Source organism: Bradyrhizobium sp. 190, from assembly GCF_023073415.1.
In the GTDB taxonomy this organism is placed as follows: Bacteria; Pseudomonadota; Alphaproteobacteria; order Rhizobiales; family Xanthobacteraceae; genus Bradyrhizobium.
Map to the genome: position 1 here is coordinate 1 of NZ_JADPJL010000032.1, position 57,671 is coordinate 57,671.

A 57,671-nucleotide genomic window follows, 5' to 3' on the forward strand; every position below is an offset into this window, starting at 1 on the left:
GGGTATCGGGCGACATCGCCGCGCGCTTTGGCCGGTGGCCACCGGCCAAAGCGCTCAGTCGCTTCCATCGCACATTTTGCTCAATGGGCAGATACAAGGGGTCTGTCTCCGCATACGCGGTTCTGTGCTGTGGAGAGAACCCCTCACCCGTCGCCGAACTTCGTTCGGCGCCACCCTCTCCCACAAGGGGAGAGGGGAAAAATCATGGCTTCCCAGCCGACGGCTGCACCAGAAGCGTCGGGACGCCGTACGTTCCGCTGCGCACCGTCATGACCCGCGTTCCCGGCTTGCGGCCGGTTCGGACTTCCGAGACATCGACGCCGGACTGGACGAGCCGCGCATGGGTGGCGTCGATGTCGGAGACGCGCCAGCACAGGCCGCGCAGCCGGTCCTGCGACGTATCCGTCTTCTTGCCCGGCCGGTGGGTGACCTCGACAATCAAGTCACCACAGCGGAAGAACATCAGCCGGCCCCAATCGGGATGCGAGCGGTCGAGCGCCATGTCGAGGCCGAGCCGCGCGCCATAGAGGGCGGCAGCCCGCTCGGGGTCCGACGTCGAGACCACGACATGGTCCATCGCCGTGATCGATCCGGTCGTGGTTCGCACCGACAGGGGCCGCTCCTTGTCGCGCTCGAGGAAGAACAGACGGACGCCGCGCGTGGCCTCCGTTGCCGCTCGCGTGCGCTTCCATGACAGCGTCGCACCTGAGATCGCGTCGTGGCTTTCGACGTCGGCGATCGCGTCCGGCTTCAGCATGAGCCGCTCCAGCCTGCGATGCATCCTGGCGATGTCGCTGGTTCGAAAGCAGATGCTTGCGAGTCCCTCGCCTTGGGCCGCAAGCACCGCACGAATCCGGTCGGCGTTCGCGCCCTCGCCGCTTGGCGCCATCAATTCCAGCGTCGTGTTGTCGAGCGTGAACAGGACGCGGTCGGCGCCCTCGCCGCTGTTCTGCCAGGCCGGCGCGCGCGCGAACAAGGTCTGGTAAGCGGCGGAGGCCGCGTTGATATCGCCGGTGAGAACGACGACGTGGTCGAGGCCGGTGATCACGGGAACAGGCCTCGCGTGTTTTTGGCAGCGCGGACCTTCTCCACGCCGATCGCCATCGCCGCCGTCCGATGCGGGATATTGTCCGCCTTGGCACGTGTCACCATGGTATCGAAGGCGCGATCGAGGATGGCGTATTCGCGCCGCGTCACCTCCTCTTCCTCCCAGAACAATTGCTGCAGGTCCTGCACCCATTCGAAGTAGCTGACCACCACGCCGCCGGAATTGCAGAGAATGTCGGGGATCAAAAACACTTCGCCCTGGCGCTTCTCCAGCACCAGATCGGCTTCCGGCGTGGTCGGACCGTTCGCGCCCTCGGCCAGCACGCGGCATTTGAGGTTTTCCGCGACCTTGGCGTCGATCACCCGCTCCATCGCCGCCGGCACCAGGACGTCGCAGGGCAGCGTCAGGATTTGTTCGGGGTCGAAAGTCATCTGGTTGGAGAAGCCGGCGATGCTGCCATGCGAGCCCGCATGCCGCATCAGCGCAGGGATATCGAGCCCGGCCGGATCATGCAGCGCGCCGGTGTGATCGCTGACGGCGGTGATCTTCAACCCGTATTGATGCAACTCCAGCGCCGCATAGGAGCCGACATTGCCAAAGCCCTGGATCACGGCGGTCGCCGTGCCTGGATTGATCGACAGCTCCTTCAGCACGCGCCTGGCAAGATAGGCGACGCCGCGCCCCGTGGCTTCGCGCCGGCCGAGCGTGCCGCCCGACGATACCGGCTTGCCGGTCACGATCTCGGTCACGGTGCGGCCCTGGTACATCGAATAGGTGTCCATGAACCAGGCCATCACCTGCTCATTGGTGCCCATGTCGGGCGCCATGACGTCGGTATGCGGACCAACGAAGGGAATCATCTCCTGCATGTAGCGCCGCGACAGCGCTTCCAGTTCGCGCTTGGAAATGGTGGAGAGATCGACATTGACGCCGCCCTTGGCGCCGCCATAGGGCAGCCCGACGAGTGCGCATTTCCAGCTCATCCAGATCGCAAGGGCCGCGACCTCGCCGATGTCGACGGAGGGCGCGAATCGGGTGCCGCCCTTGGTCGGGCCGAGGGTGAGATGATGCTGCACCCGGTAGCCTTCGAATACCGCGACCGTGCCGTCATCGCGATGGATCGGACAGGAAACAGTGATGGCCCGCTTCGGCATCAGGATTCGGTCGCGCTCGTCCATCGGGATTTCGAGATGGTTGGCGATAACGCCAAATTGGTTAACCGCCATGTCGAACACCGGACCGGAATAAACGGTCATCTTCCCTCCACTTTTGTGGTGCCGCCGGGAAACCCAGGCTGCCGTCAGCCGTTATACGGCAGTATGTCCAAGACCTCTAAAGACAAGACTCCCAAGGACGGTCGTATTCTCCTCATACTCCCATCTCAAGCTGCAAAGACGGCACGGTTGCGAATAATTTCAGCGAATGCATCCGATAACCGGTGCTAATGTATCTGCGCCGGGCCGGGACCACCCCCTAAAGCTCATGACGGAAAACGAATGCAGGCTCTCTTCATCGGACAGACCTATATCGACGTTACCTTCATCACCGACCACATGCCGACCGGCGACGAAAAACATGTGGCGTCCGCCTATGCGGTGTCGTTTGGCGGCAACGCCGTCACCGCGGCATTCTGCTGCGCCAAGCTCGGCGTCGTGCCCGACCTGATCGCAACCGTCGCGAACGACTGGCTCGGCCGCATGTTCCAGGACATGAGCGCGAAATACGGAATCTCAATCCATCCGCGCAAGGTCAACTCCTCGTCGCTGTCCTTCATCATGCCGAAGGACGGCAAACGCGCCATCGTGCGTTGCCGCGACGACGAGCACATCCATCCCTTCCCGATGCTGAACCTGAAGGGCTGCCGCGCACTGCATATCGATGGCCACCAGCCGGATGCCGCCATCCATTATGCCAAGCTCTGCCGCGAGGACGGCATTCTGACCTCGCTCGACGGCGGCGGCCTGCGCACCAACACCCATGAACTCCTTGAATTCATCGATGTCGCCATCGTCGCTGAACGGCTGTGCGAACAGATGGACAAGACGCCGGAGGCCATGCTCGATTATCTCAAGGGCCGCGGTTGCCGGGTCGGCGGCGTCACCATGGGCGAACAGGGCCTGCTCTGGTATGACGAGACTGGCGCAGTCCGCAAGCTACCGGCGCTGCCGATCGCGCGCGAGCGCGTGCTCGATACCAACGGCGCCGGTGACGTATTTCATGGCGCTTACGTGTTTTCGTATCTCAACAATCCCGCGAAAGGCTGGCACGAGCATTTCGAGTTTGCACGCGCGGCCTCGACCTATAAGATCCAGCGCCTCGGCAACGAGGCTGGATTGCCGACGCTTGCCGATATCGAAGCCGTCAGGCAGGAATTCCAGATCGGGCGCAAGAAGGAATTTTGGGATTAGACAATTTTGGGATTAGACATGGGGCGCGTCTTCGTTGCCGGCAGCATTAATATGGATGTGGTGGCAACCGCGAGCCGGCATCCCCGGGTCGGCGAGACCATCGCAGGCCAAGCCGTGCATTATTTTCCAGGCGGCAAGGGCGCCAACCAGGCTGTTGCCGCCGCCAAGCTTGGCGCATCGTCGACGCTGATCGGCCGGCTCGGCACGGATGCGTTCGGCCAGCAATTGCGGCAGTTTCTTGAGCTGCAAGGCGTCGACCTCGCTCTGGTCAAGGACACCGCGAATATCCATACCGGGACGGCCGTGATCACCATCGCCGACGCCGACAACACCATTGTCGTCGTGCCCGGCGCCAATGCGCTGGTCAGTGCCGAGGATGTCGCCGTGCCTGTACTTGCCAAAGGCGACGTCGCCGTCAGCCAGTTCGAAATTCCGCAAGCTACGATCGCCGCCTTCTTCAAGCGGGCGCGCGAGGCCGGGGCGACCACCATCCTCAATCCGGCGCCAGCGATCGCCTGCGGCGCAGAATTGCTCGATCTCGTCGATATCCTCATTCTCAACGAGACCGAGCTTGGGCTTCTCGCGCAGACCGAGCTTCACGATACCGACGAACCTGCCCGGTTCATCGAAGCCGCGCGGCGCCTGCCAACCGCTTCAGACAAGATCATCTGCGTCACGCTGGGCAAGCGCGGCGTGCTCGCGCTTGTGGGCGGCGAGCCTTCGCTGATTGCGGGGCGTGCCGTGAAGGCGGTGGATACCACCGGCGCCGGCGATTGCTTCGTCGGCGCTCTTGCCGCGCAGCTTGCCAATGGAAAGGCGATCCGCGACGCGCTTGAATACGCCAATGCCGCCGCATCGATCTGCGTGCAACGGATGGGCGCCGCGCCGTCGATGCCGACGGCGGTGGAGGTGGCGGCGGTTTTGTGTTCGTAGCCCGGATGCAGACTTCGTAGGGTGGGCAAGGCGACAGCGTGCCCATCATCACGCGCTCCGCAACAACGGTGGGAACGCTTCGCTTTGCCTACCCTACGAAATATCAACCGAGGGCGCTCTTCAGATCGAAGCTGCTGTCAGCCGCCTGCTCTGGCGTGATCGACCCGTGGGCCGCAAGCAGGCGCCGTCCGAACATGTGGTCGCCGGCGCGATTGACGGACTCGATGCCGACGAGTTGCCCGTCCCTGTAGCAGAACGCGGAGAACGCCCCCTGCGCGCGATCGCCCCGCACCACCACGCGGTCGTAGCCGGTGGTCAGTCCCACCATCTGCAGCTTGTCGGGGCCCTGATCGCTCCAGAACCAGGGCAAGCCGTCGTAGGGCTTGGCGTCGCCGGTCAGCCGGGCCGCGACGCAACGCGCGTGGTCGGTGGCGTTCTGCACCGACTCCAGCCGCAACGAGCCGCCGAACCGTGGGCTGGCATACAGCGCGCAATCGCCCACCGCCGAGATGTTCGGATCGGAGGTGAGCAAATGCTCGTCGACCACGATGCCGGCCGCGACCTTCAGCCCTGCCTCCGCCGCCAGTTCGACATTGGGCAGGACGCCGACGCCCACCACAATCAGATCGGCTTTGATATGCCGCCCGTCGCTGAGGCTGACGCCGGTGACCTTGCTGCCGTCGCTCTCGATGCTCGTGACCTGTACGCCGAGATGAATCCGGATACCGGCCGCGCCGTGCCGCGATTGAAAGTGTTCCGAGATTTCCGCGGTCACCGCGCGTGCCATCACCCGCGGCGCGAGCTCGATGACGTCGACTTCGAGGCCCCTGGCCCGGGCGGTCGCAGCGAATTCCAGGCCGATGAATCCGGCACCGATCACGATGACGCGCTGACCCGGAGCGATGTAGTCGCGCAGGGACTGGCTTTCGTCGAGCGTCCGCAGGTAGCGGACGCTGTCAAGATTGGCGTTGGGAATGTCGAGCAAGCGATTGCGCGCGCCGGTCGCCAACACCAGATGCCCGTAATCGAGCGAAGTGCCGGAGGCGAGCAACACCTTGCGCGCGGCGCGATCGATCGACACCGCGCGATCGGTGATCAGATCGATGTTCTGGTCATGATAGAATTTTTCCGGCCGGAACATCAGGCTGTCGGGCCCGCCGGTTCCTTTCAGGTAGGCCTTGGATAGGGGCGGCCGCTGGTACGGCAGATGGCCTTCATCGTTCAACAGCGCGATGCGCTCGGAAAAGCCGTGCTGGCGCAGCGACATCGCAAGCTGAAAGCCTGCATGGCCTGCGCCAATGATGACAACCGGTCCTGTAGTCATAGGCACATCCTACGTTCGAGCGCACGGGAATGACCCATGTCGTTTCCTCTTCACTGATTTTGGCTTGCCTGTCTCGTCCCTTGGAAGCGGCGCTCGTGTCCGTTCCGAACGATGACAGGCCCTATCTGACCTCATGGCGCGAACAGACGCAAGAGCGCCGTGGCCCGGGATTGCGTGGTATTTTGCGGACCATGCCAGGGATTGTCACCTCCTGCCTTCTGTTATTTAAATGCTGACCCATTTCGAGCCGAGGCCCAGCCATGCCGACCTCCGATGATACCGCCGCCCCTGCCCTGCTCCGGATCGAGGGCTCGATTGCCACCATCACCCTGAACCGGCCCGCGGCCTTCAATTCCATCGATCTGTCGATCGCGCAAAAGCTCGAGCAACTCGGCGCGGAGGTCGAGGGCAACGACAATATCCGTGTGCTTGTCATCGAGGGTGAAGGCCGCGCCTTCTCGGCCGGCGGCGATCTGCAGACCATTGGAGCCGCCGCCGCCAATGACACCATTGCGCCCGTGGTGGGCGAACTGCTGAAGCACTACCACGCCTTTATCGAGACGCTGCGGCGGATGCCGAAGATCGTTCTCTCCAGCGTCCACGGCTCCGCCGCCGGCGCCGGCATGGGGCTGGCCTTCGTCGCCGACCTCTGCATTGCCGCCGATGACGCCCGCTTCACGCCGGCCTATGCCAAGATCGGCGTCTCGCCGGACGGCGGCAGCACGGTGGGCATGGTCGGCACCGTCGGCACCCGCCGCGCGCTGCAGATATTTTTGGCCGAGGACAGTTTTACCGCGCAGCAGGCCTATGAATGGGGCCTGGTCGCCCGCGTCGTTCCGGCGGCAGAACTGAAGGCCGAGACGCGCAAATTCGCCGAGCGGCTGGCGCAGAACCCGCCCGCGGCGATCTCAGGCACCAAGTCGCTGGTCTATCAGGCCGCGGTTACGCCGACCCGGCAGCAACTCGATGCCGAGGAAGCGAAGATCATCGACGCCATGCAGACCGACGACTTCCGCGTCGCGGTGAAGAGGTTCACCAGCAAGTCGAAGTGACTGTTGGCAGTGCCGTCACGTCGCCCTACTCTCGGTGTCGTCCCTGCGAAAGCAGGGACCCATACCGCGTTGTCCTATCGATAAAAGCGAGATGTCTGGCGTCCTCCAAAACAATTGGTGGCGCGGCGTATGGGTCCCTGCTTTCGCAGGGACGACAGCGGCTCTGATTCCCTACCGCTTCCCCTGCCCGCGCATGAAATCGAAGTCGCAACCTTCGTCGGCTTGCAGAATCGTCTCGTTGAACAAATGCGCATAGCCGCGCCTCGCCCATTCGGGCGTGACGACCGGTGCAAGCGCGGCGCGGCGCTTCTCCAGTTCCGCCTCGTCGACCAGGAGATCGATGCTGCGTTTCGCGACATCGAGGCGGATCATGTCGCCGTTCCTGACGAGCGCCAGCGGACCGCCCACGGCGGATTCCGGGGTGATGTGCAGCACGATGGTGCCGAACGCGGTTCCGCTCATGCGCGCGTCCGACATCCGCACCATGTCCTTGGTGCCGCCGCGTGCGAGTTTCTTCGGAATTGGCAGATAGCCCGCCTCCGGCATGCCCGGCGCACCCTTGGGGCCGGCATTGCGCAGCACCAGCACGTCGTCGGCATTAACATCCAGATCGGGATCGTCGACCCGCAGCGTCATGTCTTCGACGGATTCGAACACCACGGCACGCCCGGTATGCTGCAGCAGTTTCGGGCTCGCCGCCGATTGCTTGATGACGGCTCCGCGCGGCGCAAGGTTGCCATGCAACACCGCCATCGCGCCTTCGCTCTTGATCGGATTGTCGCGCGGACGGATGGCGTCCTGTCCGGGTACGTCTTCCGCATCGGCGACGATCTCGCGTAGAGTCTGCCCCGTAATGGTTTTCGCATCGAGATCGATGAGATCACCGAGTTGCTCCATCAATTTCGGCACGCCGCCGGCATGATGGAAGTGCTCCATGTAATGCTCGCCCGACGGTTTCAGGTCGATCAGCACGGGCACCTCGCGGCCAAGCTTGTCGAACGCTTCGAGATCGATGCGGTGTTTCGTGCGGTTGGCGATTGCCGTCAGATGAATAAGCCCGTTGGTCGAGCCGCCGATCGCCTGCAGCACCACCTGCGCGTTCTGGAATGAGGCCGGAGTCAGCAGTTCGCTCGGCTTTGGCCCTTTGGTCCTGGCCATCACGGCCGCCACCCTGCCGCTCGCCTCCGCAGAGCGAAAGCGCTCGGCATGCGGCGCCGGGATCGTCGCGCTCATCGGCAGCGACAGCCCGAGCGCCTCGGTGATGCACGCCATGGTGCTGGCGGTGCCCATCACCATGCAGGTGCCGACAGAGGGCGCCAGCCGACCGTTGACGGCTTCGATCTCGACATCGTCGATTTCGCCGGCGCGATATTTTCCCCACAGCCTCCGGCAATCCGTGCAGGCGCCCAGCACCTCGCCCTTGTGATGCCCAACTACCATCGGCCCCACCGGAATGACGACGGTCGGCAGATCGGCACTGACCGCGGCCATGATCTGCGCCGGCAAGGTCTTGTCGCACCCGCCGATCACGATCACGGCGTCCATTGGCTGCGCGCGGATCATCTCCTCGGTGTCCATCGCCATCAGATTGCGCAGGTACATCGAGGTCGGAAACGCAAAGCTCTCGGCGATCGAGATGGTTGGGAACACCATCGGCATCGCGCCCGACAGCATCACGCCGCGCTTCACCGCTTCGATGATCTGCGGAACGTTGCCGTGACAGGGATTGTAGTCGCTGTAGGTATTGGTGATGCCGACGATCGGCCTGTTCAGCGCATCATCCGAATAGCCCATCGCCTTGATGAAGACCTTGCGCAGGAACAGCGAGAAGCCAGCATCGCCATAACTCGTCAGTCCCTTGCGAAGTCCGTCGGCCATTTTTTCTTCCTGTCGTTATGGGTGGCACTTAAGGAGTCCGCCGAATTATTGTCAATGCTTGATTGCCTGGCACATAAAACGCGCATTTTGCCGCCACTCAGGCGATATTATTGACAATAACGCGAGTGCGTGCTGACTTCCGGGCATGATCGGAACCGTCTGTCGATGAACCAGCCTTTGCGCATCGGCCTGATCGGCGCCGGCATGGTGAGCCGTCACCACCTGATTGCCTGGGCGACTATACCAAATCAGGCCCGCGTCGTGGCGATCGCCGATCCGGCTGCGGAGAACGCCGCGAGACGCGCGACCGAGTTCGAGATTTCGCAGACCTACGCCAGTGCCGAGACGATGCTGGCGGCAACTGAACTCGACGCCATCGATATCGCAGCGCCCCGAGAGCTGCACGCGCCGCTGGTGCGGCTCGCTGCCGCAAAGCAATTGCCCGTGCTGTGCCAGAAGCCGCTCGCGCCCAACCTTCAGGAGGCCGTTGAACTCGCGGCCGAAGTCGAAGCACTGACGCGCCTGATGGTGCATGAGAACTGGCGCTTTCGCGGCTATTACCGCGACGCCGCAGCGTGGCTGCGCGAAGGCCGCATCGGCAATGTCAAGCAGGCGCAACTGACGCTTTTGACATCGGGCGTGCTGCCGGGACCGGACGGGCTCTGCCCGGCGCTGGAGCGGCAGCCCTTCATGCGCCGTGAGCGGCGCATGCTGGTCGCGGAAGTCTTAATCCATCATCTCGATACGCTGCGCATGCTGCTCGGGCCGCTGAGCGTGACGGCGGCGCAGCTCTCCCAATCGAGTGAGCAACTCGTCGGCGAGGACGGCGCGGCGATCCAGCTTCGCTCCGAATACGGCGCCGCGGTTTCGGTCTTTGCAAGCTTCGCCGCCCATGGCCATCCGGCCGTTCAAGTCGACCGGCTGGAGATTCTCGGCGACAAGGGAGCCATCAAACTCGATGGGCCATCGCTGACGTGCTCGGGCGCCTCGCCCGGCGAGTGCATCTACGATCTCGCCACCGAGTATCAGGGGTCCTATAACCGGACGATCGCGCATTTCGTGCAGTCGTTGCGCGACAACGCCCCCTTCGAGACGGCGCCGCAGGACAATCTCGAGACTTTGCGTCTGGTCGAGGATTGCTATCGGCTGTCGGGCTGGGAGGCTCTGCGATGAAGCCGCAGGAATCGTTGACCGAAACTTCCACGCTGACGCGTGAGGAGGAGCAGGCCGAGGTCATCCGCCGGCTGGAAGAGGACATTATCTTCGGCCGCTTCGCGCCAGGTCTGCGGCTGGTCGAGGACACGCTGATGCAGCGCTATGGCGCCAGCCGGCATTTCGTGCGGCAGGCGCTATTCCAGCTTGAACGCCAGGGCATCGTGCTGCGCGAGAAAAATATCGGCGCCACGGTGCGGTTCTATTCGGCCGAGGAAGTGCGCCAGATCTACGAGGTGCGGGAAATGCTGACGCGGCAGGCGGCGCTGATGATCGCCCTGCCCGCCCCCGCCAGCCTGATCGCGCAGTTGAACGAATTGCAGCGACAATACTGCGCGAAGGCCGATGCGCAGGATTTGCGCGGCATCCACGAGGCCAACGACGCCTTTCACGTCGCGCTGTTTTCGGCCTGCGGCAACCCGTATCTGGTCCGCTCGCTGCAGGACTACATGAACCTGACCCTGCCGATGCGCGCCAAGAATCTCGCCGACAAGGACGGACTGGCGCTATCCCGCCGCCAGCACGAATTGATGATCGAGCTGTTGAGAGGCCGCGACAGCTGGGCACTGGCGCAGCTCTGCGTCGATCATATGCAGTTCAGCAAGGCGGACTACCTCGGGCGCATTGCCGGAGATGGGGGCAAGCGCTAGCGCTTGCTCCAGTCCACGATCCTATCCTTGTCGCCGTCGAACTCCATGCTGCAGAAGGTGCCGCCCTGGTAGTAATCGCCGACCGGGTCCGGCTTGAGCTTGGCCTGCTCCGCCATGGCGTGTTCGCGGAAATCTTCTCCGCGACCGGTCGGCCGATAGCCGAGTTCGTAGGCGCGATGGTTGTCCCACCAGGCGCGCTCGTTGTAGGAAGCGCCGTAGAAGATCTCGAAGTGAATGTCGGGATGATCGAGCCCGATGCGGCAGAGCTGCACCAGATCTTCCGGTTTCAGCCAGATCGAAAGGCGGCGATGATCAAGCGGCATCTCGCCGAAATTGCCGATTCTGAGACAGGTGACGCCAAGCCCGTGCTTGTCGGCATAGAGCGCGCCGACCGCTTCGCCGAACACCTTGCTGACGCCGTAGCGGCTGTCCGGGCGCGCGGTGACGTCGGTGCCGATCCGGTGATGGCGCGGATAGAAGCCGACCGCATGGTTGGACGAGGCGAACACCACGCGCTTGACGCCCTTCTTCCGCGCCGCCTCGAACAGGTTATAGCCGCCGATGATGTTGGACTGCAGGATCGAATCCCAGGGGCCTTCGACCGAATAGCCGCCGAAATGCAGGATGCCGTCGACGCCTTCGCAGATCGCCTCGACCTGGGCGAGATCGGCGAGATCAGCCGCCTTGAACGTCTCGTCCTTGCCGAGATCGGCCGGCGCCTTCAGATCGCTCAGCAGCAGGTCCGGATAGATCGGCGGCAACAGCTTGCGCAGGCTCGTGCCGATCCCGCCGGCAGCGCCGGTCATCAATATGCGTGGCATTTCGTTCCTCTTATCTCTCGACCGATTTGCGGTCATTAGCCGGGAATGATAGCAGACTCAAACGCTCAGGGAACGCAACAACGAGAACAGCAAATGTCCGACGCAGCATCGCATTCAGCCGGCTGGCGTCCGGCGACGTATTATCCCGATCCGGCCATTCAAGCCCTCGATCCGCGCTTTGAGAAATATTGGCTCAAGCTGTCGGCGGTGGAGCGGCTGACCACCGGTCTGCGCTGGGCCGAAGGGCCGGTGTGGTTCGGCGACGGACGGTATCTGTTGTGCAGCGACATTCCGAACCAGCGCATCCTCAAATGGGAAGAGGAGACCGGCGCGGTCAGCATCTTCCGCAAGCCGTCCAACTTCGCCAACGGCAACACCCGCGACCGTCAGGGACGTCTCGTCACCTGCGAGCACGGCGGCCGCCGCGTCACCCGCACCGAATATGACGGATCGATCACGGTGCTGATGGACTCCTTCGACGGCAAACGGCTGAACTCCCCGAACGACGTCGTCGTGAAGTCCGACGGTTCGATCTGGTTCACCGATCCGGTGTTCGGCCTGCTCGGAAATTACGAGGGCTACAAGGCCGAGCCCGAGATCGACATGAACGTCTACCGGATCGATGGTGCGACCGGCAAGGCGACCATCGTCGCCGAGGGGATTCTCGGGCCCAACGGGCTGTGCTTCTCGCCGGACGAGAAGATTCTCTACATCATCGAATCCCGCGGCGTGCCGAACCGCAAGATCCTCGCCTGCGACGTCGCTGCCGGCGGCGACAAGCTCTCCAACAAGCGCGTCCTCGTCGACGCCGGCCCCGGCACGCCCGACGGCATGCGCTGCGACATCGACGGCAATCTGTGGTGCGGCTGGGGCATGGGCGATCCCGAACTCGACGGCGTCGTGGTGTTCGCGCCAGATGGCGTCATGATCGGCCGCATCGCGCTCCCCGAGCGCTGCGCCAACCTCTGCTTCGGCGGCTTGAAGCGCAACCGCCTGTTCATGGCGGCGAGCCAGTCGATCTACGCGCTCTACGTGAACACGCAGGGCGCACCGGGCGGATAGGTCGGCGTCGACCAGCGCCGGTTTATCCCTTCTTCTCCTGCGCGGCGGCGGTCTGCTTGGCGAGCGCGTCTTCAAACGCCTTCTCAAGCGTCGCAGCGTAAGCGTTGAACTCGCCGGGATTGACGAACGGATTGGGCGCGCCATCCGAGATCAAGGCACGCTTGTCCTGCATCCTGTACATCTCCGGATGCGGCGCGAGCAGCACATCCACCTTCATGTCCTTTGCCCGCGCGAACGTCTTCCTGTAATCGGTAACGATCCCGGAATAGGTCGGGTTGGTCACGAGCCGGTTCAGCGCCACGGTGCCGCTGCAGAAAATCAGGACGGAGCGCGTGGCATCGCCGTCCTTCACCGAAAATTCCCAGCTCGTGCAGCCCGGCGAATGGCCGGGGGTTTCGCGGGCGGTCAGCGTGACGTCACCGATCGTAACCTTATCGCCCTCGCGCACCGTGCGGTCCACCTTCACCGGCGGAAAATTGAGCGCAGTGTCTTCCTGCGCACCCGGATAGTAGCCGCCTTCAAGCAGCGGCTTGTCGGCTTCGCCGGCGACAAGTTGGCCACCGCTGGCCTGTTTCAATTCGGCAAGGCCGCCGGTGTGATCGATATGCGCGTGGGTGTTGAGGAGATATCTGATGTCGGTGACCTTGAAGCCGAGTTTCTCGATGCTCGCCTTGATCTGCGAGGTTGCTTCCGGCATCACCGTGTCCACCAGGATATGGCCCTGCGACGACGTGATCAGGTAGGACGCCAGGCCATCGGTTCCAACATAATAGACGTTGCCGATCATCTTGAACGGCTCGGTTGGCGCGTTCCACTTTACCTTGAGGGTCTCGAGCAGATCCTTGACGGTCTGGGCCTGCACTGTCCCTGCAAGCGACAGAAGCGCGACGAGCGCAACGACGATTTTCTTCACGGGCATCCTCCATCTTTTCTTGTTGCGTCGTCGCCGTGCCGGCTTCGGCATTGACGTGAATCTTAGTCTGACGATGATTCTGGTCAAAAAAATGCCGGCCGCCTTTCGGCAGCCGGCATCGTTCACAGCGATCGTAGGGTGGGCAAAGCGAAGCGTGCCCACCATTCCTTGCGATGCGCGATGGTGGGCACGGCGCAAGTGCGCCTTTGCCCACCCTACGAAGCAGTCCATTGTTGATCGACAGATGGATTGCTTCGCTCGCAATGACGGGTGAGGCTTACGCCGCGTTGTAGCCGGCGACCGCCTTCACCTCGAGATATTCCTCGAGGCCGTACTTGCCCCACTCGCGACCGTTGCCGGACTGCTTGTAGCCGCCGAACGGCGCGGTGCGGTCGTTCGGCACGCCCTGCAGGTTGATGTTGCCGGCGCGGATCTGGCGGGCCACGCGGCGCGCGCTTTCCACCGTATCGCCCGTGACGTAACCGGCGAGACCATAGGGCGTGTCGTTGGCGATCTTCACCGCTTCGGCTTCATCCTTGGCGCCGATGATGGTCAGCACCGGTCCGAAGATTTCCTCCCGCGCGATCGTCATCTCGTTGGTGACGTCGGCGAAGATGGTCGGGCGGACATAGAAGCCCTTGTTGACGCCTTCCGGCAGGCCCGGACCACCGGCGACCAGGGTTGCACCTTCGTCGATGCCCTTCTTGATCAGCGCCTGGATCTTGTCCCACTGGATGCGCGACACGACCGGGCCGATGGTGGTGCCTTCGGCGCGGGGATCGCCCGCCTTGGTCTTGTCGGCGACGCCCTTGGCGATGGCGGCCACTTCCTTCATCTTCGACAGCGGCACGATCATGCGCGACGGCGCGTTGCAGGACTGTCCGGAGTTGTTGAACATGTGCATCACGCCGCCGGTCACGGCCTTGGTGAGGTCGGCGCCTTCGAGAATGACGTTCGGCGACTTGCCACCCAGTTCCTGGCTGACGCGCTTGACGGTCGGGGCGGCGCGCTTGGCGACGTCGACGCCGGCGCGGGTCGAGCCGGTGAACGAGATCATGTCGATGTCAGGGTGCTCGCTCATGGCGGCGCCGACTTCAGGGCCGAGGCCGTTGAGGAGGTTGAACACGCCCTTCGGCACGCCGGCTTCATGGAGGATTTCGGCGAAGATCAACGCCGAGGTCGGCGTGAATTCCGAGGGCTTGAGGATCATGGTGCAACCGGCGGCGAGCGCGGGCGCGACCTTGCAGGCGATCTGGTTGAGCGGCCAGTTCCACGGCGTGATCATGCCGATGACGCCGACCGGCTCACGCACGACGACAGCAGTGCCGACGTTTTCCTCGAAATGGTAGTTCTTGAGCACTTCCAGCGTGGAAGCGATGTGGCCAAGGCCGGCACCGGCCTGCAGGCGTTCGGCCATCGGCAGCGGCGCACCCATTTCGTCGGAAACGGCGGCGCCGATTTCCTTCATGCGGCCCTTGTAGACCTCGATGATCTTTTCCAGAAGCGCGATGCGCTCTTCGCGGCTGGTCTTCGAATAGGTCACGAAGGCGCGCTTGGCGGCGGCAACGGCCTTGTCGAGGTCGGCCTTCGAGCCGAGCGCAACTTCGTACATCGCTTCTTCGGTCGCCGGATTGACGACGGGGGTGGATTTCTTGACGGCGGGATCGACCCAGGCGCCATCGATGTAGAATTGCATGCGGTTGACCATCGGAAACCTCTTTATCTCGGAGCAATGGAGGAGGAACGGTAGCGTTCGGCAGGCATCCTTGCACGAAAGCCAGGGCAGTTGAACCCGCCATATGCGGGGTGCCGCGATGCGGCAGGCGCTGGATATAAGGTCAGGGATGCGGAGGTGGCAAGGTGCGTACTCTTCTTACCCTCTCCTGGAGGGGGTCGAGACGAGCGAAGCTCGCTCTTGGGTCGGCGAGCATCGTGCGAAGCAGGATGCTCGCCGGGGTGGGGTGACGATCTCTCCTCGCGAACAGTGCCCGAGTTGAGAGATCACCCCACCCCGCCTCACATTCCGCTGCGCTCCATGTGAGTCGACCCTCCCCCTCCAGGGGAGGGTGAAATCACACCGCCATCTTCCGGTGCCGCACCGGCGCTCCTACCGTCAGGCTTTCCGCCGCATCGATGATGGCGTTGGCGTCGATGCCGTAGTGGCGGTAGAGGTCGCCGATTGTACCGGTCTGGCCGAACTGCTCGACGCCGAGCGCCTCGGCGCGGTGCCCGCGTACGCTGCCGAGCCAGCCGAGCGCCGCCGGGTGGCCGTCGATCACGGTCACAATGCCGCAGTCGCGGGTGAGCGGCGCCAGCAGTTTTTCGACATGGCTGAGATACTGGATGCCACGGCGGTCGCGCCGCAAACTCCGCGCAGCGGACCATCCGGCATGCAGCCGGTCGGCCGAGGTTACCGCCAATAAACCGACATCGCGGTGGCTTTCGCCGATGAAGCCTACCGCCTCGATCGCCTCCGGCGCCACCGCGCCGGTATAGGCGATCACGATGTCGCAGTTCCGCCCCGGTTCGCGCAGCCAGTAGGCGCCCTCGGTGATGTTTCCTTGCAGTTCCGGCGCCATGATCCGCTGCGGCTGGTCCAGCGTGCGGGTCGAGAGCCGCAAATAGACCGAACCGCCCTCGCCGCCTTCGCGCTGCATGTGGCGGAAACCCCAGCCCATGATCACGGCAAGTTCATCGACAAAGGCCGGCTCGAACGAGGCCAACCCGTCCTGCGCAATGCCGATCAAGGGCGTGGCGATCGACTGGTGCGCGCCGCCTTCTGGCGCCAGCGTGATACCCGACGGCGTCGCCACCACCATGAAGCGCGCATCCTGGTAGCAGGCATAATTCAGCGCATCGAGGCCGCGCTCGATGAAGGGATCGTACAGCGTGCCGACCGGCAGCAGCCGTTCGCCGTTGATCTGGTGCGAGAGCCCGAGCGCCGAGAGCATGATGAACAGGTTCATCTCGGCAATGCCGAGTTCCAAATGCTGACCCTTGGGTGAAAAATCCCAGTTGAAGGTCGACGGGATTTTCTCCTGCCGGAACAGATCGTGGTTCTCAGCTTTGGCGAACAGTCCGCGGCGGTTGACCCAGGCGCCGAGATTGGTTGAGACGGTGACATCGGGCGACGCGGTGACGATCCGCGCGGCCAGTTCGCTATCGCCGCGCGCGAGCTCGTTGAGCACCAAACCAAAGCCTTGTTGAGTGGACATCTGCGCCGCGGGCTTGAAGGTAAGCTGTTGCGGAACGTCGATGACGGGCGCGGTGAGACGGCGGCGCCCCTCTTGGTTGAACGGCGCTGCCGCCAAAAATGCTTCGAGCTCGGCCGGCGCCTGCGACAGGCCTTCGAACTTTTCCCATTCATGGCCGGGACGGATGTTCTGCGCGCTGCGCCACTTCTCCATCTGCGCAACCGTCATCAGCCCCGCATGATTGTCCTTGTGACCCTGCATCGGCAGCCCGACGCCCTTGATGGTGTAGGCGATGAAGCAGACCGGGCGATCGTGGTCGATTGCCTCGAAGGCCTCGATCATGCTGGCCATGTCGTGTCCGCCGAGGTTGGACATCAGCGCCAGCAGTTCGTCGTCGCTGCGCCGGTCGATCAGTTGCGACACCTGCCCCTGATCACCGATGTCGTCTTGCAAATGCTTGCGGAAGGCAGCGCCACCCTGGAAGCACAGTGCCGCATACATCTGGTTCGGACAATTATCGATCCAGCGCTTCAACGCCTCGCCGCCGGGTTCGGCGAAAGCCGCCTGCATCAGACGGCCGTATTTCACGATCACCACGTCCCAGCCGAAATTGCGGAACATGGTCTCGAACTTTTCCCACAGCCCTTCCCGAACGACGGCATCAAGGCTCTGGCGGTTGTAATCGACGATCCACCAGGTGTTGCGGAGCGCATGTTTCCACCCCTCCAGCAGCGCCTCGAAAATGTTGCCCTCGTCCATCTCGGCATCGCCGACGAGCGCGATCATCCGCCCCTCGGGGCGATCCTTCATCCAGCCATGCGACGTGACGTAGTCCTGCACCAGCGACGAGAACAGCGTTTGCGCGACGCCGAGACCGACCGAGCCGGTGGAGAAATCGACGTCATCGGCATCCTTGGTGCGCGACGGATAGGATTGCGCGCCCTTGTAGCCGCGGAAATTTTCCAGCTTCTCGCGGGTCTGGTGGTCGAACAGATACTGGATCGCGTGAAACACCGGGCTTGCGTGCGGCTTCACCGCGACGCGGTCCTGCGGACGGAGCACCGAGAAATACAGCGCCGACATGATGTTGGCGAGCGAGGCGGACGAGGCCTGATGGCCGCCGACCTTCAAGCCGTCGCTACTGGGTCTGACGTGGTTGGCGTGATGGATCGTCCACGACGACAGCCAGAGAACCTTTGCCGCCAGCGCGGACAGCAATTCAAGGCGTGCGGGCTCGATGGGCATGGCCATACTCCGGACAGGGTCAGTATGCGCCAATTTTAGCGGGCGTGCCGGTGCCAAAATTCTCAATTTCCTGCGACATACCGCCCAATATTGGGATAAAATACCACTGACTGCCTCAAAACCATGAGTTTATCCCAATGCACGCCCTGGACGCCATCGACCGCAAGATCCTCAGCCTGCTGCAATCGGACAGCCGCATGACCATGCAGGAACTCGCCGACAAGGTCGGCTTGTCCGTGTCGCCCTGCCATCGCCGGGTCAAGCTGCTGGAAGAGCGCGGCGTCATCACGCGCTACATCGCGACCGTCGATCAGAAATCGTTGGGGCTCCATGTCAGCGTCTTCATCTCGATCAAGCTGGCGCGGCAGAAGGAAGAGGATCTGAATCGCTTTGCGAAAGCGATTTCGAAATGGGACGAGGTGCTGGAGTGCTATTTGATGACGGGCAACCGCGATTATCTCCTGCGCGTCGTCGCCGCTGATCTCTCCTCCTACGAAGCGTTTCTGAAAAACAAGCTGACGCGGCTCGACGGCATCGCCTCGATCGAGTCGAGCTTTGCGCTGAGCCAGGTGAAGTATTCGATCGCGCTGCCGGTTTAAGAGACTTTTCGCAGCGCCAACAGCTGTCGTCCCCCGCGCAGGCGGGGGATCCAGTACGCCGCGCTCTATCGATTCAATCATTGACGTCGCTGGAATACTGGGTCGCCCGGTCAAGCCGGGCGATGACAACCGGGTACGACTTCGCGATCTCGCGGTACGATATACCCGAGGTTTGCATCTTCTTTTGTCCCCCTGAGAATCAGAGGGCGCAGGGAAGACCGGGTGCGCGCTGCACCCGCGGTCTCGTGTGCAACGTGCACAGAAGAACACGCACACGAGCATACAGGTTCAGCGGAAACACTCCGGCCTTCCCTGCGCAATGGCTTTACGGCTTACTTCGAGCTCTCCCCGGTGAACGGCTTTCTTGCCACCGTCGCTCCACGAGGTAACCCCGTGAAACTTATCGCCAGCACCGCGGCGTCAGGACCACACGACTTCGCCGTACGCGTCAGGCGCGTACGTCTAGCACGCCATCTGCGTCCATCGCATCTCACCGCACGTTCGTGACGATGGCCAACGCCCCTCATCTGCCGTGAGACGGGCGGAGTTATGCCGATGATTTGCCCCGCAAGTTAAGCGAAATATTTTTGCGGGAAGGACTGGACAGCTTTTGACTGATTTGCCCGTCGTGTTGATTTGTCGCAGGAGCACTTCGAGATTGCACTTGCGCGCAAGGCAAATCAGTTCGCAATCGTAGGGTGGGCAAAGCGAAGCGTGCCCACCATTTGGAAGCGCGATCGGTGATAGATGGTGGGCACGTCGCTGACGCTCCTTTGCCCACCCTACGAACGTCGCTTCGCTCGCAATGACGGTTGTGGCGTCGGCAAGCAGCACCTGCGGGTCTTGCAATTGCGACGTGCGCGATCCACCTTCCCAAGGGGCGGTATATCAACAGCGGTATATCGAATTGGAACGGTTGGACGATCTCGAAGCCTTTCTGGCTGTTATCGAGAAGGGCAGCCAGGCGGCGGCCTCACGTCATCTTCGGCGCCCGCTGCAATCCCTCAACCGGTCGCTGATGGCGCTGGAGCGCGCGCTTGGCGTCGAACTGGTGAAACGCACTACGCGGCGATCGGAACCGACCGAAGCCGGGCGCGTGTTCTACGAGCGCATCAAGCCGGCGGTTACGGAGATCATCGAAGCGCGGGCCGAGGCAGCCAATCTGCGCGGCGAAATCTCGGGTCCGTTGAAGGTCGGCGCGCCCATTCTGTTTGCGTCATCCTATGTGGCGCCGATCGTCAGCCGTTTTCTAAAACTCTACCCCAATGTGGATATCGAATTGCGAGCCTCCGACGAGCAGGCCGATCTCGTTGCGGAGGGCCTCGATATTGCCGTGCGGATCGGCGACTCCGCCGATGAGTCCCTGATTGCCCGCCGGCTGCACGCGCTACGCGTTGTCATCGTCGGCGCGCCATCCTACTTCGCCGAGCATGGCCGGCCGAAGCATCCCGGCGATCTCGAACAGCATGCCTGCATCCTGCGGGCCGGCACGGATGTGATCGACAAATGGCCGTTTCGCATGGACGGCCGCATCCAGTCGGTCAAGGTGCACGGCCGGTTTCGCTCGAACAGCGCTGCGTCGATCCGCGCGGCCGCAAGCGAAGGCGCGGGCCTTGCCCGGCTGCCGTTATGGCAAGTCGGCGATCTCGTCGCGCAGGGTGCGCTCGTGATCGTTCTGCCCGAATTTGAAACCGAGGGCATGCCGATCCAGCTTGTCTGGCCACCGACGCGAGCGCCACTGGAACGCGTCCGGCGGTTCGCGGATTTTTTGGCGAGCAGCCTGAAGACCGATCTGCTCTAGCGGCTCGCAAAACACTGGCGCGTCAGAATACGTTGTAGCCGGGCGCCAGCAGATGGCCGGGATCATGGCGCTGCTTGGCCTCCCGAAGCTGCGGCCAGCCTGCCCCAAAGTGAATCTCCCAGTCGAAGGGCGACATGGCAAAGGCGCCGACCGGATACTGAACGCCGCCGGCTTCTCGAATGCGATCGTACAGCGTGCGATTTTCCGCAGCCATCCGCTCCGCCGTTGCCGCATCGTTCGACGCGGGGATACGAATGAGATTGAAGACAAAGACTACGTCTTCCTCCGGCAGCCGAACCAGCGGGGTCCCAAACGCCTTCGTGAACACGGGATAAACGGTTATCCGCCCGAACGGACCGACAGCATCGCCGGTCAGCCCGGCCAAGATGTCGCCGGCGAGACGTTCGGCGTTGCTGCCGCGCAGGAACGTCAACAGCCAGGGTTGCGGGGTGGACCACTGGCCTTTCGACCGCAGCAGACTTTCGAACTTTCCGAACGCCAGCGCATCCTCGCGATAGGTCAGGTCGGCGATGACTGCGGCGCCGCGCTCATCCGACAATCCGGAAAGCACGGCCTTGTCGTCGGGGGTCGAACCGCTCGCGTGATACACGGCGCCGTCGAGCTGATACCGCCAGCCGCCGCGTCCATCGGGAAGGACGGCGCCTTGCAACTGGTCGAAGCGCCCTTCCGTCAGCACGCGCCGCTGGTCCGCCGTCAGCGACGGCAAGTCGCGATAGAAAAGCTGAAAGCGCCTGACGCGCTCGGGCGCGCGCATCAGGCGCAGCGTCGCCCGCGTGACGATGCCGCATTGGCCGAGGCCGGCGCGGACGGCGTTAAAGAGATCCGGATTCTCAGTCGCCGAACAGCTCACCTCATTCCCGTCGCCCGTCACTACATCAAGCGCGATGACGTTGTCGGTTTGCATGCCATGGCGGGATGACGCAGCTCCAATGCCGCCCACCGCAACTGTTCCGCCGACCGAGAGGCCGAGATAGTTCGTCAGCACCGGCGGCGTGAGCCCCTGCGCCAATGTCGCGTCCAGCAGATCCCGCCACGTCGCTCCGGCGTCGACCACGACGCGATCCTGCCTGATATCGCGGATCGAGTTCATCGCGGCCATATCGACCACGATGCCGTTCTCGACCAGGGCGCGGCCATAGATCGAATGGCCCTGCCCGCGTGCCGCCACCTTGACGCCCTGACTTCTCGCCCAGCGCATTAGGCTCGCAATATCGGCACTCGATGCGGGTCTCAGCACGCCGCGCGGTTGCATGTGAATGAGACGACCAAAATCATGGGCCGTTGCGGCACGGGCTTCCGCATCAAGGCTGACATTGCCAGGAAACGGCGGGCTCTCGAGTGAGACCGCTTTCGCCGATGTCGTGAGCCCACTCGCGCGCGAAGCCAGCGCGACGGTGACGCCGAGGCCTGCGCTCAAAAACATACGTCTGTCCGATGACATGAAGCCCTCCTTGTCCAGAGGCCGTGATGCTTGCCCGCAAAGCTGCGGCGTCGCGCGGCATCAGACAATGGCCGCCGCGCCGGATGGACATTCCCGCAAACCGGGAGGATCCCGGCTGCATCGATTGCTGTTGATGGTGTGTGATCGTGAACAAAGCTGGCGTGGCGGAACCAGCCGCCGTGGTTCCTCGACGCTTAGCCGTTTTCGATGGCCGTTTTCGCCGGATTTACGTCATTTCAGACGGATCATCGCGGCAGTAGAACGGAGTCGATTGAAATGAGCGAGACGCGAGCCAGCAAATCATGAATTCACGACGTGTATTGTGGAGCGCGATAGGCGCAATCGCACTTGCCGCCGTGATCGGCGGAGCCTGGATTTTTTCGCTGCCGACGGCGCCTTCCGTCGCAGCCCCGCCGGCGATCGCGCAAGACGAGCGTGATGCGACGATCGCGGCACTGAAGCCGCCGAAGCGACAGCGCCCGCTGATCGCCATCATCGGCATCAACGACGCCACCGAAACCACCGATTACCTGATGCCCTACGGCATCCTCAAGCGCGCCGACGTCGCCGACGTCGTGACGCTGGCAACGAAACCGGGTCCGGTGACGCTCTATCCGACGCTCAAGGTCGAGCCTCACGCGACCATCGCAGAGTTCGATGCCCAGCATCCCGACGGCGCCGACTATGTCATCGTGCCCGCGATGAGCCGCGACGACGATCCCGTGGCGCTGCAATGGATCAGGAGCCAGTCAGCCAAGAAGGCGATCATCATCGGCGTTTGCGCCGGCGCCAAGGTGGTCGGCGATGCCGGACTGCTGCATGGCAAGCGGGCGACCACGCACTGGTATTCCGTCAAGGAATTGCGCGGCAAGCATCCGACGATGCGCTACGTCGAAGACCGGCGGCTGGTGGTCGACGACGGCGTGGCGACGACGACCGGCGTCACGGCGTCGATGCCGATGTCGCTGACGCTGATCGAGGCCATCGCCGGCCGCGACAAGGCCAATGCGGTCGGCCGGGATATCGGCCTCGCCGACTGGGACACGCGGCATGAGAGCGACGCGTTCAAGTTCACGCGGCCGTTTGCGCTGACGGCGATCGGCAATACCGCCGCGTTCTGGGCGCACGAGCAGCTCGGCATCGAGCTCAAGGACGGCGTCGACGAAGTGTCGCTGGCGCTGGTGACGGACGCATGGTCGCGCACCTATCGGTCGCAGGCGGTGACGTTCGCGAGCACGGCAGGCGCACAACAGAGCAAGAACGGCATTCGCATCTACCCCGATCAGGTCACGGCGAGCTGGCCGGCGGAACGTCTGCTGCCATCTATCGGGGGTCGCAAGCCGGCGGAAGCGCTGGACAACGCGCTAAGTGAGATTACGGCCCGCTACGGCACGCGCACGACCGACTTCGTCGCCATGCAGCTAGAGTATCCCAGAAATCGGGCAACGCAGTGAGGATCGTAGGGTGGGCAAAGCGAAGCGTGCCCACCATTTTGGAGGCTTGATCGGTGATAGATGGTGGGCACGTCGCTGACGCTCCTTTGCCCACCCTACGCAGCCTACGCTGATCAACGCCACGGCTCGACGATGATCTTGGTGTGCGCTTCCGGGTTGGCGAGGTCGGCGAACGCCTTGGCGACACCGTCGATGCCGACGCTGGCCGTGACCATCGACGCCGCATCCACCTGCCCTTCCGCTATCAGGCGCAAGGAATACGCGAATTCCTCCGGCGTGTAACCCAGCACGTACTGAACGTTGAGCTCTTTCAGGATGCCGAGCATCGGCTCGGAGCGGTCGGTTTCCATGCAGACGCCGACCACGACGATGCGTGCATCGCGCGGGGCGCCCTCGAACACCTGCTGGATCAGGCCGGGAACGCCGACGCATTCGAAAATCAGCGCAGGCTTCAGCGCCGGCAACAGCGCCTGCAGCGGCGGGCGCGCGGCTTTCTCCTCCGGAGACATCTGGGCATGCTCGGCCCAGGTCGCATAAGGCTGCGAGCGCGCGGGGTCGACGACCACGTCGGCGCCAAGCTTTTCGGCGAGCGCGCGACGCGCCGGCGAATAGTCGGCGGCGACGATCGGGTGCAATCCCCTGATCTTCAGCGCCGCGATGACCGCAAGCCCGACCGGCCCGCAGCCGATCACCAGCGGCACCTCGCCGCCCCTGATGTTGGCTTTCGCTACCGCATGCACACCGACCGCGAGCGGCTCGGTCAGCGCGGCGTGCTCGACTGCGAGGCCGTTCGGGACTTCGAGTAGCAACGCTTCGCTGAGCAGCATGCGCTCGGCATAGGCGCCGATATTGTCGTTGGAGTAGCCGATGCCCTGCGGGCCTTCCACCGTCAGCAGCGCCGGGAGCGAACAGACTTTCGTGCCGGGCTTGAACTTGCCCGTCGTGCCTGGACCATGGTCGAGCACCTCGCAGCAGAATTCATGGCCGAACACGACGTCGCGTGAAAGATCCATCGGCTTGCGGCCGGGGAAGTGTTTTGCGAGTTCGACCATGCGATGCGCGTGCTTGCGCGCGTGCAGGTCGGAACCGCAGATGCCGCAGGCGAGCGATTTGACCAGCACCATGCCCGGCCCCGGTTTGGGCTCAGGCATCTCGTCGACGACAATTTCCCCGTTGCGGAAAATGGCTGCGCGCATGGCTCCTCCCGGTGATTTTCATCACCTTAGCATGGAGGATCACCACGCATAGCGCACAACACCCTTGCCGGCATAGGAATTGGTGACGTTGGAGAACTGGCTTTCGAAGATGGCCGCCGCCGACCAGCCGTTGAGCCATTTCATCTCGGCAGAGCCCGTGACCAGCGCCGAGTCATGAGCCTGCGCCGCGCCGTTGACGACGAAGGCGGCGCCCGGCAGCGTCTGGAACAATGCCGTGACGTTACGGTCGGTGTTGAAATCATGCGCCCAGGCGGCGCGGCCGCGCAGGGTCAGGATGCCGTTCGACATCGCAAACGACTTGTCGGTGCGAACGCCGAGCTCGGTGCGCGAGGCCGTGACGTCCTTGGCCGCATAGTTCAGCGCAAAGGTACCGGCGCCTGCCAGCACCTGCTCCGCATAGGCCGGCAGGCTGTAGGTGGTGAACTGGCCGGCGGCATAGGGTGTGATGCCCATCCATGGCGTCAGATAGCGGTAGCCGCCCTCGATGCGGCCGGAATAAGCGTTGGCGTTGAACTGGGCGCGCAGGCGCTCGAAACCGGCCACCGTGACCGTACGTTCGGTCGTCACGTCCTGCCAGCCATAAGCTGCCGCGGCGGTGATGTAGGCCGCGCCGATGTTGTGGCGAATGAAGGCGCCCGCCTGGAATAGGTCCGAGCGTCCGGAGCCGAAACCGGAAACGCTGAAATTGGTGCCGCCGCCGGCGAGCGCAAAACCGGCCAGCGTATCGCGCGAGAGACGATAGTCGGCGCCAACAGCAAAACCGAACGCGCGCGCGGTCGCGTCGTTCGATCCCAGCGCGGCATTGCCTGAAGTGTTGCTGCCGCCGCCGAAGGCTGCGCCCCAGACGCTCCAGCGCTGGTCGAACAGATCGTTGCGCGCGATATCCGCTTTGGTCGGGAATTTGGCAAAGGCGTCGCGCGCGGCGCGGGACTTCTTCGCGGCATAGCCAAGCGCGCTCTCTTCGGCGAACGGAATCGCGCCGGCATTGCCACCGAAGCCGCCATTGCGACCCGCCACGAACGGGTCTGACATGAGCGAGAGGAACAGGTTCATGGCGTCGAAGGTGCCCTGCTGCGATCCGGTCGCGAGCTCGCCGGAGACTTGCGTCAGGCCGGCCGGGGAAAGCGAGGCGAAGCCGGCCGGAATGCCGCCGGTGGTGTTGAAGAAATTGGTCAATGCGTTGGCGACGTTCTGCTGGTTGACATTGAGGCCGCCGCCGTAGTTCAGCGCGAAGTTCAGATAGACGTTGTTGGTGTCGTAGCTGAGGCTCGGGTTCAGGTTCGACGAAACGCCCGACACCACCGGATTGAACGTATCGGGTATGACGCCCGCGGTCAGGATCGTGTACCGCTTCATCACCGTGCCGCTCGGAACGACCACGACCGTGGCCCCGCCCAGCACCGCCACGCCACCAACATTGGTGAGATCGCTGTTGGCGCCCGATATCTCGACCATGTAGCTCGACGCTGCCGTGAACACGAGGCCGTTCGCTACGTTAAAGGTGCCGATCGAGTTGCCCGGCGCCAGCGCACCGCCATTGATGACGGCCGCATCGACGGTGCCGGTGCCGCCGAGCGTGCCGCCGGCATTGACCGTGACGAGGCCGTTGATGACGCCGTTGACCGAGAGCGTGCCGCCGAGCACGTTCCAGTCCTGCGCGCCGGTGCCGGTGACGGTCCAGTTCGAGCTGTCGACCTTGTTGAAGGTCGAGAAGCCGTCATATTGCTGGCCGGCGCCGATCAGGCTGAGGTTGAAGGTATCGTTGCCGGTACCGCCGAGCTGGAGCGTGTCGGTACCGGTGCCAAGCACGAGGCCGTTGATAACGCTGCCCGGGCCAAGGGTCAGCACGCCATTGCCGCAGCCGCAGAATTCGATCGCCGCGAATCCGGTCGCGGCGTTGATGGTACCCGAATTGAATACAGTGCCGGTGTCGCCGACGAAAATGCCCACCGCCCCCGCGCCGACACTGATCGTTCCGGTGTTGATGATGTGGTTGCTACCGCCGAGGCTTGTGACGTCGATGCCGGAACGGAAGTCCCCGACGGTGACCGTGCCGCTGTTGATGATGGTGTTGGAATCGCCGAGTACGATAATTCCCACGGCAGCGTCGGTGCCTGCAATGTGACCACTGTTGTTGATCGTGGCGGACGAGCCGATATAGGCAATGCCGGCGCCGAAAGCGCCGACGGTCAGCGTGGCGCTGCTGGTGACCACACCACGATTTCCCTGCACGGAAATGGCGGCCGCATTGTCGGCAACGGTGATCGCCCCGCTGCTGGTCACTCTCGCGTCGTCACCAAACACTTCGATCCCGGTGCCAGAAGCGCCCGCCGTAATGGCGCCGGCGTTGGTGACCACTGCGCTATGGCCCTGCGCGGAGATGCCGGCGGCATTGTCCCCGACGGCGATGGTGCCGCCGGCGGAGTTGATGACCGTGTTGAAGTCGTTGATCGCGAGGATGCCGGCCGCGAATCCGAACGCGGAGCCGATCGTAATGGAGCCGGCGTTCGTCACCGTGCTGTTGCCGGCGACGAAGATTCCGTTGCCGTTGTCGATGACGGTGATGGCACCCGTCGCAGTATTGGTGACGGTGTTGTTCACGCCCGCGAAAATGCCGGTGGTGAATGACGTGGCTGCAAGCGTGCCGTTGTTGGTAATCGTGTTGAAATCATTGACGCTGATCGCCGCGGTGCCGTTGTCGAAGACGGTCGCGCCGGGCAGCACGTTGACGGTGAGATTGTTGACGCCGCCGCCGGCCTGAAAGCCGTCCACGTCGTTGCTGCAGGTGACGGTCTGGCCGCTCGAGGCCGGATCGGGCGCGCACTGCGCGTTTGCGGGCACGGTCGAAAGGCACAGGCCGGCGAGAAACGCCGACATGGCGACCGCCCGCGCGGCCAAATCCCGGCTGCGTCGGCCCTGCACCGACGATGGCAACTGAAACTGCACGCCCGAACCCCATTCCCCGGCGCTCTTCGGCGCCATCGGAACTCACTAGCATGGGTTCCGCCGTGGAATTACGGATGCGGGGCTGAATCCGCCAGATTTGCGCCACAACCAAGCGTTTTGCGGCGCCGCTGTGGCACTCGCGCCACGTTTTGGGCGGGTGCGGCCATGACCCAGTGGCCGCGCAAGGTCAGGCGTTTGGCGACGGCTCGCCCGGGACCGCCAGCAGCTGCGACTGCCGCACCCGCTCGCGATGGGCGGTGTAGAGCCCTGAGGCGACGATGAAGGCGGCGCCGGTGATGGTGTAAGCGTCCGGGACTTCGCCGAAGATGAAGAAGCCGAGCACGCTCACCCACAGCAACTGCGTGTAGGAGAACGGCGCCAGCACGGAAGCGTCGGCATAACGGAACGCCAGCACCACAATCCACTGCCCCGCGGTTGAAGCTATGCCGATGAAGATTCCGAGGGCGATGTCGTGCCAGGTCGGCGTCACCCAGACGAACGGCACCAGCGCCGAGAGAATGCAGACGCCCACGATCGACGAATAGGCCATCACGGTGATGGCGCGCTCGGTGCCGCTCATCATCCGCGTGATGATCAGCGTGCAGGCCCAGGCCAGCGCCGAGACCAGCGGAAAGAACGCTGCGGGGTGAAACGCGCCGGTGCCAGGGCGCAAGATGATCAGCACGCCGATCAGCCCGACGCCGGTTGCGATCCAGCGGCGGAGGCCAACTTTCTCACTTAGGAAGATGATCGACAGCGCCGTGACGAACAGCGGCGCGACGAAGCCGGTGGCGGAAGCTTCCGCAATCGGCAGGAACCGCAAGCCGGAAATGAAGAACAGCGACGAGCCCAGGATCGTCAAGCCGCGCAGCATATGCAGGCCGAGCCGGTTGGTCTGCATCGCAAAGAGCGGGGAACCCGGCATCATCGCCGGCGTCATGATCAGCGCGAACACCAGGAAGCGGATCCAAGTAATCTCGATCGAGGGCAAGGTCGCCGAGAGATATTTCGCCGTCACGTCGGAGGCGCCGAGAAAAATCGTCGAGGCCAGCACCAGCGCGATGCCCTTGAACGGCCGGTCGGCGCGCGCGGGCACCTTGCGGGCGACGGACTTCTTTTCAGGAAAAGGTATTGGAGCGCTGTCCAGCCTCGCGGCTGCGGCGGGGGGCGGTGTCACGGCAATCTCGAAAGGCAGTAATGATCGACTCGGGCGAGGTTGTAAAAAACACCAATTCGCCCGATGCGACTAGGTCCGAAAACAGGATGCGGATATGCGCTGAGGGAGCAATTGCAACACTTTGTTAAGGACGGTGTCCGTTACAGCATCGGGAGACCGCGTGGCTTGGGTCCGCGCGGAAAGGCCTTGTCGAGCGCGGCGATCTCCGCATCGCTCAGCTTCAGATCGCCGGCGGCGGCGTTCTCCGCCGCATGCTCTGCGCTCGAAGCCTTGGGAATCGCAAGCACCGAAGCTGCCCGCGTGAGAAACGCCAGCGCGACCTGGCGCGCGGTCGCGTTGTGCGCGTCGGCGATGGCCTGCAGCACCTCGCCGCCCTTGCTGCGTGCGGACGGAAACTCATTATGTCCGAACGGCGAATAGGCGACGACGGCGACACCGTGTTGCTCGCACCAGGGGATGACCGCGTGCTCGATGGCGCGCTCCTGCAGATGGTAGAGCACCTGATTGCAGGCGATCTTGCCCTCGCCCGCGACATCGAGCAGTTCGTCGAGATCATCCGAGTCGAAATTGCTGACACCCCACGACCGGATCTTTCCGCTTCTCACCAGTTCGTCGAACGCCGCGACCGTCTCCTCGAATGGATACGAGCCGCGCCAGTGCAGCAGATAGCAATCGAGATGATCGGTCTTCAGCCGCTTCAGCGAGCGCTCGCAGGCGGTGATGGTGCCGCGCCGCGAGGCGTTGCTCGGCAACACCTTGGAGACCAGAAAGAGTTTTTCACGCGGCAGCCCCGCGATCGCATCCGCGATCACGAGTTCGGCGTCGCCATACATCTCGGCGGTGTCGATGTGGGTCATGCCGGTTTCGATGCCCCGGCGCAGCGCCGCCACCGCCGCCTTGCGGTCGCCGCGGTCGAGATACCAGGTGCCCTGCCCGATCACGGAAACCTCCGGGCCGTTGGTGCCGAATTTTTTCTGTTTCAAGATCACCTCAACTTCTGACGAAGCCGACCAAACGACGACGATGCAGCGGGAGCGAATTCTCCGCCGGCAGACCGCGCAGCCAATCGCGGAAGCTTGATATCTCGGGGCAATCGGCCGTGCCGGCAGGCGCAATCAGCCAATCGCCGAGCCCGGATCCCTCCGTCACGCGGTCGCAGCGGTACCCCGGATGATGGCCGAGCCCGCGGGCGATCAGCACATCGACCTTGCCCTCGATCAGCTCGTGCAAGCCGGCCGGCTGCAGCACCCGCAAGCCGATTTCCGCGTGTGTTGCGCGAAACTGCTCCAGCTCCAGACGGCGCAGATCGCAGCTGCCGTGCACGCCGAGCTGCAGCAGCACCGCGCCCACCGGCTTCAATTGCGCGGTCGCATCGGCGATGCGGCGAAAGCCGTCGGAAATTTGGGGCAGATAGGCCTGACCGGCCTCGGTCAGGATGAGCTGCTTATGCAGCCGCTCGAACAGGCGTACGCCCAGGCGCGCTTCCAGCGCTTTCACCTGCTGCCCCACGGCGGCAGGTGTCACATGCAGCTCGTGCGCGGCCAGCTTGAAGCTGAGATGCCGCGCGGCGGCTTCGAACGCGCGGAGCGCATTGAGCGGTGGAAGGATGTAGGTCATCGCCGTCCAGTTTGTCACTGATAGGCGCTGGCCTTGCAATAGATTTTCTTGCGCACACCTGCAGCAACTATGCTTTGCCCCGCCGTGATGCCGCCGGTTACGGTCGGTCCACAGCATCCGGAGATCCCATGCCCCGCCGAACCCATCATCTCGTCATTTGTGTCCGCGATCTGGCGCAGGCTGCGCTGGACTGGCGAACGCTCGGTTTCAACCTCACGCCGACCGGCGTGCTTCCGTTCGGAGTGAGCAACCACCTGGCGCTGTTCGGGAACAATTTTCTGGAATTGCTGGCCGTCACCGACGCTGCGGCGGTGCCTCCGGCCGCGCCCGGCCGGTTCAGCTTCGGCGCCCACAACCGGGATTTCCTTGCCGCCGCCGAAGGAATGTCGATGCTGGCTTTGCATAGCGCCGACGCCCATGCCGATGCAGCGCGCTTCAAGGCCAATGACATCGGCGCCTATGCCCCGCTTGATTTTGGCCGCGATGCGGTACTTCCCGGCGGAGGCACGGCGCGCGTCGAGTTTTCGCTGGCCTTCGCCACCAATCCCGCCATGCCCGGGATCGCTTTCTTCACGTGCCAGGAGCGTCACCCACCGGAGCGGTTCTGGAAGCCCGACTATCAGCGCCATCCCAACGGTGCGTTGCGCGTCATCGAGATCGTGCTGTCGGCGCCGGAGCCGGCCGAGCATCGCGGTTTCCTTGAACGTCTCACGGAAAGCGCAGCCGAGCTTGCGCCCGGACAACTGACGGTCGGCGCGAACGGCGACCGGATCACCGTGCTCGGCCCGACCGAGATGGCACGCCGCCTGCCGGGCCTCCCCGACAATACTTCGCCGCGCTTCTGCGCCGCGCGTTTGGCCGTCACCGACCTGGATGCGACGAAGCGGGCATTGGAAAGCAACGGCGTCGACTTCGAGATCATTGGCGCCGTGCTGCTAATCCCACCCACGGCGACGCATGGTCTGGCACTGGAATTCATCCAACAGGAGACAATCTGACATGGCTCAAATCATCCGCCATAACCCCGCAGCGGTCCACGCGCCCTCCAGTGGCTACAGCATGGGGCTGGAACTTGGCCAGCATCGCCGGCTGCTGTTCGTCAGCGGCCAGGTACCGGAAAAACCCGACGGCAGCGTGCCCGAAGGCTTCGAGGCGCAATGCGAGCAAGCCTGGCGCAACGTCATCGACGTGCTCGCTGCCGCCGGCCTCGGCGTCGAGCATCTGGTCAAAATCAATACATTCCTGACCGACCGAAGCCAGGTCATGGCCAACCGCGCCGTTCGCCGCAAGATGCTGCAGGGAAATGAACCTGCATCCACGGTGATGATCGCTGAAACCGTCGACGGCAAATGGTTGCTGGAGATCGAGGCGATCGCTGCGGAATGAAACGCGTACGGCTGATCCTGCGGGAGAACATCTCATGGGCGAAATTCATCCATTTTATCAGGCGCATCGCGGCGCAATGGAAGCCGCCATGCGCCAGCGCCTCGATCTTGCCGAGACGATGTTGCGCGAACGCGCGCATCTCGCGGATTTGGACAAAGTCAGACAAGATGTGATGGATGAGTTCGAAATCGTACTGAGCCAGATGCCTTACGTCGGTGGTGCAGCTAGCCGCATGAGCGACTTCTTCATGCGCTTGATGGGCTTTATGACCATCGGCCGGGTGCTCCGGCGACACGGCGTGCCGCTGCCCGTGATCGGCGATATCGAGCGAGAAACCTACAAGGCGCAATTGCTCACCGTACCCGAGGCCGAACGGCTCGCCTCGGGGCGTCAGTTCATGTCGCCAGAGAATCAGACCTTGCTGCGCGAGCAGGCTGCAAAAAGCCATCAGGAAGAATATCCGGAAGATTTCGTCTACGATTTCGTCGAGCCGGCCCCGGGTGACAACTTTGAATTCGGCATCGACTACAAGGCTTGTGGCTTCTGCAAATTCGCGGCTGGCCACGGAGATAAAGAAATCCTGCCGCACATTTGCGGGCTTGATTTCGAAGCCTATGCAACGCGCGGGATCCGCCTGGAAAGGACACAAACGTTGGCTGGTGGCGCGAGCCACTGCAATTTTCGGTTCTCGCGGCTCTCAACGGGAGTAGGACCACTTCTCAAATCAGAACGGACCGCTCACGAGTGGCGGTATTGCCTATCTCAACGCAAGGGAGCAGGTCACCAACCAGTCCGTGGCGGTGACGCTCAATCGACAGTTCTGATCCGAGATGTAAAAGCTCGACGAGCGCGCATAGGTGTAACTAAAATCCAGGAACCAGCGCGGCGCAATCGCGTAGGTGCTTCCAGTTCTCCGCCTAACCTCATCTAACTGCACAATCATGGCGTCGCAATGACGTGTTCCAGGCTCGGTGAACGCTCGCTCACGGAACATGCGGTTGCGATCACCACATCTGCAAAGTGGCATGATGGAACATTCAGCTTCATGCAAGGTTGCCAGTCCAATGTGATAAAGAGTCTAGGACTGTGGCTTTTCATATCAGTCTTGTTGGTCGAACTGACCTCAGTGGCGAAATCTACCGTCAGATCCGGCAGGCAATTCTTGACGGGCGCCTTCGGCCTGGGGAGCGGCTGTCTCCCACACGGGAACTAGCCGCCGCGCTGACGGTTGCGCGATCGACGGTGGCAATTGCGTACGAAAGCCTTGTCGCGGAAGGATTCGCGACATCCCGTACGGGCTCCGGGACGTTCGTCAGCCATTACCTTGAGACAAAAAAACGTCCGGCATCGAAAACAAGGCGATCGACGGTCCGCGCAATTCGGGTGCGTGGAGTTTGGGAGACGACACCGCTGCCGATGGGCTTTGACCGCGCGGCGCGTTTCGATTTCAGAACCGGCATTCCAGACGCTTCGTTATTTCCACACCGCGCCTGGACGGCCTTTCCCGGCGCGGCGCGCTTCGACTTCAGAGCCGGGCTTCCAGACGCGTCGTTATTTCCACACCGAGCCTGGCGGCGGGTCGTCGCTCGTGCGCTGCGCTCGCGCGAGATGGCGGCAGGCGTCTACGAGAATCCTGCGGGCAATTGGGACCTGCGCGCGGCGATCGCTCGCCACATCGGCATCTCACGAAGCGTTTCTGCATCGCCCGACGACATAGTCGTGACCAATGGCACCCAACAGGCACTCGACATCATCGCTCGCGTGCTTCTCGAGCCCGGCGATATCGTTGCGGTGGAGCAACCAGGCTATCTGCCTCCAAAGTACTTGTTCAAGGCGCTGGGCGCACGCGTGATCGGTGTGCCGGTCGACAGCGAAGGCCTCGTCGTGGAGGCGTTGCCGGCCGGGGCCAGGGCCCTGTACGTGACGCCGTCGCATCAGTTTCCCCTCGGCATGGCCGTGAGCCTGTCGCGCCGACGTGCGCTGCTTGCCTGGGCCGAGCGCAACAACGCGATTGTCGTCGAGGACGACTATGACAGCGAGTTTCGCTTCGGCGGACGTCCGCTCGAGCCGCTTCAGACCATCGATTCGACCGGTCGCGTTGTGTATGTCGGCACGTTCTCAAAGACGTTGCTGCCGGCTCTCCGGCTGGCCTTCATGGTTGTGCCGCCGTCACTGCGAGAGGCGGCGCACAAGGCGAAGTTCGTCACCGATTGGCATACAGCGACAATAGCGCAGAGCGCGCTGGCGCAGTTCATCGACGAGGGCGCGTTTGCGCGCCACATTCGCAGGGTGAGCCGCACCTATAGCGAACGGCATGAGATGCTGACCGCGGAGATCAAGAGGAACTTCGGCGATTACTTGGATCTTGTTCCATCGAGCACCGGGCTGCATATCGCCGCCTACGCGCGAAGAGCGTCGGTTGATGATATCGATGCGATTGCATTACGAGCCTTTGATCTCGGCGTTGCCATTCAATCCTTCCCGCTGGAGGGAGAGCCTCAGGCCGGCATCATGCTGGGATATGGGGCGATCGAGACGGCGCGGATTGCCGAAGGGCTGAGGCGGCTGCGCAGATGCTTCGATGAACGTAAGTCTCGACGCCCGAAAGCGGCATGAGCAATGTCGCTTGAGGCGACGGCACGCGGCGAAAGTGCGATTGCACGTTACATTCTGAGTGCATCCCTGATCGACAAAGCGCGCTGCCTTGATCGCGTTGCGCCGCGAAAGCGACCTGGCGTGGTGATTTGCGAGCGAATTAAGTGATCGGGCGAGAGCGACGCGCTCAGGTCAATCCGACAAACACACGAGGCGCCGCCTGGATTGGACTGATTGAACATCCGCATATTGGACCTTCCATCATACCGCTTCGCTTCCTAATGTTGGGCCGCTGAAAAGGTCGACAGCTCAAAGGTCGACGACTCGATGCGGGGCGGCGCGTTCCGCAGCCCGAAGCAGCAAAAGTGGAGATCGCGGTCGTCTCTTGCAGCCCGGCTCCCGCCGGCACGACCTCGAACGGCGAGCTACGCGAAGCGCGGCCCACCACGACGATGGCCGCTCGCGTTGAGACCGCAAGCCCACCCTGACCGCCGACCATGGCTCGTCATCAGGAGGACTTATCATGTCCGTTGTTGTCAATTCGCTCACGAGTTGGAAGGAAGCCGCGGCATCCAGCCATCGTCGATTTGGGTGGGGATTACGGTTCCTACGCTGGTGTGCCCGGTGTTCGGAGCGGTCGCGGCAGCGACAAGCCTTGGCGGAGCTCGATGACCACTTTCTCAAGGACATCGGCAAGACGCGGCCAGAGGCCATGGCCGAAGCAGCCAAGCCGTTCTGGAAATGACGTCGTTCACTTCGCACTTGCTGCCGGCGGTGGCGCTAGGCCTGTGCGTCGCCATCCCGTTCGGCCCGATTGGCTTAATGTGCGTGCAGCGGACACTGGCATTCGGAATCTGGTTTGGGGTCGCCAGTGGCTTGGGTGCGGCAACAGCACATGGGATGTTCAGTTGCCTGGCCGTGGTGAGCGGGACCGTGTTGACGCAGATGACGCTCGCCCTGCACACGCCGCTGCGCATCGCTGGAGGGATCGTCCTGATCTTGATGGGCATCAGAACCATTCTCGGGTCCACGGACGCCGCGCACGGCGGGACATGCGGAGACGCGACATGCCGAGATTTGCTTTCAGCCTATACATCGACCCTTTTGATCGCCGCCGCCAACCCGATGACGATACTGCCGTACCTGGGTGTCACGTCCGCGCTGGAGACCGGCAAACCGCTGATCATGGATCGCGCGCTGGCGATGTCCATCGGTGTGACGCTCGGTAGTGCATCCTGGTATCTCTTCCTTGCCTTCAGCACGAACACCGCGCTTCGGAGCTTGCAGAAAGCCGCGCTGGATCGGTTCAACAGGCTCACTGGAATCCTCCTGATGGCCCTGGGAGCTTCGCTATGCGCCCGCATCGTCTGACGGCGACGGCAAAGAACCGGCGCCATCGAGCTCCTTTTCAGAACTGTCGATTGAGCGTCACCGCCACGGACTGGTTGGTGACCTGCTCCCTAGCGTTGAGATAGGCAATACCGCCACTCGTGAGCGGTCCGTTCTGATTTGAGAAGCTCACCACATCCGAGATGTAAAAGCTCGACGAGCGCGCATAGGTGTAACTGAAATCCAGAAACCAGCGCGGCGCAATCGCGTAGGTCGCACCAATCTGCGCTGCGCCGCCCCACACCCAATTTTCATTCGAAACGGTAACCGGCGCGCCGGTTACATCGACCAGGTTTGAGCCGATCACGGCGAAGCCTACCCCATTGTTGAACTTTGACTTGATCCCAAACAGCGCGGGGCCAACGCCTGCATAGATCGTGGTCTTGTCAAACGCGCGGCCAATGGTGGGGATGAGCGCAAGCTGATGCTGTAGATTGAACTCCGCCGGTAGGATTGGCACGAAGCCGACGAAGTTTACGGTCAATCCTCCCACCGTGGTGAAGGACCCCGTCTGCGGAATGATCACGTTCTGCTTTGAGTTGTTGTTCGCGTATTTGTAGATGAATTTGATCCCTGCCAGCCAGGCGCCATCGCCAACAGGGGCGATGTAGCCGAGTTGGATATCCGGCGCGAAGCCAGATCTGCGCCGGTTGAAGTCGAAGAAGGGACCGCCGGCCTGCCCCTGGGCGACCAGGAATGGCCCGAGCGTGACGTTGGTGACTCCCGAGACGCCCTGAAGCGATTGGTTGAAATCGGCCCAGTTGAAACTGCCGCCCACACCGACGTAGAACCCGGACCAATTCCAGGCGACCTGTCGGAGCGGTTGCGGCACTTTTACGGGGATGTCGGCTGCATGAACTGAGGTCCCCATCAGCGTAGCGAGAACACTGATGGCAATCGCGAACGTGCGCATGTCAGCCTCTAAAAAATCATCAAAACCTCGCAGCCATTATGCATGAGCAACTTCCCTTGAGGTATACCCTGAATATGGTGCCCTCGATTCAATCGAGGCGGGTCTCCTCACGTTTTAAAGCAGAACCTGTTGGTCGTCGCGGGGGAACATTGGTTCGATCGTCACCTCGGAGCATTAAGCCCTTACGCCGCCTCGACGAAGCGATGCCGCTCGTAGAGGAATTCGAGCACGCGCTGCCGGCACTTCAGGTATCCGGGGTTGGTCGCGAGCTCGAGCCGCTTGCGCGGACGCGCCAGCGGCACTTCCAGCACCTCGCCGATCCGTGCGCTGGGACCGTTGGTCATCATCACGATGCGGTCCGACAGCAGCACGGCCTCGTCGACGTCGTGGGTGATCATCAGGATGGTGTTGCCGAGCTTCTGGTGCAGCGCCATGACCGAGTCCTGCAGATGTGCGCGGGTCAGCGCGTCGAGCGCGCCGAAGGGCTCATCGAGCAGCAGCACCTTCGGCTCCATCGCGAGCGCCCGGGCAATGCCGACGCGCTGCTTCATGCCGCCGGAGACTTCCGACGGCCGCTTGTCCTTGGCGTGGGCCATCTGCACCAGGTTGAGATTGTGCATCACCCAGGCGTCGCGCTCAGCCCGGGTCTTGGTCGATGCGAACACCTTGTCGACGCCGAGCCGGACGTTCTCATAGACCGTCAGCCATGGCAGCAGGCTGTGGTTCTGGAACACCACCGCGCGATCCGGCCCCGGCGAATTGACCTCGCGGTTCTCCAGCAGCACGCAGCCCTGGGTGGTATCGGTGAGGCCGGCGACGATGTTGAGCAGCGTGGACTTGCCGCAGCCGGAATGACCGATGATCGAGACGTATTCGCCCTTCCCGATCGTCAGGTTGATGTCCTTCAGCACCTCGGTCGTAGCATTGCCGCGGGTGAAGGTCTTGTCGATGTGGTCGAGCTTCAGATAGGCCTGCATGACATGTTTCCTTCAGTTCAGTGCGGTGCCGCGGGTCACGATCTTCGCCAGTCCCGCGATCAGGCGGTCGAGCACGAAGCCGATGATGCCGACATAAAACAGCGCCAGGATGATTTCGCTGATGTGCGAGGAGTTCCAGGCGTCCCAGATGAAGAAGCCGATGCCGACGCCGCCGATCAGCATCTCTGCTGCTACGATCGCAAGCCACGACAGGCCGATGCCGATTCGCAAGCCGGTGAAGATGTATGGCGCCGCCGCCGGGATCATGATCTTCCAGAAAAATTCCAGCGGGTTGAGCTGCACGACAGCGGCGACGTTGCGATAGTCCTGCGGGATGTTACGGATGCCGACCGCGGTGTTGATGATGATCGGCCACACCGAGGTGATGAAGATGACGAAGATCGCCGAGGGCTGGCCATCGCGGAACGCGGCGAGCGACAGCGGCAGCCATGCCAGCGGCGGGATGGTGCGAAGCACCTGGAACAGCGGATCGAGCCCGCGCATCGCCCATACCGACTGCCCGACCAGCGTGCCGAGCGCGATGCCGACGATGGCGGCAATCGAATAGCCGAAGGCGACGCGCTGAAGCGAGGCCGACAAATGCCAGAACAGACCCTTGTCGATACCGCCATTATCGAAGAACGGATCGAGGATCAGTTCCTTGGTGTCCTTGAAGACTTTCGATGGCGGCGGCAAGGTCGAGCCGGTGCGGCGGCAGACCAGCTCCCAGAACAGCATCAGGAGCGCGAGCACGACCAGCGGCGGCACGATACGAACCGCGGCTTCCCTTGCCATCTTGGCGTATTTCTCGGCACGCGGCGCCTGCTTCGGCGTCATCGTGACCACTGGCGCCGCCGCAGTCGGCGACGCGGACGGAATGGCCACCGCGGTGGCTTCGGCTTTGATCGCAGGCATCGACATTGAAATTGTATCTCCGCGTTTCAATGAGCGGGCCGCCCGCATCCAGCGCGCGGCCCGGTTTGGATCAGGCATCAACACGCTTGATCGAGAGCGACTTCAGATACGCAGACGGATTCTCAGGATCGAACACCTTGCCGTCGAAGAAGGTCTCCTTGCCGCGTGAGGTGGAAGCCGGGATTTCGGACGCGGCAACGCCCATTTCCTTGGCCGCCTCGCGCCACATGTCCTCGCGATTGACCTTGCCGATCAGCGCCTTGGTGTCGAAGCCGGCGTCATACTTGCCCCAGCGGATGTCCTCGGTGAGGAACCAGAGATCGTGGCTCTGGAACGGATAGGATGCGAAGTCGCGCCAGTACTTCATGATGTGCGGCGAATTCTCGACCACCTTGCCGGGGATGCCGTAGTCGAACTTGCCCGCCGAACGGTCGTAGACGTCCTCGACCGGGCAATTCATCCATTGCCGCTTGCCCATGATGGTGGCGAGTTCTTTCTTGTTCTCGGCCTTGTCGGCCCATTGCTGGGCTTCCATGACCGCCATCAGGATCGCCTTGGCCGCCTTCGGATATTTGTCGACGAAGGCTGCGCGCATGCCGAGCGACTTCTCCGGATGCTTGTTCCAGAGTTCGCCGGTGTTGATTGCCGTGTAGCCGATGCCCTGGTTGATGAGCTGCAGATTCCACGGCTCGCCGACGCAGAAGCAATCCATGGTGCCGACCTTCATGTTGGCCACCATCTGCGGCGGCGGCACCACGATGGTTTCGATGTCCTTGTCGGGATCGATGCCGCCGGCGGCGAGCCAGTAGCGGATCCAGAGGTCATGGGTGCCGCCGGGGAAAGTCATTGCGGCTTTCACCGCCTTGCCCGAGGCCTTCTTCTTCTCAAGGGCCGCCTTAAAGGGCGTGGCATCAACGCCGAGCTTCAGGTCGGCATATTCCTTGGCGACCGAGATGCACTGGCTGTCGAGGTTGAGCCGCGCCAGGATGTACATCGGCGTCGGAACGTTGTTCTGCGTCACCTTGCCGGCCGAAATCAAATACGGCATCGGCGTCAGGATATGCGCGCCATCGATGCCGTTGCCTTCCGAGCCCAGCACCAGGTTGTCGCGCGTCGTGCCCCATGAGGCCTGCTTGGCGACTTCGACGTCGGGCATGCCGTATTTGGCGAACAGCCCCTTGTCCTTGGCGACGAACAACGGCCCGGCGTCGCTCAACGCGATGAACCCAAGCGTCGCCTTGGTGACTTCCGGACCCGCCCCTTGCGCAAAGGCACCGGCGGGGAAATTCAGCTTGGCGGCGGCGAGCAATGCTGCCGTGCCCCCGGTCGCCTTCAGAAGCTGGCGGCGGCTGAAACCATTTAAGGTCGGAATGGTGGGCTTCGTCATGGGTCACTTTATCCTTCGTTGGAAATGGGGCCGTCCGACTGGTGTCACCGCGCGAGGCGCGAAAGGGCGCGTTTCAGGGAGGCCCCGGAATGGCGGCGTCACAGTTCGGATGAGTGGTCTCAAGGGACGGCATCGATGGCGTCAGCACTAGCTATTCAAGCTCCGTGCCAAGCCTCTCGCATCGCAAAAAATGTATTGATATCAGTACAATGCCGACTCAGTGCCGTAAAAATCGGCAGTGGTCAGGAACCAGTCATCGCATTTCAAATTTGCGATTCGCTCAATCCTTGTGCGCCGCACAAGAATTGAGCAGGCGGTGCAACGCTCCGCCTTATGCGTCCTCTTTAGCCTTCGCCATCATCGGCTTCGGCGCGCTTCCCGCGCCCGGCTTCATCCGGAATTCGTACGTCATCAGGTGCCACGGCTCAGCCGCCGGCTTGCCATCCGGCATCGCGGGATCGGTACGCTTTTCGATTTTGGCGACAAGCTCGTCCTTGACCCCGAACACCACGTCGGAATCGAGATATTTGTCGCCGTCCATGAAGACATGCGTGATCAGGGGCTGGTGGCCGGGCGCATCGACCAGAAAATGCACATGCGCCGGCCGCATCGCGTGGCGGCGGGTCTGCACGATCATCTCGCCGACCGGGCCATCGGTGGGAATGGGATAGCTGCACGGCAGGATGGTGCGGAAGAAGAACCTTCCATCGGCGTCCGTGATGAAGCGCGCCCGCGACGACGGCCCCTGCGTCGCATAGGCCGGCTTCTGGGAGTCATAAAAGCCGTCATCGTCGGCGTGCCAGACGTCCACCGGCACGCTTGCCAGCGGCTTGCCGGTGAGGTCGGTGACGCGGCTCTGCACGAACATCCGCTCGCCCGGCAGACTGGCCGAGATATCGGTGCCATGCGGCGTCACCTTGTGCTCGCCGACATAGAACGGGCCGAGCACCGTGGTCTCGGTGGCGCCCTCGCGCTCCCTGTGGTTCACGGCGTCCACCAGCATCGACACGCCGAGCACGTCGGACAGCAGGATGAACTCCTGCCGGATCGGGGTGCACTTCTGGCCAGTGCGGGTCAGGAAGTCGATCGCATATTCCCACTCCTCGAAGGTGAGATCGGTCCTGCGGACATAGTCGTGGAGCGATTTCACCAGTTCCTGCAGCAGGAATTTGGCGCGCGGATCCGGCGTATCGTCGAAACTGCGGATCACGGCGGTGGTCAGTTCGGTCTCGCTGAATTGGGGCATTTTTTCTGTCCTGGGGGATACGCGATGGCTGGAGCGTATACCACCGTTCCGGTTCGGATAAGCATGGCCGGTTGGAACGGGGTACACTTTTCGGCTATCAAAGCTGCATAAACCAGCCGGGAGATCAGTGCCGATGTTAGCCCCTACCCCCGCCTCGCCCGAGCAAGCCGGAATGTCCAAGGCGGCGCTCGATCGTCTCGAAAATCACCTGAAGCAGCGCTATGTCGACGCCGGGCGCTTCCCGGGGACGCAGCTCCTGATCTATCGCCGCGGCAAGGTCGTGCATTCGACCGTGCAGGGCTTTGCCGACGTGGAGCGCAAGGCGCCGGTGAAGGACGACACCATCTTCCGCATCTATTCGATGACCAAGCCGCTCACGAGCGTAGCTTTCATGATGCTGGTCGAGGAAGGCCGCGTCGCGCTGGATGAGCCCGTGCACAAATATATTCCGGAATGGAAGAACCTCGGCGTGTTCGTGGCCGGCACGCACCCGGCCTTCCTGACCCGTCCGCCGACCCGGCCGATGCTGATCGTGGACCTGCTGCGGCACACCTCGGGTCTTACGTATGGCTTCCAGCAGCGCGGCAATGTCGATGCCGCCTATCGCGAGAACAAGATCGGTGAAGTCGTCAAGGCCGGCACGCTGCAAGGCATGATCGACGATCTCGCGAAAATTCCGCTGGAGTTTTCGCCGGGCGAGGCCTGGAACTATTCCGTTGCCACCGACGTGGTTGGCTATCTCATTGGTGTCATCAGTGGCAAGCCGTTCGAGCAGTTCTTGAAGGAGCGCATCCTCGATCCGCTCGGCATGAACGACACCGATTTCTTCGTGCCAAAGGACAAGGCGCATCGCTTCGCGGCGTGTTATTCGGCCGACCCGCAAGGCGGCATGACGTTCCACGCCACCGAGCGCAAGGGTACGCTGACGCTGCAGGACGATCCGGCGACGAGCTCGTTCCTGGAGCCGCCCTCGTTCATCTCGGGCGGCGGCGGCCTGTGCTCGACTGTGGCCGATTATCTCACCTTCTGCCGGGCGCTGCTCAATGGCGGCGAGCTCGGCGGCGTCCGCTTGCTGGGGCCGAAGACGCTGAAATTGATGACGTCGAACCATCTGCCCGGCGGCGTCGATCTGCCGGCGATGTCGCGCTCGCTGTTCTCGGAAGCCGCCTATAACGGCATCGGCTTCGGGCTCGGCTTTGCCGTCACTATGAACCCGGCGCAGACGCTGATCGCCGGCAGCCCGGGCGAATTCAACTGGGGTGGCGCGGCGACGACCTCGTTCTTCATCGACCCGGCGGAAGAGCTGATCGCGATCTTCATGACGCAGGTGCTGCCGTCGAGCGCCTATCCGTTGCGGCGCGAGCTGCGCACCATGGTGTATGCCGCCATCACCGACAGTAATCTTTGAGGGAAGTAATCCGGGTTCCGCGGTGCACTCAGGTCGCCGCGGAGCCCGGCGCGTCCGCCGAAGTGCCGGGTCAATTCCTCTCGATATCCCTCTAATCTCCTTGGCGAAATTCGGCGGCTTCTCCTATGCTTCGTCGACTGGGCGCCGATCCGGGATTTTCGTTGCCAAAGCTTTCATTGCCAGTACGTCTCGCCCTTCTGGTCGCGGGAACCACGCTGCCGCTGATTATTTTCGCGGGCGCCCTCGTCTACAACAATTACAAGCAGGATCGGCAGAACGCGACCCAACGGGTGCTGGAAACCGTGCGCAGCATTCGCCTCGTGCTCGACGCGGAGATGCAGCGGATCACCGGCGCACTCCAGGTGCTGTCACTGACAAATGGGCTGCGCGACGGGGATTTCGAGGCATTCCGCCGCATCGCCCAGGGCTTCCTCGACCAGTATGGCGAAGGCGGCGTCGTGCTGGTGGCGGACCGCGAAGGCCGCCAGGTGTTCTCCTCGCTCACGTCGGACACGGCAGGTCTGCCATCACGCAACAACCTCGACATGGTCGCGAAGGTCTTCGCGGAAAAGAAGCCGGTCTATTCCAACCTGTTCTTCGGGTCGGTCAAGAAACGGCTGATCGTGACCGTCGAAGTACCTGTCATCCAAAATGACCAGGTGCTTTACGATATCTCCTTCAGCCCGCCGATCGAGATTTTCCAGGCCATGGTCGAGCAGCAGCGGCCGAGCAAGGACTGGACGATCTCGATCTTCGACGGCGAAGGCACCAATTTCGCGCGTGTGCCGAACCCGCAGGAGACCGTCGGAAAGCGAGCATCGCCCTCGCTCCATGCGCAGATGTTCCACATTCCCGAAGCGACCGTGCCGACGGTATCGCTCGAGGGCGTGCCGCTGATCACGAGCTTTGCCCGCTCCTCGCTCACCGGCTGGACGGTTGCCGCAGGCGTGGCCGAAAGTTCGCTGGTAGCCCCGCTCTGGCGCAACCTCGCGATAACAAGCGTGATGGGCGCCATTCTCCTGATGGTCGGCCTCGCCTTTGCGGTGCGGATGGCGACCCAGATCGCCCGCGGCGAGATGCTCCACAATCTCCTGATTGAGGAACTCAACCACCGCGTCAAGAATACGCTCGCGGTCCTGCAGTCGATCGCCACCCAGACGTTCCGCAGTGCGAGCCGGGCGGAGCGCGAGAAATTCGAGGGCAGGCTCGGCGCGCTGGCGGAGGCGCACAATTTGCTGAGCCAGGAAAAATGGCTGGGCGCAGAGTTGCGGGAAGTGATTGCGCGGGTGCTGCAGCCCTATCTGCTCAACAATCCGGAGCGGATGCGGATGTTCGGGCCGCAGGTTCCGCTGTCGCCGCGGCTCGCCGTGGTCCTGTCGATGATCGTGCACGAGATCGCAACCAATGCCGCCAAATATGGCGCGCTATCGAACGACACCGGGACCGTCGCGGTGGACTGGGAGATCCTCGAAGAAAGCGACGGGCGCAAGCTGCGGCTGATCTGGACCGAGGCAGGCGGCCCGCCCGTCACGGCGCCGGTGCAGCGCGGCTTCGGCTCGCGGCTGATCGAGCGCAGCACGCGCGACCAACTCGGCGGCGAAGCGACCGTCGACTTCCTGCCGCGCGGCGTCGTCTACACGGTGAGCTGCGCGCTCGACAGGGAGGAGTAGCTCGATACGAAGACCGCTATTTAAGCATCTCCGGCACGATCAATCGCGGCAGGAACAGCGAGACCTCGGGCCAGATGATCAGCGCGGCCAGCACCAGCAGCATTGGAATCAGCATGATGACGGTGTCCTTCAGCGCATAGCGCAGCCGCACGCCCGCGATCGAGCAGGCGATCATCAGACACAGCCCGTACGGCGGCGTCACCAGCCCGAACGCCAGCGAGACGATCGAGATGATCGCAAACTGCACCGGATGGAGATCGACCGACCTCGCCAGCGGCTCCAGCACCGTGCCGACGATCACGATCGCAGGAATAGCGTCGAGGAAGCAGCCCACCACCAGAAAGCAGAAGGCGATAAAGAAGCCCGCTGCGATCGACCCCATTCCCCAGGTCGACACATTGGCCAGCAGTTCCTGCGGAATCTTGTAGTAGGCCAGCAGCCAGCCGAACGCGCTTGCGGTGCCGACGCAAAACAGCGCGACCCCCGCCAGTCGCCCGGTATCAAGCAGCGCCTTGTAAAGTTCGCGCGCGCCGGTTTCGCGGTAAAAGAACGTCGACAGCGCAACGGAATAAAGCACCGCGACGCAGGCGGATTCGGTCGCGGTGAACCAGCCGAGCAAAATGCCGCCGACGATGATGAACGGCGTCATCAGCGCCGGGATCGACCGCCAGATCGCCCACCACATGCCCGTCCAGCTGTATTTCGGGTAGGTCGGATAGCCGCGGCGCACCGCGTAGACATGGACCGTGGCCATCTGCGCGCCCGCGATCAGAAGGCCCGGCACGATGCCGGCAAGGTACATCGCGGCGATCGAGGTCGAAATCAGCCCACCCCACACGATCATCAGGATCGAGGGTGGGATGATGACGGCGAGCACGGCCGAGACCGCGGTGATGGCGATGGAGAACGAGAGGTCGTAGCCCTCCTTGGTCTGGGCATCGATGAAGATCTTCGATTGGCTCGCCGCATCAGCGGTGGAGGAGCCGGAGATGCCGGCAAAGAACACCGACAGCACGACATTGATCTGCGCCAGCGATCCCGGCCAATGCCCGACCATCGAGCGCGACAACGCGACCAGGCGGTCGGTGATGCCGCCGATGCTCATCAGGTTGGCCGTCAGCAGGAAGAACGGCACCGCCAGCAGGATGAACGAATTGTAGGCGTTGAAGGTCTCCTGCGCGAGCGTCATGATCGACAGGCGCGGCTCGATCAAGAGGATCGGCACGCAGGCAAGGCCGAGCGCAAAGGCGACCGGCACGCGAATGATGAGCAGGCCGACGAAAACCCCGAACAGGACCATTGCGGCCTGTCCGGCAGAAAGAACATTGCCGCTCATTGTTTTGCCCCAAGCAGAATCCGCAGCTCATCGAGGATCTGCTCACCCGCAAACACGATCCACGTCACGCCGGCCACCGGCCATGCGACATGGATCAGCCAGAGCGGCAAATCGGCCAGTTCGGATGTTCGGTTCCAGGCAAACCGCGTGAATTCGAGCCCGGCCCAAACGAACACCAGCGCCATCGCCAGCACGCCCAGGCGCGCGAGAATCCGCACCGCGGCTTCGCTTCGTCGCGACAGGTCGGGCCAGACATCGACCTCGAAATGCTGCGACTCTCTGATGCCGACCATGGCGCCGATCATGATCGTCCAGACGAACATGAAGCGCGCCATCTCCTCGGTCCAGATGTAGGACGGGATGAACGGCGTGTAGCGCGAGATGATCTGCAGCGTGACCGGAATGACCAGAATGCCGACGCAGGCGGCGAGCAGGATTTCCAGCAATTTTGCATAGGCCGCCGTCGCTCGGCGCCATAGCGACGGGTGCGGCGGCATCGGTATTTCAGTCATCATGGCTCCGGAGGGATAACGATCACCGATGGGGCAAGCCGCAAGGCTTGCCCCGATGTCCTGTCGGTCGGTGTGAGAATCCTACGCGACGTTGATCTTCTCGAAGATGCCCTCGGCGCCGATTTCCTTGGCGTAGGTGGCCATCACGGGGTCGGCGAGCTTCTTCATGGCGTCGCGCTCCTCGAACGGAACGCGCTTGAGCTTGCCGGCCTTCTCCAGCGTGTCGAGCTTGACGACTTCCTCGCTCGACTCCAATTGACGGCCGTAATCGCCAGCCTCCTTGCCGGCCTTCATGATCGCGTCCTGCAAGTCCTTCGGCAAGGTCTTCAGCGTTTTCACCGAGAAGCAGATCGGCCGGATCGATACCGCATGCTGCGTCAGGTTGAGGTGCGGCGCGACTTCGTAGAACTTCATCGCCTCAACACCGGCCGCCTCGTTTTCGCCGGCCGAGATCACGCCGTTCTGGATGGCGTTGTAGACTTCATTGTAGGCGATCACGGTCGGGCTCATGCCGACGGCGGCAAACGTCTTCGACCAGATCGGAGCGCCCTGCACGCGAACCTTGAGACCCTTGAGATCGGCGAGGTTCTTGAGCGGCTTATTGGCGAAGATGTTGCGGATCCCGCCGCCTGCATAGCCGATCAGAACGACCTCGGCCTTGACAGCGATTTCATCGGCGACCGGCGCCAGGATATTCTGCTCGACGACCTTGTTCATGTGCTCGATGCCCTTGAACACAAAGGGCGCATCGATGAACGGCGCCGCCTTCGCAAAGGTCGACATGTGGGCCGGCGAGACGATGCCGTAATCGACCGCCTTGCCCTGCGACATATACTCGAAATACTGTTTCTCGAGACCAAGCGATGAATTCTTGTGCAGCGTGAAGTTGACGGGCTTGCCGTAATACTTCTTCACCAGTTCTTCAAACCGGGTCAGCGCCTTGGTGAAAGCGTGGTCGTCGTTGAACTGCACGGCTCCGTTGAGCGTGACGGGCGCTTGTGCCCTGAGGATCGATGGCATGCCCAGCGCGCCGGCAGCCGCCGTCGCACCAAGGCCCGCAAGTACGGTTCTTCGCTTCATGGCGTTCCTCCCCTGTAATGCCCGTCCCTTGTAAGCGGGACTTTGGCCTGACCGACGACGCGGCCACTACAGCAAAGCGTATGCAAAACGGCGCGGCTGTGGAAGCCAATTTAAGTAGTACCCTGGGCCAATAGGCCGCAGACAGCTGGGCTGATGATCGCAATCATTTCGGCAAACCTCGCCCCGGAGGCGCCGGCCCAACCGCTGACCCCATCCGCAAACAGCCGCAAGCGCTCGTCACGGCTCCCGGCTATCAGTTGCCGAAGCAACGTCTTGCGATTCCATCTGAAGCCGGCGGCGATGTTCATTGCGCAGGCAGTCGACACGCCGCAAATGTTGCGCGATGTCGATTCTGGCCGCTCTGTCAGAGGCGCGCATGACGTGCGGGCACGCTGCTTGCCGCAATTTCCCGTCCCGCTTGATCTGAAACCGAAACTGAACTTTGCTGCATTTTGTCAGGCATCACTGTTCGCGGGCATTTCACGCGATGCACGCCGATGTCGAGCCGGCACGCGCTGCAAGCGAAACGCAGTATCGGCCGGAAAACCCCGTAGAAATCCGGTACTTGAGCGCTACGCAGTAAGCATGCCGGCCAAAATCTGTGGCCATTGAACTCGCGGTGGTTGTGGTTTGTCGAATATTTTGTCAAATGTAGTGGGCGGGGTTTTTTGCCAAATCGCCCCGGGTGCCGACAGCTTTAGGTAGTTGGCGACGCCGGTATCTGGATGCTTCCAATGCGCGCATGCGTTTGGCTACCATCCAGTAATATCTCAGGATTCCTGTGGTTCTCTATGCAACCTCACGGTTCGGACTGACTTTAAACACGGCAAATGCGGATGAACCTCTGACCTACTTTTGCCAGGGTTTCCCGATTCAAGGACGGTAAAACCAGAATGAACAGATCAGCAGCGAAAAAGATGAAGCAGCGCAGCGCCGGCAAACCCGATATCGAATTGGGTAAGCGGATTCGCCTGCGTCGTGTGGAACAGAAAATCTCCCAAGCGGAGCTCGGCGACAAGCTCGGCGTCAGCTTCCAGCAGGTCCAGAAGTACGAGAAGGGCGTCAACCGCGTCGGCGCTGCGCGTCTTCAGGCAATCGCGACCGCGCTCGACGTGCCGGTGACGTTCTTCTACGACGGCGACGGCAAGGCGCGCGAAGTCGAGAGCCTGCTCTTCCTGGACAGCGCGTTCAGCCTGAGGCTGTTGCGTGCCTACAGCAAGATCAAGGACCAGACCGTTCAGCGTCAGCTGGTGTCCTTGATGGAATCGATCGCCGCCAACGAGGGCTAGGCATTATCGCGCCTGGACCGCAGCACCGCGGACCCGATCAATCGACGCGAGAAATCGCCGGGTAGCCTGTTGCTGCGCTAGGCCTGATCTTGATCTGGCCGGGACAAGATCGGTTTGTTGCCATCGCGAAATGGCGGAGTCCGGCCGCATCACAGCAAGAAAGCTGCGCGGCACGTTCCGGCGAATAGTCGTGGGCGCTAGCGTCCGCAAGGTCTCCACCACCGTCATGGCTATACCGCCACGCCGCCGCGCGCGTGAGCTCAGGCCTGCGCCGACGATCTGGCATTCCCTCCCCGCACCTGTTGCCGGTCTCGACGCAACGGAAGATGCAACGATTGACCTCGTCAACGATTGACCTCGGCGCGAAGCTTGTCCGACAATGGACCAACCTTCCCGACTGAAAGCAGCAACCGATGCTCGACATCCCCAAAAGCGCCGAAACAACCCACGCCGATGGCAAGATCCTGCAAAGCCTCAGCGATGGCGTCGGCGTCATCACGTTCAACAATCCCGACAAGCGCAATGCCATGTCGCTCGAAATGTGGGAGGGCCTGGGCCACGCGCTGGTCGAGCTGCGCGACAATCCCGACGTCCGCGTCGTGATCCTGGTCGGCGCCGGCGACAAGGCCTTCGTCTCGGGCGCCGATATCAGCCAGTTCGAAAAGACCCGCCACAACGCGGCGGCCTCGGAAGAATATTCGAAACGGAGCGAGGCGCAGCGTGCGCTGCTGGCGAGCTATCCGAAGCCGACGATTGCCTGCATTCGCGGCTTCTGCCTCGGCGGCGGCATGCAGGTCGCGATGCTAACGGATATCCGTATCGCTTCCGACAACAGCCAGTTCGGCATTCCCGCCGCCAGGCTCGGCATTGCCTATGGCTATGACGGCCTCAAGCATCTGGTCTCGCTGGTCGGGCCGTCCTGGGCGCGGCTCATCATGTATACGGGCATGCGGATCGAGGCTGCGGAAGCCTTACGGATCGGATTGGTCGATCGTGTTCTGCCGGATGCGGGACTATGGGACGCCACCCTGGAAATCGCGCGCACCATCTCCGGCAACGCGCCGCTCGCCATCAAGGCCGCCAAGATCACGATTGCCGAAGTGCTGAAGGACGAAAGCAAGCGCGACATGGCCGCGATCAAGGCGATCGGCATGGAGTGCATGGACAGCGAAGATTTTCGCGAAGGACGAACGGCTTTCATGGAAAAGCGCAAGCCGCAGTTCAAGGGGAAGTGAGACACCTTGTAGCCCGGATGAGCGAAGCGATATCCGGGACTCTTGAACCCGCGGCCCCGGATTTCGCTTCGCTCATCCGGGCTACAAGCTACAGCGCCGCCAGCACCGCTTTCGTAATGTCCGCGGTGCCGTTGCTGCCGCCGAATTCCATCGGCTTGATTCCTCCCGCATACGCCTTGTCCACCGCGCGCTCGATGCGCTCGCCGGCCTCAGCGGCGCTTTCGAGGCCGTGCTTGTCGGCGAGCCAGTCCAGCATCATCGCGGCCGACAGGATCATCGCCGTCGGGTTGGCCTTGCCCTGTCCCATGATATCAGGGGCGGTGCCGTGGCAGGGCTGGAACACGGCGTAGCGGTCGCCGATATCGGCCGAGGGCGCCATGCCCAGGCCTCCGATCAAGCCGGCGGCGAGGTCGGAGAGGATGTCGCCGAACATGTTCTCCGTCACCATGACGTCGAAATCCCAGGGACGTTTCACCATCATCAGCGAGCAGGCATCGACATAGAGCCGGTCTGCCCTGACGTCGGGATGGCGCTTGGCGGCTTCATCGAACATCTCGCGAAAGAACGCGAACGCCCTGAACACGTTGGCCTTGTCGACGCAGGTCAACCCGCCGTTCGCCTTGCCGCGCGCCTTGCGGCGTTCGGCGACGCGGAACGAGAATTCAAACAGCCGCTCCGAGGTTTTGCGCGTAATCACGAGCGTCTCGCGCGCCTCGGCGTCCGTCACCACGCCCTTGCCCATCGAGGCGAACAGCCCTTCGGTGGATTCCCGGATCAGCACGAGGTCGATGCCGCGCTGGTCGGCGCCGACGATCGGGCTCGGCACGCCTGGAATCAGCCGCGCCGGGCGCACGCCGGCATAGAGGTCGAAATGGAAGCGCAGTTCGATCTGCGGAGCGATCTCGGTATTGTCAGGGTAGCGCACCGACGGCAGGCCGCAGGCGCCGAGCAGGATGGCGTCCGCTTCCTCGCACAGCCGCACGGTGCTGTCAGGCATCGATTTGCCGGTCGCGAGATAATTGTTGGCGCCGGCCGGGGCATCGGTGAAGCGGAATTTGAGGTCCGATGTCGCCTCGATCTTGCGCAGGACTTCCAGCGCCGGCGCCATCACTTCAGGGCCGATGCCATCGCCGCCGAGCACGGCGATGTGGAGCGCGTTGTTTGCGGGCATGTGGGTTCCTCGGGGGTATTCGGACAGAAGTTATTTCCGTCATTGCGAGCGAAGCGAAGCAATCCATGTCACGGCAGAACGGATGGATGGATTGCTTCGTCGCTGCGCTCCTCGCAATGACGACGGCAACAGCGGGACCTACGGCGTCAGCACCGCACGGCCGACCAGCTTGCCCTTCTGCAGGTCGGTCAGCGCTTCGTTCGCCTTGGCGAGCGGCATCGTCGTGACGGGAATCGGCGCGATCATCTTGTTGCGAACGAGTTCGAGCAATTCCTCGGTTTCGCGCAAATTACCGACATAGCTGCCCTGGATCGTGATCGCCTTGATCGGGATCAGCGGCAGCGCCCAGGGCGCGCCGCCGCCGAACAGGCCGACGATGACGAGCTTGCCGCCCTTGGTCAGGCAGTCGAAGCCGAGCTGCGAGGTCTGCGCATTGCCGACGAGATCGATCACGGCGCGAATGGGTCCGCCGGCCGCCTTCGCCAGTTGCTCCAGCGCGTCCGGCGCCTTGCCGTCGACGGTGGCGAGCGCACCGGCGGCTTCAGCGGCTTCGCGCTTGCGCGCATCGATGTCGACGACGATGGCGCCCTTGCCGCCCATCGCCTTCAACAGCGACAGCGCCATCAAGCCGAGCCCGCCGGCGCCGAAGATGACGATCGGCGAGTTGAAAGCGAATTCGACCTTCTTCAGCGCGCTGTAGGTGGTGACGCCGGAACAGGCATAGGGCGCCGCGGTGACGGGATCGAGCCCTTTCAAATTCAACAGGTACTTTGGGTTCGGCACCGTCATGTGATCGGCATAGCCGCCGTCGCAATAGACGCCGAGCGAGTTCGGCTTGACGACGCACATGTTCTCGTCGCCGTCCACACACGTCGCGCACTTGCCGCAGCCGAGCCAGGGATAGACCAACGCGACATCGCCCACCTTGAGATCGCCCTTGTCGGCGGCGGTGACGTCGGGCCCGAACGCCACTACCTCGCCAACCGTCTCATGCCCCATCGTGCGCGGCAGCGACACGCCGCGGTCCTTCAGCGACAGCGGCTTGCGGCCATGGCCGAGATCATAGCCGCCTTCCCAGATGTGAAGGTCGCTGTGACAGACGCCGGCCGCCTTCACCTTGATCAGCACCTGCGTGCCCGTCGGCTGCGGCGTTTCCTGATCCACCTCTTTCAGCGGTGCATTGAACTCGGCGACCTGAAAACTCTTCATCGCTTCTCTCCCGTCATTCTTGTTCTTAGGCAGGCACTTCTTGCGCGGACATTGCCACGTCTGCCCAATCGAGACAAACGCGAGCAGCGCTCTCCCGGTATTCAGACCAGCGGGTGATGGCAAGCCGCGAACTGGCCCGGCGCCACGGCGCGCAGTTCCGGCATCTCATCGCTGCATCGCTGGTCCGCACGGGGACAGCGGGTGCGAAACCGGCAGCCGGATGGCGGCGCGATCGGCGATGGTGGCTCGCCCACGGGCACGGTCTCGGTGGGCCGGACATCCGGATCGGGCACCGGAATCGCCTCGATCAGCAGCGCGGTATAGGGATGCGCCGGCCGGGCGAAGAGCTGTTCGGACGGGCCGACTTCGCAGAGCCGGCCGAGATACATCACCGCGACGCGGTCGCTGACGGCCTTTACCACCGCGAGATCGTGCGCGATGAACAGCAGCGTCAACCCGAACCGGCCCTTCATCTCTTCCAGCAGGTTGAGGATCTGCGCCCGAATGGAAACATCGAGCGCGGAGACCGGCTCGTCGCAGACGATGAACTCCGGATTGAGAATGAGCGCGCGCGCGATGCAGATGCGTTGGCATTGCCCGCCGGAGAATTCATGCGGCAGCCGCCCGACAACAAGCGTCGGATCAAGCCCGACAGCGCTGAGCACCTCGTGGACGAGCCGCTCGCGCTTCTCCGGATCCTTGACGCCCGCGATCACCAACGGCTCGGCGACGATGTCGCCGATCTTGCGGCGCGGGTTCAGCGAGGCGATCGGGTCCTGGAAGATCAACTGCACGCGGCGGCGCATCTGGCGCAGCGCATCGCCCTGCATCGTCGTGAGATCGTGACCGTCGAACAGGACGCGCCCCGCCGTCGGCCGGCGCAACTGCAGCACCGCCCGGCCCAGCGTCGATTTTCCGCAGCCGGATTCCCCGACCAGACCGAGCGTTTCGCCGCGGGCGATCTGCAAGGACACGCCGGACACCGCATGAACGATCTTCGCGCCGACAGGATATTCGACAACGAGATTGTCGACGTCGAGCAGCGCGTCAGGTGAAATGGATGGCGCGGATTGCAGCATCATACGTTGGCATCCGCATGGGTTTCGATCGGGTGGAAGCAGGCGAACTGGTGTGCGCTCGTCTCTGCCGCTTCGAGCCCGGGTTTCTCGCGCTGGCAGCGGGACATCGCATAGCGGCAGCGTGGCGAGAACGAGCAGCCCTGCAGCGGCCGGGTCGGATCGGGCGGACGCCCCGAGATGGCCGGCAGCGGCGTATGGGGCGCGGCGTCGAGCTTGGGCAACGCCGCCAGCAGCGCTTCGGTGTAGGGCATCCGCATCTTCTTGAACAAGGCGGGCGTCGGCGCGCGTTCGACCACGCGGCCCGCATACATCACGGCAACTTCATCGGTGCGGCCGGCAACGACGCCGAGATCATGGGTGATCAGGATCATCGCCATGTGCCGTCGGCGCTGCTCGCGCGCCAGGAGATCGAGGATCTGCGCCTGGATCGTCACGTCGAGCGCGGTGGTCGGCTCGTCGGCGATCAGGAGTTTGGGCTCGCACGACAGCGCGATCGCGATCGCCACGCGCTGCCGCATCCCGCCGGAGAGCTGGTGCGGATATTGCGCCAGCCTTTGTTCGGGCGCGGGAATGCCGACCGCGGCGAGCAATTCGACGCTGCGCCTCGTGGCGGTGGCGTCGTTGAGTTCCAGATGCTCCTGCAGCGTCTCGATCAACTGGGTGCCGATCGTGAGCACCGGGTTGAGCGAGGTCATCGGGTCCTGGAACACGACCGCCAGCGAGCGCCCGCGCAGCTTGCGCAGTTTCTCCGGCGGAAGTTGCAGGAGATCCTGCCCGTCGAACATCACGCGGCCGGACAGCTTTGCCTTCTTCGGCAGCAATTGCAGGATCGCCCGCGACAGCATGGTCTTGCCGCAACCGGATTCGCCGACGACGCCGAGCGTCTGGCCGGCGCCGACGGTGAGATCGACATGATCCACCGCGCGCAGATTGCCGCGCGGGGTTGGCAGGTCGACGACAACGTCCTCGACGGAAAGCAAGGTATTCCCGGTCACAGCGCGCCCTGACGTGGATCGGTGAGCGCACGCAGCGTGTCGCCGACCAGATTGAAGGAAAGCACGGTGAGGAACATCGCGGCTGCCGGCAGGAAAGCGAGCCGCGGCGCCACGTCGAGACTCTCGCGCCCCTCCCCGATCATGCTGCCCCAGCTCGATATCGGCGGCGGCACGCCAAGCCCGAGGAAGGACAGCGCGCCCTCGACCACGATGGTGACAGCTACTGCGAGCAGGAAGAAGGCCAGCAGTGGCAGCGCGACATTGGGCAGCAATTCGCGCAGCAGGATGCGCGCATGCGTCGCGCCGAGCGCCTGCGCCGCGATGACGAATTCACGCCGTGCCAGCGTCAGCGTTGCCGCCCGAGCGACCCGCATGAAGGCGGGAACACCAAGGAAGCCGAGAATGAGGGTGAGATTGAGAATCGACTGCCCGAGATAGGCGGTCACAGCCATCGCCAGGATCAAAGGCGGGAACGCCAGCAGCACATCCATGCCGCCGACGACCACCGACTCGAACCGCCCGCGAAAATAGCCCGCGAGCATGCCGAGCGCACCGCCGATGGTCAGCCCAATCACCGGTGCGCAAAGCCCGACCACGAGCGAGATCCGCGCCCCGTAGATCAGTCGGGAAAGTTCGTCGCGGCCGAGGCCGTCGGTCCCGAGCCAGTGCTCCGCGGAGAACGGTGCGCGCCGTTCCAGCATGTCCATGTCGGTCGGGCTCGGCAGCGGCAGCACGGGCGCGAGGATTGCAACGGCAATCATGAACGTCATCCAGCCGATCGCCATCCAGAACAGCAGTCCCAGCCGGCGGCCGCGCTTTGCCGGTTCCGCTGCGACGCCTTCGTCGATCGTGAGTTCAAGCGTGGCCATGACGGATCCTGGGATCGAGGACGGCGTAAAGCAGGTCGACAATGAAGTTCATGATGACGAAGCCGGCGGCGACCAGCAGCACCACGCCCTGCAGGATGATGAGGTCGCGGGTATAGATCGCGCCGACCAGCAGCCGGCCGATGCCCGGCAGCGCGAAGATCGTCTCGACGATGACAGCACCGCCGATCAATCGTCCGATATTGATGCCTGTGATCGTGACCAGCGTCAGCGAAGAGGGCTTCAACGCGTGCACGAACAGGATACGCGACGCCTTCAGTCCCTTGGCCTTCGCCAGCGCGATATAGTCTTCCTGCAAGGTTGCGATCATGTCGGAGCGGAGCACGCGCATGATCCCCGGCCATTCGGCCAGCGCCAGCGTCAGCGCGGGCAACACCATGAAGCGCAGGTTTCCGGCCGGGTCTTCGGTAAAGGGCACGTAGCCCGTCGCCGGCAACCAGCGCAGCTCCACAGCAAACAGATAGATCAGCAGGATCGCCGACAGGAATGCCGGCACCGACAGCATGGCAAACGCGCTGCCGGTCATGAAACGGTCGAACGCGCTGCCGCTGCGGGCGGCGCAGACGATCGCCAGGGGAACGCCGATGACGAGGCCCATGATCTCGGCCAGGATCATCAGTTCGAACGATACCGGCAACCGCTCGGTCACCGCTTGCAGCACGGTTTGCCCGGTGCGGAACGACCGGCCGAAATCGCCCTGCAGGATGTTGCCGAGCCAGCCGAAGTAACGGATCCAGACCGGCTGATCGAGCCCCATATCCTTGCGCAGCGCGGCGACGTTCTCCGGCGTCGCCTGATCGCCGAGGATGGTATAGGCGAGATCGCCCGGCAACAGCGACGCGATAAAGAACGTCAACAGCGATACGGCGATCAGGACCGGTATCAGGTACAGAAGCCTACGCGCCACAAACAGCAGCATGGAAGATCATTCCAGCCAGGTGTTGGATACGTCGATCACCCCGCTGTACATTTTTGGCAAGCCCTTAAGCTTCGCGCTCGACAGCGCGTAATAGGTGTTCTGGAAAGTCCAGAACCAGATCGCTTCCTTGTTGATGATACGGCTGATAGCGCAATAGTCCTCGATGCGCTTGTTCGTATCGGCCGTGGTGCGCGCGCGCTCGAGCAGATTATCGAGTTCGGGATTGGAATAGTTGGCGAGCGCCACCGGGCTGCCGGTACGGAAGTTGGCATACATCTGCACATCGGGATCAGCGAGATCGACGATCCGCCATGGCGTCAACTGGAACTGGCGCATGAAGGCACGCGGCGGGATGGTGGCCTGGTCGACCTGCTCTATCTCCATGTTGGCGCCAGCCCGCTTCCAGAACTGTTGCAGCACCTGACCGACGGTGCGCCCACGTGGCGTCGCCGTAACGAGCATCTTGAAATCGACGGGCTTGCCATAGTCCTTGATCAGCGCCTTGGCCTTCTCGAGGTCTTCGGGAAGCGCGCCATCGTCCTTGCATTTGACCCAGGAGCCTTCGCCGTAGGGGTTGCTGGCAGGTCTTGCGAGACCATTGGTAATTGCTTGGGACATCTTCTTGCGGTCGATCGCCATCACCAGCGCCTGGCGGACACGCACATCGTCGAACGGGGCGACCTTGGTGTTGAAGGCGTAGACCTGCGCGCCGGACCCGACATAGGTGTGCACGGTCAGCTTCGGATCCTTCTGCGCCTTCATGATGTTGTCGGCGTCGAATTCGTCGTCCCAGATGATATCGGCCTCACCGGATTGCAGGCTGGCAAAGCGCGACTGCGCGTCCGGCAGCGGCTTGAGGACGATGCGGTCGAGATAAGGACGGCCCTTGTTCCAATAGTCGGGATTTTTCTCGAGCACCATGCGGTCCCCCGCGGCCCATGACTTCAGGATATAGGGGCCGGTGCCAACCGGATTGCGGTTGTAGTCATCGCCCTTGGTCTTCCATGCCGTCGGCGACTGCACCGAATTATTGCCGCTTGGAAAGCTCACAATTGCCGGCAAGTTCACCGATGGGTCCTTCAGATTGTAGACCACCGTCAATTCGTCGGGCGCCTCCACACTGTTGATAAAGGCAATATAAAAGGCACAGCGACACTTGTTGGCGGGATCTTTCTGCCGATCGAAATTCTCCTTGAACGCTTTGGCGTTGAATGGTGTGCCGTCGTGGAATTTAACGCCAGGTCGCAGCTTGAAGGTCCAGGTCTTGAAGTCCTCGGAAGGAGTCCAGGACAGAGCGAGTTTCGGTTGCACAACGCCCTTGTCGTCCAGAGACGTTAGCGTATCGAAAATCGCCGCTGCTGCAGTTCCGGCCGAGGTATCGAATACACCGACCTTGAGCACATCGAAGCCGGGAATATCGAGTTCAAGGCCAAAGGTAATGCTTCCGCCCGCCTTCTGCGCGCTAGCGGGCATTGCCGACAACGCCACACCAAATCCCGCCACAAGAAATATTCGCGCGAGCGCGCTCGAACGGATCGCCGCCTTCATGGATATTCCCTCCGATGTGTCATCCGTCCGGCATTCCGGATCGTGATCGCTGCGGTAAGATTGTCTGGAATTTCCGTCGCGAGCAAGGCCGTTCGCAACCCGCGGATGAAACGCCGCAGGTTCATGTTTCGCTATGCGGACCGTGCTGTCAGCCGCGTGCGACTACCTGCGCGTTGCCGGCAAAGGATGCGATTTCATCCTCCGACAGGCCAGTCTCTTTCAGATAAGCACGCGTGTGCTCGCCGAGCGTCGACATGCGCCTCGCCGCCGACACGTTGGCGCCCGACATGCGGAACGGCAGGTTGAGCACCTTGAAGGTGCCGCCGCCGTCCTCGACCTCGGCCAATGCACCGCGGTGGGCAATCTGCGGATCGCGCAGTGCCTCGGCGACGGTGCGGTAGGCCGATGAGGGAACGCCGTGCGTATTGAGAGCCGTGAGGCATTGCCCGGTCGTGACAGTACGCGACCACGCTTCCACGCCTTCCATCAGGCTCGTCCAGTTTTCCCGCCGA

The 57,671-nt window shown here is 62.9% G+C and carries 49 protein-coding genes and 1 pseudogene (1 of these 50 running past the window's edge); 20 read left to right on the forward strand and 30 right to left on the reverse strand.

The window, feature by feature from the left end; all coding sequences use genetic code 11:
- Positions 1-202: 202 nt before the first annotated feature.
- Together IVB22_RS19400 and IVB22_RS19405 are read right to left on the reverse strand one after the other, a co-directional pair.
- Entirely contained in the window at positions 203-1,048 is an 846-nt protein-coding gene (locus tag IVB22_RS19400) for a VOC family protein (RefSeq protein WP_247518885.1), read from the reverse strand.
- On the reverse strand, positions 1,045-2,304 hold the full coding sequence (locus IVB22_RS19405) for a Glu/Leu/Phe/Val dehydrogenase (RefSeq protein ID WP_247518886.1): 1,260 nt from the start codon (positions 2,302-2,304) through the stop codon (positions 1,045-1,047). The genes IVB22_RS19400 and IVB22_RS19405 overlap by 4 nt, the downstream gene beginning before the upstream one ends.
- 240 nt (positions 2,305-2,544) lie before the next feature.
- On the opposite strand from IVB22_RS19405, the gene IVB22_RS19410 reads away from it, so the two are divergent.
- Positions 2,545-3,456 (forward strand): sugar kinase, encoded by a 912-nt coding sequence (locus IVB22_RS19410; RefSeq protein ID WP_247518887.1) that lies wholly within the window; start codon positions 2,545-2,547, stop codon positions 3,454-3,456.
- A gap of 18 nt (positions 3,457-3,474) precedes the next feature.
- The gene (locus IVB22_RS19415) at positions 3,475-4,389 is read left to right on the forward strand and encodes a ribokinase (RefSeq protein WP_247518888.1); all 915 of its coding nucleotides are present in this window, start codon (positions 3,475-3,477) and stop codon (positions 4,387-4,389) included.
- 103 nt (positions 4,390-4,492) lie between these two features.
- On the opposite strand, the gene IVB22_RS19420 is transcribed toward IVB22_RS19415, so the two are convergent.
- A complete protein-coding gene (locus tag IVB22_RS19420) occupies positions 4,493-5,713 on the reverse strand; it encodes an NAD(P)/FAD-dependent oxidoreductase (protein ID WP_247518889.1) in 1,221 nt (406 codons plus the stop codon).
- Positions 5,714-5,973: 260 nt separating this feature from the next.
- Here IVB22_RS19420 and IVB22_RS19425 point away from each other — a divergent pair, with 260 nt between their 5' ends.
- Positions 5,974-6,765 (forward strand): enoyl-CoA hydratase/isomerase family protein, encoded by a 792-nt coding sequence (locus IVB22_RS19425; protein WP_247518890.1) that lies wholly within the window; start codon positions 5,974-5,976, stop codon positions 6,763-6,765.
- Positions 6,766-6,936: 171 nt separating this feature from the next.
- On the opposite strand, the gene IVB22_RS19430 is transcribed toward IVB22_RS19425, so the two are convergent.
- Complete coding sequence (locus IVB22_RS19430; protein WP_247518891.1) at positions 6,937-8,643, reverse strand: IlvD/Edd family dehydratase; 1,707 nt, start codon at positions 8,641-8,643, stop codon at positions 6,937-6,939.
- Positions 8,644-8,808: 165 nt separating this feature from the next.
- Here IVB22_RS19430 and IVB22_RS19435 point away from each other — a divergent pair, with 165 nt between their 5' ends.
- On the forward strand, positions 8,809-9,816 hold the full coding sequence (locus tag IVB22_RS19435) for a Gfo/Idh/MocA family protein (RefSeq protein ID WP_247518892.1): 1,008 nt from the start codon (positions 8,809-8,811) through the stop codon (positions 9,814-9,816).
- Entirely contained in the window at positions 9,813-10,505 is a 693-nt protein-coding gene (locus IVB22_RS19440) for a GntR family transcriptional regulator (RefSeq protein ID WP_247518893.1), read from the forward strand. The genes IVB22_RS19435 and IVB22_RS19440 overlap by 4 nt, the downstream gene beginning before the upstream one ends.
- Here IVB22_RS19440 and IVB22_RS19445 read toward each other — a convergent pair.
- The gene (locus IVB22_RS19445) at positions 10,502-11,326 is read right to left on the reverse strand and encodes an NAD(P)-dependent oxidoreductase (protein ID WP_247518894.1); all 825 of its coding nucleotides are present in this window, start codon (positions 11,324-11,326) and stop codon (positions 10,502-10,504) included. The two genes, IVB22_RS19440 and IVB22_RS19445, sit on opposite strands and share 4 nt — an antisense overlap.
- Before the next feature lie 93 nt (positions 11,327-11,419).
- Between IVB22_RS19445 and IVB22_RS19450 the strand changes: the two genes are divergently transcribed.
- Positions 11,420-12,388, forward strand: a complete 969-nt coding sequence (locus IVB22_RS19450; protein ID WP_247518895.1) for an SMP-30/gluconolactonase/LRE family protein — start codon at positions 11,420-11,422, stop codon at positions 12,386-12,388.
- Positions 12,389-12,410: 22 nt separating this feature from the next.
- On the opposite strand, the gene bla is transcribed toward IVB22_RS19450, so the two are convergent.
- The 3 genes from bla to IVB22_RS19465 all read right to left on the reverse strand — a co-directional run bounded on the left by bla (position 12,411) and on the right by IVB22_RS19465 (position 17,740).
- Positions 12,411-13,301, reverse strand: coding sequence for a subclass B3 metallo-beta-lactamase (gene bla, locus IVB22_RS19455; RefSeq protein WP_247518896.1), 891 nt, complete (start codon positions 13,299-13,301; stop codon positions 12,411-12,413).
- Positions 13,302-13,578: 277 nt separating this feature from the next.
- Positions 13,579-15,009, reverse strand: coding sequence for an aldehyde dehydrogenase family protein (locus IVB22_RS19460; RefSeq protein ID WP_247518897.1), 1,431 nt, complete (start codon positions 15,007-15,009; stop codon positions 13,579-13,581).
- A 364-nt stretch (positions 15,010-15,373) separates the two neighbouring features.
- The gene (locus tag IVB22_RS19465; RefSeq protein ID WP_247518898.1) at positions 15,374-17,740 is read right to left on the reverse strand and encodes a transketolase; all 2,367 of its coding nucleotides are present in this window, start codon (positions 17,738-17,740) and stop codon (positions 15,374-15,376) included.
- 137 nt (positions 17,741-17,877) lie between these two features.
- On the opposite strand from IVB22_RS19465, the gene IVB22_RS19470 reads away from it, so the two are divergent.
- Both IVB22_RS19470 and IVB22_RS19480 read left to right on the forward strand, forming a co-directional pair.
- Complete coding sequence (locus tag IVB22_RS19470; RefSeq protein ID WP_209843583.1) at positions 17,878-18,339, forward strand: Lrp/AsnC family transcriptional regulator; 462 nt, start codon at positions 17,878-17,880, stop codon at positions 18,337-18,339.
- 916 nt (positions 18,340-19,255) lie between these two features.
- Positions 19,256-20,140, forward strand: coding sequence for a LysR family transcriptional regulator (locus tag IVB22_RS19480; RefSeq protein WP_247518900.1), 885 nt, complete (start codon positions 19,256-19,258; stop codon positions 20,138-20,140).
- Between the two features lie 22 nt (positions 20,141-20,162).
- Here the strand turns inward: IVB22_RS19480 and IVB22_RS19485 are convergent, their stop codons facing one another.
- Positions 20,163-21,602 (reverse strand): FAD-binding protein, encoded by a 1,440-nt coding sequence (locus IVB22_RS19485; RefSeq protein WP_247518901.1) that lies wholly within the window; start codon positions 21,600-21,602, stop codon positions 20,163-20,165.
- A gap of 302 nt (positions 21,603-21,904) precedes the next feature.
- On the opposite strand from IVB22_RS19485, the gene IVB22_RS19490 reads away from it, so the two are divergent.
- Positions 21,905-23,056 (forward strand): DJ-1/PfpI family protein, encoded by a 1,152-nt coding sequence (locus IVB22_RS19490; RefSeq protein ID WP_247518902.1) that lies wholly within the window; start codon positions 21,905-21,907, stop codon positions 23,054-23,056.
- Between the two features lie 113 nt (positions 23,057-23,169).
- On the opposite strand, the gene IVB22_RS19495 is transcribed toward IVB22_RS19490, so the two are convergent.
- The 5 genes from IVB22_RS19495 to IVB22_RS19515 form a co-directional block, all read right to left on the reverse strand.
- Complete coding sequence (locus IVB22_RS19495) at positions 23,170-24,252, reverse strand: zinc-binding dehydrogenase (RefSeq protein ID WP_247518903.1); 1,083 nt, start codon at positions 24,250-24,252, stop codon at positions 23,170-23,172.
- Between the two features lie 39 nt (positions 24,253-24,291).
- A complete protein-coding gene (locus IVB22_RS19500; RefSeq protein ID WP_247518904.1) occupies positions 24,292-27,255 on the reverse strand; it encodes an autotransporter domain-containing protein in 2,964 nt (987 codons plus the stop codon).
- 151 nt (positions 27,256-27,406) lie between these two features.
- Positions 27,407-28,396 carry a DMT family transporter gene (locus IVB22_RS19505; RefSeq protein ID WP_247518905.1) on the reverse strand — a complete coding sequence of 330 codons (990 nt, stop codon included), beginning with the start codon at positions 28,394-28,396 and terminating at the stop codon, positions 27,407-27,409.
- Between the two features lie 140 nt (positions 28,397-28,536).
- Positions 28,537-29,379 carry an aldo/keto reductase gene (locus IVB22_RS19510; protein WP_247518906.1) on the reverse strand — a complete coding sequence of 281 codons (843 nt, stop codon included), beginning with the start codon at positions 29,377-29,379 and terminating at the stop codon, positions 28,537-28,539.
- Positions 29,380-29,386: 7 nt separating this feature from the next.
- Positions 29,387-30,013, reverse strand: coding sequence for a LysR family transcriptional regulator (locus IVB22_RS19515; RefSeq protein WP_247518907.1), 627 nt, complete (start codon positions 30,011-30,013; stop codon positions 29,387-29,389).
- 128 nt (positions 30,014-30,141) lie between these two features.
- Between IVB22_RS19515 and IVB22_RS19520 the strand changes: the two genes are divergently transcribed.
- From IVB22_RS19520 to IVB22_RS19545, 6 genes and pseudogenes are all read left to right on the forward strand, one after another.
- Positions 30,142-31,011 (forward strand): VOC family protein, encoded by an 870-nt coding sequence (locus tag IVB22_RS19520; RefSeq protein ID WP_247518908.1) that lies wholly within the window; start codon positions 30,142-30,144, stop codon positions 31,009-31,011.
- 1 nt (position 31,012) lies between these two features.
- Positions 31,013-31,399 carry a RidA family protein gene (locus tag IVB22_RS19525; protein WP_247518909.1) on the forward strand — a complete coding sequence of 129 codons (387 nt, stop codon included), beginning with the start codon at positions 31,013-31,015 and terminating at the stop codon, positions 31,397-31,399.
- Positions 31,400-31,433: 34 nt separating this feature from the next.
- Positions 31,434-32,096 (forward strand): annotated as a pseudogene (locus IVB22_RS19530) (L-2-amino-thiazoline-4-carboxylic acid hydrolase); the annotation flags it as partial.
- Positions 32,097-32,485: 389 nt separating this feature from the next.
- On the forward strand, positions 32,486-34,015 hold the full coding sequence (locus IVB22_RS19535; RefSeq protein WP_247518910.1) for a PLP-dependent aminotransferase family protein: 1,530 nt from the start codon (positions 32,486-32,488) through the stop codon (positions 34,013-34,015).
- 502 nt (positions 34,016-34,517) lie between these two features.
- Positions 34,518-34,739 carry a DUF1127 domain-containing protein gene (locus IVB22_RS19540; RefSeq protein ID WP_247518911.1) on the forward strand — a complete coding sequence of 74 codons (222 nt, stop codon included), beginning with the start codon at positions 34,518-34,520 and terminating at the stop codon, positions 34,737-34,739.
- Positions 34,736-35,365: a LysE family translocator gene (locus tag IVB22_RS19545; protein ID WP_247518912.1), complete on the forward strand. Its 630-nt coding sequence runs from the start codon at positions 34,736-34,738 to the stop codon at positions 35,363-35,365. Before IVB22_RS19540 ends, IVB22_RS19545 begins: the two co-directional genes overlap by 4 nt.
- A 37-nt stretch (positions 35,366-35,402) precedes the next feature.
- Here IVB22_RS19545 and IVB22_RS19550 read toward each other — a convergent pair whose 3' ends face one another.
- The 5 genes from IVB22_RS19550 to IVB22_RS19570 form a co-directional block, all read right to left on the reverse strand.
- The gene (locus IVB22_RS19550) at positions 35,403-36,296 is read right to left on the reverse strand and encodes an outer membrane protein (protein ID WP_247518913.1); all 894 of its coding nucleotides are present in this window, start codon (positions 36,294-36,296) and stop codon (positions 35,403-35,405) included.
- Between the two features lie 182 nt (positions 36,297-36,478).
- Positions 36,479-37,273 carry an ABC transporter ATP-binding protein gene (locus tag IVB22_RS19555; RefSeq protein ID WP_247518914.1) on the reverse strand — a complete coding sequence of 265 codons (795 nt, stop codon included), beginning with the start codon at positions 37,271-37,273 and terminating at the stop codon, positions 36,479-36,481.
- A 12-nt stretch (positions 37,274-37,285) separates the two neighbouring features.
- A complete protein-coding gene (gene ntrB / locus IVB22_RS19560) occupies positions 37,286-38,194 on the reverse strand; it encodes a nitrate ABC transporter permease (RefSeq protein WP_247518915.1) in 909 nt (302 codons plus the stop codon).
- A 64-nt stretch (positions 38,195-38,258) separates the two neighbouring features.
- Positions 38,259-39,575 carry a CmpA/NrtA family ABC transporter substrate-binding protein gene (locus tag IVB22_RS19565; protein WP_247518916.1) on the reverse strand — a complete coding sequence of 439 codons (1,317 nt, stop codon included), beginning with the start codon at positions 39,573-39,575 and terminating at the stop codon, positions 38,259-38,261.
- Positions 39,576-39,906: 331 nt separating this feature from the next.
- The gene (locus IVB22_RS19570; protein WP_247518917.1) at positions 39,907-40,821 is read right to left on the reverse strand and encodes an intradiol ring-cleavage dioxygenase; all 915 of its coding nucleotides are present in this window, start codon (positions 40,819-40,821) and stop codon (positions 39,907-39,909) included.
- Between the two features lie 133 nt (positions 40,822-40,954).
- Between IVB22_RS19570 and IVB22_RS19575 the strand changes: the two genes are divergently transcribed.
- Positions 40,955-42,229, forward strand: a complete 1,275-nt coding sequence (locus IVB22_RS19575) for a serine hydrolase (RefSeq protein WP_247518918.1) — start codon at positions 40,955-40,957, stop codon at positions 42,227-42,229.
- Between the two features lie 161 nt (positions 42,230-42,390).
- The gene (locus IVB22_RS19580; RefSeq protein ID WP_247518991.1) at positions 42,391-43,899 is read left to right on the forward strand and encodes a sensor histidine kinase; all 1,509 of its coding nucleotides are present in this window, start codon (positions 42,391-42,393) and stop codon (positions 43,897-43,899) included.
- A 16-nt stretch (positions 43,900-43,915) separates the two neighbouring features.
- Here IVB22_RS19580 and IVB22_RS19585 read toward each other — a convergent pair whose 3' ends face one another.
- The 3 genes from IVB22_RS19585 to IVB22_RS19595 form a co-directional block, all read right to left on the reverse strand.
- Positions 43,916-45,235, reverse strand: coding sequence for a TRAP transporter large permease (locus IVB22_RS19585; protein ID WP_247518919.1), 1,320 nt, complete (start codon positions 45,233-45,235; stop codon positions 43,916-43,918).
- Positions 45,232-45,747 (reverse strand): TRAP transporter small permease, encoded by a 516-nt coding sequence (locus IVB22_RS19590; RefSeq protein ID WP_247518920.1) that lies wholly within the window; start codon positions 45,745-45,747, stop codon positions 45,232-45,234. Before IVB22_RS19590 ends, IVB22_RS19585 begins: the two co-directional genes overlap by 4 nt.
- An 81-nt stretch (positions 45,748-45,828) precedes the next feature.
- Complete coding sequence (locus IVB22_RS19595; protein WP_247518921.1) at positions 45,829-46,827, reverse strand: TRAP transporter substrate-binding protein; 999 nt, start codon at positions 46,825-46,827, stop codon at positions 45,829-45,831.
- A 153-nt stretch (positions 46,828-46,980) separates the two neighbouring features.
- Between IVB22_RS19595 and IVB22_RS19600 the strand changes: the two genes are divergently transcribed.
- From IVB22_RS19600 to IVB22_RS19610, 3 genes are all read left to right on the forward strand, one after another.
- The gene (locus IVB22_RS19600; protein ID WP_247518922.1) at positions 46,981-47,439 is read left to right on the forward strand and encodes a hypothetical protein; all 459 of its coding nucleotides are present in this window, start codon (positions 46,981-46,983) and stop codon (positions 47,437-47,439) included.
- Positions 47,440-47,720: 281 nt separating this feature from the next.
- The gene (locus IVB22_RS19605) at positions 47,721-48,116 is read left to right on the forward strand and encodes a helix-turn-helix domain-containing protein (protein WP_212418902.1); all 396 of its coding nucleotides are present in this window, start codon (positions 47,721-47,723) and stop codon (positions 48,114-48,116) included.
- A gap of 413 nt (positions 48,117-48,529) precedes the next feature.
- Entirely contained in the window at positions 48,530-49,351 is an 822-nt protein-coding gene (locus tag IVB22_RS19610; protein ID WP_247518923.1) for an enoyl-CoA hydratase, read from the forward strand.
- An 88-nt stretch (positions 49,352-49,439) separates the two neighbouring features.
- Here the strand turns inward: IVB22_RS19610 and IVB22_RS19615 are convergent, their stop codons facing one another.
- The 8 genes from IVB22_RS19615 to IVB22_RS19650 form a co-directional block, all read right to left on the reverse strand.
- Positions 49,440-50,522, reverse strand: a complete 1,083-nt coding sequence (locus IVB22_RS19615; RefSeq protein ID WP_247518924.1) for an isocitrate/isopropylmalate dehydrogenase family protein — start codon at positions 50,520-50,522, stop codon at positions 49,440-49,442.
- 138 nt (positions 50,523-50,660) lie between these two features.
- A complete protein-coding gene (locus IVB22_RS19620) occupies positions 50,661-51,731 on the reverse strand; it encodes an alcohol dehydrogenase (protein ID WP_247518925.1) in 1,071 nt (356 codons plus the stop codon).
- Between the two features lie 101 nt (positions 51,732-51,832).
- Positions 51,833-52,813, reverse strand: a complete 981-nt coding sequence (locus tag IVB22_RS19625; RefSeq protein WP_247518926.1) for an ABC transporter ATP-binding protein — start codon at positions 52,811-52,813, stop codon at positions 51,833-51,835.
- Positions 52,810-53,805: an ABC transporter ATP-binding protein gene (locus IVB22_RS19630; RefSeq protein ID WP_247518927.1), complete on the reverse strand. Its 996-nt coding sequence runs from the start codon at positions 53,803-53,805 to the stop codon at positions 52,810-52,812. Before IVB22_RS19630 ends, IVB22_RS19625 begins: the two co-directional genes overlap by 4 nt.
- On the reverse strand, positions 53,802-54,674 hold the full coding sequence (locus IVB22_RS19635) for an ABC transporter permease (protein ID WP_247518928.1): 873 nt from the start codon (positions 54,672-54,674) through the stop codon (positions 53,802-53,804). The genes IVB22_RS19630 and IVB22_RS19635 overlap by 4 nt, the downstream gene beginning before the upstream one ends.
- Complete coding sequence (locus IVB22_RS19640) at positions 54,661-55,611, reverse strand: ABC transporter permease (RefSeq protein WP_247518929.1); 951 nt, start codon at positions 55,609-55,611, stop codon at positions 54,661-54,663. Before IVB22_RS19640 ends, IVB22_RS19635 begins: the two co-directional genes overlap by 14 nt.
- Before the next feature lie 6 nt (positions 55,612-55,617).
- Entirely contained in the window at positions 55,618-57,159 is a 1,542-nt protein-coding gene (locus IVB22_RS19645; protein WP_247518930.1) for an ABC transporter substrate-binding protein, read from the reverse strand.
- A 148-nt stretch (positions 57,160-57,307) separates the two neighbouring features.
- Positions 57,308-57,671, reverse strand: the 3' end of a protein-coding gene (locus tag IVB22_RS19650) for a CaiB/BaiF CoA-transferase family protein (RefSeq protein ID WP_247518931.1). It continues 842 nt past the right edge of the window; the window shows 364 of its 1,206 coding nt (coding positions 843-1,206); its start codon lies beyond the right edge, outside the window — the gene reads right to left on this strand; it ends in the stop codon at positions 57,308-57,310.

Excerpts from the sequence above, each read along its gene's own strand:
- IVB22_RS19410 (WP_247518887.1), top strand. The coding sequence starts at position 2,545 with ATGCAGGCTCTCTTCATCGGACAGACCTATATCGACGTTACCTTCATC.
- IVB22_RS19605 (WP_212418902.1), top strand. The coding sequence starts at position 47,721 with ATGAACAGATCAGCAGCGAAAAAGATGAAGCAGCGCAGCGCCGGCAAA.
- IVB22_RS19550 (WP_247518913.1), bottom strand. The coding sequence starts at position 36,296 with ATGCGCACGTTCGCGATTGCCATCAGTGTTCTCGCTACGCTGATGGGG.
- IVB22_RS19465 (WP_247518898.1), bottom strand. The coding sequence starts at position 17,740 with ATGCCCATCGAGCCCGCACGCCTTGAATTGCTGTCCGCGCTGGCGGCA.
- IVB22_RS19470 (WP_209843583.1), top strand. The coding sequence starts at position 17,878 with ATGCACGCCCTGGACGCCATCGACCGCAAGATCCTCAGCCTGCTGCAA.
- IVB22_RS19570 (WP_247518917.1), bottom strand. The coding sequence starts at position 40,821 with ATGCCCCAATTCAGCGAGACCGAACTGACCACCGCCGTGATCCGCAGT.
- IVB22_RS19635 (WP_247518928.1), bottom strand. The coding sequence starts at position 54,674 with ATGGCCACGCTTGAACTCACGATCGACGAAGGCGTCGCAGCGGAACCG.
- IVB22_RS19515 (WP_247518907.1), bottom strand. The coding sequence starts at position 30,013 with ATGACCTACATCCTTCCACCGCTCAATGCGCTCCGCGCGTTCGAAGCC.
- IVB22_RS19575 (WP_247518918.1), top strand. The coding sequence starts at position 40,955 with ATGTTAGCCCCTACCCCCGCCTCGCCCGAGCAAGCCGGAATGTCCAAG.
- IVB22_RS19565 (WP_247518916.1), bottom strand. The coding sequence starts at position 39,575 with ATGACGAAGCCCACCATTCCGACCTTAAATGGTTTCAGCCGCCGCCAG.
- IVB22_RS19610 (WP_247518923.1), top strand. The coding sequence starts at position 48,530 with ATGCTCGACATCCCCAAAAGCGCCGAAACAACCCACGCCGATGGCAAG.
- IVB22_RS19540 (WP_247518911.1), top strand. The coding sequence starts at position 34,518 with ATGTCCGTTGTTGTCAATTCGCTCACGAGTTGGAAGGAAGCCGCGGCA.
- IVB22_RS19495 (WP_247518903.1), bottom strand. The coding sequence starts at position 24,252 with ATGCGCGCAGCCATTTTCCGCAACGGGGAAATTGTCGTCGACGAGATG.
- IVB22_RS19520 (WP_247518908.1), top strand. The coding sequence starts at position 30,142 with ATGCCCCGCCGAACCCATCATCTCGTCATTTGTGTCCGCGATCTGGCG.
- IVB22_RS19640 (WP_247518929.1), bottom strand. The coding sequence starts at position 55,611 with ATGCTGCTGTTTGTGGCGCGTAGGCTTCTGTACCTGATACCGGTCCTG.
- IVB22_RS19590 (WP_247518920.1), bottom strand. The coding sequence starts at position 45,747 with ATGACTGAAATACCGATGCCGCCGCACCCGTCGCTATGGCGCCGAGCG.
- IVB22_RS19430 (WP_247518891.1), bottom strand. The coding sequence starts at position 8,643 with ATGGCCGACGGACTTCGCAAGGGACTGACGAGTTATGGCGATGCTGGC.
- IVB22_RS19425 (WP_247518890.1), top strand. The coding sequence starts at position 5,974 with ATGCCGACCTCCGATGATACCGCCGCCCCTGCCCTGCTCCGGATCGAG.
- IVB22_RS19450 (WP_247518895.1), top strand. The coding sequence starts at position 11,420 with ATGTCCGACGCAGCATCGCATTCAGCCGGCTGGCGTCCGGCGACGTAT.
- IVB22_RS19485 (WP_247518901.1), bottom strand. The coding sequence starts at position 21,602 with ATGTCATCGGACAGACGTATGTTTTTGAGCGCAGGCCTCGGCGTCACC.
- IVB22_RS19625 (WP_247518926.1), bottom strand. The coding sequence starts at position 52,813 with ATGATGCTGCAATCCGCGCCATCCATTTCACCTGACGCGCTGCTCGAC.
- IVB22_RS19460 (WP_247518897.1), bottom strand. The coding sequence starts at position 15,009 with ATGGTCAACCGCATGCAATTCTACATCGATGGCGCCTGGGTCGATCCC.
- IVB22_RS19620 (WP_247518925.1), bottom strand. The coding sequence starts at position 51,731 with ATGAAGAGTTTTCAGGTCGCCGAGTTCAATGCACCGCTGAAAGAGGTG.
- IVB22_RS19415 (WP_247518888.1), top strand. The coding sequence starts at position 3,475 with ATGGGGCGCGTCTTCGTTGCCGGCAGCATTAATATGGATGTGGTGGCA.
- IVB22_RS19615 (WP_247518924.1), bottom strand. The coding sequence starts at position 50,522 with ATGCCCGCAAACAACGCGCTCCACATCGCCGTGCTCGGCGGCGATGGC.
- IVB22_RS19420 (WP_247518889.1), bottom strand. The coding sequence starts at position 5,713 with ATGACTACAGGACCGGTTGTCATCATTGGCGCAGGCCATGCAGGCTTT.
- IVB22_RS19490 (WP_247518902.1), top strand. The coding sequence starts at position 21,905 with ATGAATTCACGACGTGTATTGTGGAGCGCGATAGGCGCAATCGCACTT.
- IVB22_RS19585 (WP_247518919.1), bottom strand. The coding sequence starts at position 45,235 with ATGAGCGGCAATGTTCTTTCTGCCGGACAGGCCGCAATGGTCCTGTTC.
- IVB22_RS19445 (WP_247518894.1), bottom strand. The coding sequence starts at position 11,326 with ATGCCACGCATATTGATGACCGGCGCTGCCGGCGGGATCGGCACGAGC.
- IVB22_RS19645 (WP_247518930.1), bottom strand. The coding sequence starts at position 57,159 with ATGAAGGCGGCGATCCGTTCGAGCGCGCTCGCGCGAATATTTCTTGTG.
- IVB22_RS19405 (WP_247518886.1), bottom strand. The coding sequence starts at position 2,304 with ATGACCGTTTATTCCGGTCCGGTGTTCGACATGGCGGTTAACCAATTT.
- ntrB (WP_247518915.1), bottom strand. The coding sequence starts at position 38,194 with ATGTCGATGCCTGCGATCAAAGCCGAAGCCACCGCGGTGGCCATTCCG.
- IVB22_RS19545 (WP_247518912.1), top strand. The coding sequence starts at position 34,736 with ATGACGTCGTTCACTTCGCACTTGCTGCCGGCGGTGGCGCTAGGCCTG.
- IVB22_RS19555 (WP_247518914.1), bottom strand. The coding sequence starts at position 37,273 with ATGCAGGCCTATCTGAAGCTCGACCACATCGACAAGACCTTCACCCGC.
- IVB22_RS19600 (WP_247518922.1), top strand. The coding sequence starts at position 46,981 with ATGATCGCAATCATTTCGGCAAACCTCGCCCCGGAGGCGCCGGCCCAA.
- IVB22_RS19440 (WP_247518893.1), top strand. The coding sequence starts at position 9,813 with ATGAAGCCGCAGGAATCGTTGACCGAAACTTCCACGCTGACGCGTGAG.
- IVB22_RS19595 (WP_247518921.1), bottom strand. The coding sequence starts at position 46,827 with ATGAAGCGAAGAACCGTACTTGCGGGCCTTGGTGCGACGGCGGCTGCC.
- IVB22_RS19435 (WP_247518892.1), top strand. The coding sequence starts at position 8,809 with ATGAACCAGCCTTTGCGCATCGGCCTGATCGGCGCCGGCATGGTGAGC.
- IVB22_RS19525 (WP_247518909.1), top strand. The coding sequence starts at position 31,013 with ATGGCTCAAATCATCCGCCATAACCCCGCAGCGGTCCACGCGCCCTCC.
- IVB22_RS19500 (WP_247518904.1), bottom strand. The coding sequence starts at position 27,255 with ATGGCGCCGAAGAGCGCCGGGGAATGGGGTTCGGGCGTGCAGTTTCAG.